Below are 56,173 nucleotides of genomic sequence, written 5' to 3'. Positions count from 1 at the left end.
CAACAACATCTACGACGCCGCCCTGGCCGCCGGCCACTACCTGTGCCGCTTCGGCTGGGACCTGTCCGACCGGGCGGACCTCGACAAGGCGATCCTCAGCTACAACCCGTCGAGGGACTACCTGAACACCGTCCTGTCGTGGCTGGAGTACTACCGCAAGGGCACGCACGAGATCCCGGACGGCACCGGCACCCTGCCCGGCGCCCGCAGCGACGACCGCACCACGCGCCCCTCCCCGTCACCGTCGACGCCATCGACGCCGTCGTCACCGTCGACGCCGCAGGGCACCACCCCGTCGACCCCGGGCACGACGCCGAAGCCCGGCACCGGCTCCGACAAGCCGGGCGGCGGCAGCCCCGGCCCCAAGCCGCCGGCCTCCTCCCCGGGCGCGCCGAGCACACCGCCGGGCACACCGCCCGGCACGACACAGCCCCCGGCGGCGCCGCCGTCCAGCAGGCCCCCCACGCCCACCGACACGGTGGACCACCTGGAGAGCGCCGGCACGGGCAAGCTCACCGCGAGGGCGGGCGACGCGTTCACCGAGAGGATCCGCGTCCGCGCGGAGACGGACGACGGAAAGGCCGTCGCGAAGGTACGGATCCGCTTCACCGTCCTCGGCGACACCGACACCACCTTCACCGGCGGCGAGAGCGTGGCCACCGTCGTCACCGACCGGGCCGGCGTCGCCGTGGCGCCCGTGCTCCGGGCGGGCGAGAAGACGGGCGAGGTCACCGTCCGCGCCACCGTCGTCGGCCGCATCGTCCCGGGCCTCGACCACCGGGCCACCGTCACCGAACGCACCGCCGACACCGTCGTGCGCACCGATGACGAGGAACTGACCTGCACCCCGGGCGGCGAGTTCGCCCACCGCCTCGAGGTACGGGCCACCCACGACGGCGCCCCGGCCGGCAGGGTCGCGGCCACCGCCACGCTGATCACGTCGGCCGACGACCCGGCCGTCAACGACGAGGGCCCCTACTTCGAGGACGACGACGGCAAGGCCGTCCGCACCCTGAGCGACCTGGAGACGGACGCGGACGGTCTCCTGACGCTGCCGCAGCTCCACGCGGACGACACCACCGGCACCTTCCTGCTCCGCATCACCACCGCAGGCGGCGCGACCCTCACGGTCGAACTGACCGTGGCCGCCGCCGGGACGGCCTCCCCCGGCCCCACCGCCGGCTCATAGCCGGACGGCGGAGCAGGAGCGGGGTCACCGTCCGAGCCGCGCGTTGGTGTGCCGGGTCGGTGCGGCGGCGGCCGGATCCTCGGGCCACGGGTGCCGGGGGTAACGGCCGCGCAGCTCGGCCCGCACGCCCTTGTACCCGTCCCGCCAGAAGGAGGCGAGGTCGGAGGTGACGGCGGCGGGCCGCCCGGCCGGGGAGAGCAGATGCACCAGCAGGGGCGCCCCGGCCACCCGCGGCGTCTCCTGGAGCCCGAACATCTCCTGGAGTTTCACCGCGAGCACCGGCTGCCCGGCCTCGGAGTAGTCGATCCGGACCGCGGACCCACTGGGGACGGTGATCCGCTCGGGGGCCAGCTCGTCCAGCCGGGCGGCCTGCCCGGACGCCCACGGCAGCAGCCTGCCGAGGGCCTGGCCGGCGTCGATCCGCGCCAGGTCGGCCCGGCGCCGGGCGCGGCTCAGCTCGGGCTCCAGCCACTCCGCCGCGCGCGCGTAGAGGGCGTCGTCGGACACCTTGGGCCAGGGGTCGCCGAGCCGGCCGTGCAGAAAGGCCAGCCGCTGCCGCAGCACGACCGCTCCCGCCGGCCACCGCAGCAGCCCGAGCCCCTCCTGCCGCAGCCCGTCCAGCAGCGCGGCCCGTACGAGGGCGGGCTCCGCGTCGGCGCGGGGCCGTACCGCCAGCTCCACTGCCCCCAGCCGCTCGACCCGGCGGGCGACGACATCGCCGTCGGCCCAGTGCACCTCCTCGCGCGTCCCCAGCAGGGGCCCGGCCGCCCACCGCGCGGTCTCCTCGTCGACGACCGCGCCGAGCCGCATGCGCGCGTGCCCCCGCCCCACCGGCCGGTCGGCGGCGGCGACCGCGATCCAGGGAGCGCCCCGCAGCCGGGTGTCCTCGCCGGTCTCGGCCCGCGTCCCGGACACCATCAGATACGAACCGCCCTCCGCGCGGGCGATCCGCTCGGGAAACGCGAGCGCGGCCACCAGCCCGATCCGGGCGTCCTCACCGCTTTTCCAGCCCTTCCCACCCACTGAGCCCCCCGGCGCGGGCGGCGTGGCGCGGACGGCTTCCGGAGAGACCGCTGGGGAGACCTCCGAGGCGAGCGACCGCAGCCGGCGCGCCTCCGCCCGCCACCGCTGCGCACAGGCGTCGTCCCCGCGCCGCGCGGCACGCAGCGCATCGGCGAGATCGTCCCCGTAACCGCGCGGCGCCTCCTCGCCGATCAGCGCGACCACTTCGGCGGCGAGCGCGCGGCCCACCACCGGTGCCGCGTCCAGCAGCGCCCGCCCCAGCCGGGGATGCAGGCCCAGCCGGGCCAGCCGCGTGCCCCGCTCCGTGGCCCGCCCGTCGGCGCCGACGGCCCCGATCGCCGTCAGGACGGCCCCGGCCGCCGCCATCGCCCCGCGCGGCGGCGGATCGAGCAGCGCGAGCCCGGAGGCGTCCGGATCGCCCCAGCAGGCCGCCTGCAGCGCGAACGCCGTCAGGTCGGCCACCTTGATCTCGGGGGCGGGGAACCGGGGCAGCCGCACGTCCTCGGCCTCCGCCCAGCAGCGGTACACCGCGCCCGGCGCCTCACGTCCGGCCCGCCCCGCCCGCTGTCTGCCCGCCGCCTGCGAGGCCCGTACCGTCGTCAGCGCGCTCAGCCCGCGCGCGTGGTCGACGCGGGGCTCACGCGCGAGCCCCGCGTCCACGACCACCCGGACCCCCGGGACCGTCAGCGACGACTCCGCCACCGAGGTCGCCAGCACCACCCGGCGCCGCTGCCCGGGTGCCAGCACCGCGTCCTGCACCGAGGCCGGCGCCCGCCCGTGGACCTGGAGCACCTCGGCCCTCCCGAGTTCCCCCGGCTGTCCCAGCTGCGCGGCGACCCGGGCGATCTCGCCCACGCCGGGCAGGAACACCAGGACGTCGCCGTCCCGTTCGGCCAGCGCCCGCCGCACCACCGACGCCACATGCGTCAGCAGCGCCGGATCGACCCGCATGCCGTGCGGCGGCCGTACCGGCCGCGGGGGAGGGGCCCACACCACCTCCACCGGATGGGCCGTGCCGTGCGCCTCGACCACGGGCGCGTCGCCCAGCAGCCGTGCCCAGCCCGTCGCGTCGGTCGTCGCCGACGCGGCCACCAGGCGCAGCTCCGGCCGCAGGGTCTCGCGCACGTCCCACAGGAACGCCGCCGCCGTGTCCGCGTCCAGATGCCGCTCGTGGCACTCGTCGAGCACCACCGCGTCCACTCCGGTCAGTTCCTGGTCCCGCTGCAGCCGCTGCAGGAGCACGCCGGTCGTGACGACCTCCACCCGCGTGCGGGGCCCGACCACCCGCTCCCCGCGCACCGTGAACCCCACGGACCCGCCGGCCCGCTCGCCCAGCAGCCAGGCCATCCGCCGGGCCGCCGCCCGCGCCGCGATCCGCCGCGGCTCAGCGACCACCACCCGCCGCGCGGGCCCGCCGCCGACCAGCCCGGCCAGCACCAGCGGCACGAGGGTCGTCTTGCCGGTGCCGGGCGGTGCGACGAGAACGGCGGTGCCGTGCGTCTCCAGGGCGTCGGTCAGCGCGGGAAGGGCCTCGCGCACCGGGAGGGCGTCGAGAGCGTCGTGCCGGACCACGCACTCAGTCCCGTACGCACACGAAGATCGCCGTGCCCGGGATCAACCGGCCGCGCAGCGGGGACCAGCCGCCCCACTCGGAGGTGTTCCACTCCGGCCACTCCGGTTCCACCAGGTCCACCAGGCGAAAGCCCGAGGAGGTGATGTCGCGGACGCGGTCGCCCAGCGTCCTGTGGTGCTCCACGTACACCGCGCGGCCCTGCTCGTCCTGCTCGACGTAGGGCGTGCGGTCGAAGTAGGAACCGGAGACGCTCAGTCCCTCCGGGCCAGGCTCGTCCGGGAACGCCCAGCGGATCGGATGCGTGACGGAGAAGACGAGCCGGCCCCCGGGCCGCAGCACCCGGCGCACCTCGCGCAGCACCAGCCGCGGGTCGGCGACGAAGGGCAGCGCCCCGTACGCCGAGCAGGCCAGGTCGAAGGAGCCGTCCGCGAACGGCAGGGCGCCCGCGTCGGCGCACACCAGCGGGAACGGGCCCCCGATGCGCAGCGCGTGCTGCAGTTGCCGGTGCGAGATGTCCAGGGCCACCGGACGCGCGCCCTGCGCGGCCAGCCAGCGCGAGCACTGGGCCGCGCCGGCGCCGAGCTCCAGGACGTCGCGGTCCTTCAGGTCCTCCGGCGGGCCGAGCAGCTCGGCCTCCACCTCGTCCAGCCCCTCGGGACACCACACGAAGCGCTCGTCGCCGAGGAACGTGCCGTGCTCGATCTGGTACTCGTCCGCGTTGCGGTCCCACCAGCCCCGGTTGGCGCGGGAGCTCTCGGCGACGCCCGCGTCCCGTCGGGTCGCCTCGGGTTCGGACGCTTCGGGCTCTTGGATGATCGGCTCCATCGTCGTACTCTTCCGTCAAGTTGCCCCGGCTGTCGCCACAGGGGGCGCGCGGGGTCCTGCGTGGTGCGGGTCCGGCGCGGGTCTCGGGCGGCCTCGAGGCGGCGTCTGACGTGCGGCACTACCCCCGGAAGGGGGAATTGTGCCGGTTATGTGGCGATCCGCCCCGGGTGGGGGCCTTCGCGCATTGACCCTGCCCGGCTGCCCCCGTATGCTACAAGTTGCGCTGCGGGCCTGCGCACCTCAGACATAGCAGGCTGCGCTCGCATCTGTTGTATGTCCCCTCGGTTCTCGAGGCGCCACCGGGACACCGGTGTTGGAACGGCGCTTCCTTTGCTGTCCGGCTTCTACAGAGCGAAACGGGCTCCGGCGTAGCAGTACCTACGACTCTCTGTCCGTACCGGAGCCCTTTCCCACATGACGAGCAGCACCGAGACCACCGCCACCACCCCGCAGGTTGCGGTCAACGACATCGGTAACGAGGAAGCCTTCCTCGCAGCGATCGACGAGACGATCAAGTACTTCAACGACGGCGACATCGTCGACGGCGTCATCGTGAAGGTCGACCGGGACGAGGTCCTGCTCGACATCGGTTACAAGACCGAAGGTGTCATCCCGAGCCGCGAGCTCTCGATCAAGCACGATGTCGACCCCAACGAGGTCGTCGCCGTCGGTGACGAGATCGAAGCCCTTGTTCTCCAGAAGGAGGACAAGGAAGGCCGCCTGATCCTCTCGAAGAAGCGCGCCCAGTACGAGCGTGCCTGGGGCACCATCGAGAAGATCAAGGAAGAGGACGGCATCGTCACCGGTACCGTCATCGAGGTCGTCAAGGGTGGTCTCATCCTCGACATCGGCCTCCGTGGCTTCCTGCCGGCCTCCCTGGTCGAGATGCGCCGCGTCCGCGACCTCCAGCCCTACGTGGGCAAGGAGCTCGAGGCGAAGATCATCGAGCTGGACAAGAACCGCAACAACGTGGTCCTGTCCCGCCGTGCCTGGCTGGAGCAGACCCAGTCCGAGGTCCGCCAGACGTTCCTCACCACCCTCCAGAAGGGTCAGGTCCGTTCCGGCGTCGTCTCCTCGATCGTCAACTTCGGTGCCTTCGTGGACCTGGGTGGCGTCGACGGCCTGGTGCACGTCTCCGAGCTGTCCTGGAAGCACATCGACCACCCCTCCGAGGTCGTCGAGGTCGGTCAGGAAGTCACCGTCGAGGTGCTCGACGTCGACATGGACCGCGAGCGTGTCTCCCTGTCGCTGAAGGCGACCCAGGAAGACCCGTGGCAGCAGTTCGCCCGCACCCACCAGATCGGCCAGGTCGTGCCCGGCAAGGTCACGAAGCTGGTTCCGTTCGGTGCGTTCGTCCGCGTGGACGAGGGCATCGAGGGTCTGGTGCACATCTCCGAGCTGGCCGAGCGCCACGTGGAGATCCCGGAGCAGGTCGTCCAGGTCAACGATGAGATCTTCGTCAAGGTCATCGACATCGACCTCGAGCGCCGTCGCATCAGCCTCTCGCTGAAGCAGGCCAACGAGGCCTTCGGCGCCGACCCGACGGCGGTCGAGTTCGACCCGACCCTGTACGGCATGGCCGCGTCCTACGACGACCAGGGCAACTACATCTACCCCGAGGGCTTCGACCCCGAGACCAACGACTGGCTCGAGGGCTACGAGGCTCAGCGCGAGGCGTGGGAGACCCAGTACGCCGAGGCGCAGTCCCGCTTCGAGCAGCACCAGGCGCAGGTCATCAAGTCCCGCGAGGCGGACGAGAAGGCCGCTGCCGAGGGTGGCGACACCGCGGGTGCGGCTCCGGCCGCGTCCGGTGGCGGCTCGTACTCCTCCGAGGGCGGCGACAGCTCCGGCGCCCTGGCCTCGGACGAGGCGCTGGCCGCGCTGCGCGAGAAGCTGGCCGGCGGCCAGAGCTGACCTCCGGTCGCTGAGTTCTAGCCGGTAACTGAGGGGCCGCACCTTTCGAGGTGCGGCCCCTCAGTGCTGCGCTCCGGCCCCGCGCGCCGCCCGCGGGCCGGTGGGGCCCGCCGCGTCCGCGCGGCGGAGCCGCATGCCGACACGGCCCCGCGCCCCTCGGGGAGTTGTCCTCGTCCGGGAATGCCGGTGCCGCGCGTCACGTTGTCCCCTAGGAACATGAGGAGGAGCGGTCACGGTGCTTGATCCGCAGGGTTTGTACGCATGGGAGCCGAAGGGGCTGGCTGTCGTCGACATGGCGCTCGCCCAGGAATCGGCCGGACTTGTCATGCTCTACCACTTCGACGGGTACATCGACGCGGGCGAGACCGGCGACCAGATCGCCGAGCGGCTGCTCGACTCGCTGCCCCACCAGGTGGTCGCCCGGTTCGACCACGACCGGCTCATCGACTACCGGGCCCGGCGCCCGCTGCTGACCTTCACCCGCGACCGGTGGACCGACTACGAGGTGCCCGCCCTCGAGGTGCGGCTGGTCCAGGACGCCACCGGGGCGCCGTTCCTGCTGCTGTCCGGGCCCGAACCGGACGTCGAGTGGGAGAGGTTCGCCGCCGCGGTGCGGCAGATCGTGGAGCGGCTCGGCGTCCGCCTCTCGGTGAACTTCCACGGCATCCCGATGGGCGTACCGCACACGCGGCCGGTGGGCATCACCCCGCACGGCAACCGCACCGACCTCGTCCCGGGCCACACCGGCCCCTTCGAGGAGGCGCAGGTGCCCGGCAGCGCCGAGGGACTCGTCGAGTACCGGCTCATGCAGGCCGGACACGACGTGCTGGGCGTCGCCGCGCACGTGCCGCACTACATCGCCCGCTCCCCTTATCCGGACGCGGCACTGACCGCCCTGGAGGCCATCACGGCCGCGACCGGCCTGGTCCTGCCGGGTGTGGCGCACTCCCTGCGCACCGCCGCCCACCGCACGCAGACCGAGATCGACCGCCAGGTCCGGGAGGGCGACGAGGAGCTCACGGCCCTCATCCAGGGCCTCGAGCACCAGTACGACGCCGCCGCGGGCGCCGAGACCAGGGGCAACATGCTCGCCGAACCGGTGGAGATCCCGTCGGCGGACGAGATCGGGCTCGAGTTCGAGCGGTTCCTCGCGGAGCGCGAGGGCGAGAACTGAGACAGGGCCGCCACCGTCGCCGCCGGTGGCAGGCCCTAAGCTTCGGGTCATGCTGACGGTGGGCCTGACCGGCGGGATCGGAGCCGGTAAGAGCGAGGTGTCGCGGCTGCTCGTCGAGTGCGGGGCCGTGCTGATCGACGCGGACCGCATCGCGCGCGAGGTCGTCGCGCCCGGGACACCCGGGCTCACGGCGGTCGTGGAGTCCTTCGGCGAGGGCGTACTCGCCGAGGACGGCGGCCTGGACCGGCCGAGGCTGGGGTCGATCGTCTTCGCCGACCCGGAGAAGCTCGCCGTCCTCAACTCGATCGTCCACCCCCTGGTGGGTGCCCGCTCCCGTGAGCTGGAGGAAGCCGCCGCCGAGGACGCCGTCGTCGTCCACGACGTACCCCTGCTCACGGAGAACGGCCTCGCCCCCCGCTACGACCTCGTGATCGTGGTCGACGCGAGCGCCGAGACCCAGCTCGACCGTCTCACCGGCCGCCGCGGCATGAGCGAGCAGGACGCACGCGCGCGGATGGCCGCCCAGGCGACGCGCGAGCAGCGCCGGGAGATCGCGGACATCGTCATCGACAACGACGTCCCCCTGGAGGAACTGGCGCGGCGGGTGAAGGACGTGTGGGCCGAACTCGTCCGCAGGGAGCGGGCGGTCCGCGGGCCCGCGCGGGAATAGGCACCCCCGGCCGGGGCGTTGCACCGGTTCGACGAGGGAAGGATGCGGCTGTGCCCGAGCTCAGTGGTTCGACCGGACGGACGCCAGAGACCCATGTCATCGACTTCCGCGCCGCCGAGCACCTGCTCGCCTCGCGGGACCCGCGGGGTGCGGTGAAGCTGCTCGACGGGGTCATCGACGCGTACCCGGAGAACACCGCGGCGCGGTTGCTGCGCGCGCGTGCCTTCTTCGCGGCGGCCCAGCTGAGGCCGGCCGAGCTCGAGTTCTCCATCGTCCTGGAGCGCGAGCCGGACAACGCCTTCGCGCACTTCGCGCTCGCCCGCACCTACCAGCGGCAGAGCCGCCCCGACCCGGCCAGGCGCCACTTCCGGCTGGCCGCCGCGCTGGACCCGAACCCGGAGTACCTGAAGGCCGCGAGCTTCGACACCTGAGCGGGGCCGCCCGCGCCGCCGCCGGTCCACACGGTCACGCGGTCACCACGGGCCTCCGGGCGGTTCGTACGGGGGGACGTCGCGGCCCGGCTGGTAGTGCGGCCCCTGACGGAGGTGCCGGACGACCACGATCAGATCGATCGTGACGACCAGCCACAGCACCCCGCACAGGAGTGCCCAGCCCGGGTGGCCGGAGAGCATGAACGCCACGGTCCCGGCGACCGTCCACACCTCACCCCACACACTCAGCCAGAGCCGCGCGCGCAGCGCACTGCGCGCGGTCCTCGGCTCACTGCCTGTACGCATCTCGTCACCACCACTCCCGACTTCACCGTACGCCAGGACGGCGAGAGACGGCCTCCTCACTCGTTCGGGTGCGGCCAGGGAGGAGGGGAACGGGTGTGCGGAGCCGGTCCGTTGGGCGGACATGGAGCTGAGAACGAGTGACGGACGTGAGGGACACAAGGGGACGGGCCCCGGGGCGATCACCCCGGACGGCTGCGCGGTGGAGCTGTACTCGCGGCTGCCCGTCGGTGACGAGCCGGACATCATCGCCGCCGCCGTTCCGGCCGGCGCGCGCATCCTGGAACTGGGCAGCGGGGTGGGGCGCATGACCCACGCACTGCTGGAGCGCGGGTTCCAGGTCACCGCGGTGGACGAGTCCGCCGAGATGCTGGAGCGCGTCCGCGGGGCCCGGACCATATGCAGCCCCATAGAGAAGCTGCGGCTGGACGAGACGTTCGACGTGGTGCTCCTCGCGTCGTTCCTGGTCCACGCGGGCGACCCGGAGGTACGGCGAGGGCTGCTGCGTACCTGTGCGCGCCACCTGGCGGAGGGAGGGTGCGTACTGATCCAGCGGGAGGGCGAGGACCACCACACGGATCTGCCGCGCGAGCGGGTGGACCCGGCCGGCTTCACCGTGCGGATCGTGTCGGCCGAGCCGGTCGGCGACGGGGTCGACTCCGTGCACGCGGAGTACGTGTTCCCGGACGCGGTATGGACGCAGACGTTCCGGTCGCGGCCGTTGACGAAGGAGCAGTTCGAGGAGGCGCTGGAGGAGGCGGGCCTGGCGGTGGACCGGTATCTGACGAAGGACGGGATCTGGGTGAGGGCGGCGGCGCCGCCGGGGACGCGGTGAACCGCCCGCCCCGATCACGGTGGGTCCGGCCCGGACCGGCGCCGTCCGCTCAGGGGCGCGGCGCCGGTCCGCCGGGGACGCCGGGGCCTCCCAGGCCTCGCAGGCGTTCCAGTTCGCGGCGGTCGCGCTTGGTCGGGCGGCCCGCGCCGCGGTCCCGGACACCGGCGGGGGCGACGGCGTCCCGGGGCGGGGGCGGCGGGGAGTTGTCGACGTAGCACTGGACGGCCACCGGGGCGCCCACCCGCTTGCGGATCAGCCGCTTGACGACGACGACCCGCTCCCGGCCCTCGTGCCGCAGCCGCACCTCGTCACCGACGCGCAGGGAGTGCGCGGGCTTCACCCGCTCGCCGTTCACCCGCACATGGCCGCCCCGGCAGGCGGTGGAGGCGAGGGAGCGCGTCTTGAGCAGGCGCACGGACCAGATCCAGCTGTCGGTGCGAACGGTCTCGCCGGCCTGCGGTCCGGCAGCCTCGGCAGCGGCCACAGCGGCGGCGGTCTTCGGGTCCTCGGAAGCCATGCTCCCGACCTTAGCCGCCCGGGACGAGCGAGCGAGAGGGGATTCCGCCGGGACCAGGACGCTTCGCGGCCCGGGGCACCGGCAGCGGCGGACGGGCGGCACCGGCCCGCCCTACCGTGGAGCCATGCATCCCAGCGGTCTCCCCGGCCCGACCGGCGCCGACGACCTCCCGGGCCTTCTCGACCTGGACCGGCGCATCACCGACTGCCGCGCCTGCCCGCGGCTGGTGGACTGGCGGGAGGAGGTCGCCCGCACCAGGCGCGCCGCGTTCGCCGACTGGACGTACTGGGGCCGGCCGGTGCCGGGATTCGGGCCGCCGGACGCCCGGCTGCTGATCGTCGGGCTGGCGCCCGCCGCGCACGGCGGCAACCGCACCGGCCGGATGTTCACCGGGGACCGCTCCGGCGACGTGCTGTACGAGGCGCTGCACGATGTCGGACTCGCCTCGCAGCCGACCTCCACGCACGCCGGGGACGGCCTGGAACTGTACGGCGTCCGCGTCACCGCACCCGTGCACTGCGCCCCGCCCGCCAACAAGCCGACCCCCGGCGAACGGGACACCTGCCGGCCCTGGCTGGTCCGGGAACTGCGGCTGCTGCGGCCGACGCTGCGGGCCGCGCTCGTCCTCGGCGCCTTCGGCTGGCAGGCCGTGCTGCCCGCGCTCACCGAGGCGGGCTGGACCGTGCCGCGCCCCCGCCCGGCCTTCGCCCACGGCGCCCACGTCACGCTCCCGGCCTCGGACCGCGAGGGCCTGCACCTCTTCGGCTGCTTCCATGTGAGCCAGCGCAACACCTTCACCGGCAAACTCACTCCTGAAATGCTCCGGGAGGTGCTGTGCACGGCAGCCGAGGCGGCGGGGCTGCCCACGAGGAAATGGCGATGAGCCCGTGCGGCACGGTCCGCTACGGTGCCGCGATGGGCCTGTATCCGGAGATCGAACCGTACGACCACGGCATGCTCGACGTCGGTGACGGCAACCGCGTGTCCTGGGAGACCTGCGGGAACCCGCACGGCAAGCCCGCGCTGGTGCTGCACGGCGGACCGGGAAGCGGCGCGAGCCCCACCCTCCGGCGCTACTTCGACCCGGCCGCGTACCGCATCGTGCTGCTCGACCAGCGCGGCGCCGGACGTTCGACCCCGCACGCCGCCGATCCCGCCACCGACATGAGCGTCAACACGACCGCACACCTCATGGCCGACCTGGAGCGGCTGCGTACCCACCTGGGCATCGAGCGGTGGCTGGTGTGGGGCGCGTCCTGGGGATCGGTCCTGGGACTGCGGTACGCGCAGACGCACCCCGGGGTGGTGTCCGAGCTGGTGCTGACGGCGGTGGCCACCGGTTCCGACCCCGAGGTGGCCCTGCTGACCCGGGGGTTGGGGAAGATCTTCCCGGAGGCCTTCGCCCGCTTCCTCGCCGAACTGCCCGCCGACGAGCGCGACGGCAACCCGGCCGCCGCGTACAGCAGACTGCTGGAGTCCCCCGACCCGGAGGTGAGGGAACGGGCCGCGCGAGCCTGGACCGACTGGGAGACGGCGACGATCCCCGCCCCGCCCGGCTCGGTCGCCCGCTTCGAGGACCCGGAGTTCCGCAGGGGCTTCGCCCGCACCGTCACCCACTACTGGGGCCACGACCACTTCCTGGGCGAGGGCAACGACGAGGGCGTGGTCCTCCGCGACGCGCACCTGCTGAAGGGCATCCCCGGCACCCTGGTCCAGGGCAGCCTCGACTTCGGCAACCTCCTCGGCACCGTCTGGCGCCTCCACCACGCCTGGCCGGACAGCGAACTGGTGATCGTGGACGAGGCGGGGCACGATGCCGGAGCGACCGGGAACGACGTACTGGTGGCAGCGACCGACCGGTACGCGCGCCCCCACGGCTGACGAGCCGCCCTACGGCCGCCACACGTACCGCACGTCCGGCTCCCGTTCCTCGTTCCCGCTGCCGTCCGTCCACCCCACGGCCTCGAAGCCGTGCCGCTCGTAGAAGCCGCTCGTAGAAGCGGTGCGCGGGTTCGTTGACCTGGAAGGTCCACAGGGAAAGCCCTTCAGGGCGGCGCTCCTTGGCCAGCGCGACGAACCGGTCGCCGAGCCCGCGCCCGCGCCACTCGGGGGCGAGGTACAACTGCGCCAGCTCCTCGCCCTCCAGCACCATCACCCCGACGACCACGCCACCACCGTCCTCCGCCTCCGCCACCCATGTCTCGCGCAGCGGCACGAGGACGTGCCGGAAGTAGCCGTACACCTCGTCGTCGGTCCGTGGCCGGACCACGCTCGGCAGCGCGGCGGTGAAGGACCGCAGCCAGACGTCGGCCGCGGCGTCGGCGTCGTCGGGCGAAACGGCTCGGCGCAGCATCACGGCCCGGTCGTCGGTCATCAGGAGACCGCCGGCGTCGTCGTGTCCGGGACGACGGCCGTCGCGGTGATCTCGACGAGCTGCCCGGTGTAGCCGAGGCAGGCCACACCGATCAGGGTCGACGAGTGGGGCCCGGTGCTCAGCCCGGACGCCTCCACCACGTCCCACACGGCGGAGAGCACCGCGGGTTCACTGCTCACGACGTACACGTCCGTCACTACGACATGCTGCAAGTCGCTGCCCACCGCGCGCAGTTGCTCTTCGAGGTTGGCCACCACCCGCTCGGCCTGCCGTACCGGATCTCCCTCCCCGACGAGCTTCCCGGCGGCGTCGAGTGGAACGGACCCGGCGAGGAACGCCAGTCTGGTGCCGACCTCGACGACGGAGGCGTGGGAGTAGACGGGGGGCGGGAAGAGACTCGGGACGGTGACGCGCTGGATCACGGGGGCTCTCCGAACGACGGGACGGCGGACAACCCCCGATCATGGGAGCCCCCACCCCGGCACCGCATCCGAATTTCCCTTCGACCGCGCCAGGTCGGCCCCTCTATCCTTCTTGCCGACCCCTCCCCGACCCTCCGGCCGTCAGGAGCCACCGCAGTGCCTGCCCACCCGGACCGAGCCTTCCTGGACAGCACCGCCGACCGGCTCGCCGCCCTCCCCGGCGTCCGGGCCGTCACCCTCGGCGGCTCACGCGCCCAGGGCACCGAACGGCCGGACAGCGACTGGGACCTGGCGGTCTACTACCGGGGAGCCTTCGACCCGGACGACCTGCGCGCCGTCGGCTGGGAGGGCGAGGTGTCCGCGATCGGCGGCTGGGGTGGCGGTGTCTTCAACGGCGGCGCCTGGCTGACCGTCGACGGGCGCCGCGTCGACGTCCACTACCGTGACCTCGACGTCGTCGAGCACGAGCTGACCGAAGCGGAACACGGCCGCTTCCGGGTGGAGCCGCTGATGTTCCACCTCGCCGGCATCCCGGCGTACCTGCTCGTGGCGGAGCTCGCGATCAACAAGGTGCTGCGCGGCGGCCTCCCCCGCCCCGCCGCCTACCCGCGGGCCCTGCGCGAGACCGCCCCGCCCCGCTGGTACGGCACGGCCACCGCCACCCTCGCCTACGCTGCCGCGAACCACGCCCCGAACGGCCGCCTCACCGAGGTCGCCGGGGCCATCGCCACAGCGGCCCTGCACACCGGGCACGCCGTGCTGGCCGCGCGTGGCGAGTGGGTCACCAACGAAAAGCGGTTGCTCGAGCGCGCAGAACTGCGGTGTGTGGACGACATCGTCGCCAGGATGCGGAACAGTCCGGAGTCGCTCACCGCTGCCGTCGCCGATGCGGAGGCACTGTTCGCGGCTTCACCGCGCTGACTCCACAGGGAGCGGGCGCGTTGGAGTTCCCGGCGGTGGCGCAGTGCGCCGATGTCCCGCAGAGGGATCACCGCCGTACAGGGCCCGGACCTCGCTGACGTTGGTGATGACCATGCGCTGGTACTCGAGCCCTTTGAAGCGGAACAAGCTCATCAGAGTGCCGAGGGCGACCCGGCCGCCTCCCTTCCCGGGCCATCTGGTGGACGACCTGGCCGGAAACACACTCCTTCATGAGCGAGTACGCAGGTGAACGCTCATGGGCCGGCCACGGGCTCGGGGTTCTCATCTGTCGGGAGTGGGGGTAGGGGCGGGGGAGTGATGGGTGGTACGACGAGGACGGCGGTCGACGGGTCGACGTCGTCGGCGTGGAACAGGGTGGGCAGGTCGTGGTCGAGGAGGCCCGCCATCTCGATCGCCACCCGGCCCTGGGCGTGGGCCGAGCGGATCGACTGGCCGTCGGCGACGGCGGCGTAGAAGCGTGCCGCGTAGGTGATCGCGTCGATGTCCCCGATGGACGCCGACATGCCGATCGCCAGCGGGACGGTGTCCACCAGACGGGCCGCCTGGGGCGCGGAGTCGCAGGAGTTGAGCAGCACCAGCAGCGGCTGCTCGTCCACGGCGGCGATGGCGCGGGCGAAGGCCCCGGCGGAGACGACGGCGCCGTCGTGGAAGTGGTCGACGTCCTGCTCGAAGACGACGAGGTCTTCCGCGCTGTGCCCCGAGAAGTGCACGACGTGCGGCTTGAAGCGGGTGAGGCCGTCCAGGAGGTGGTCGGCCGTCGCGGCGGGACGGGCGTCCAGTTCCAGCAGATCGCGGTGCAGCGCCCGCTCCACCGCCGCGCGGATGCGTGCCTGTTCGCGAGCGATGCGCAGGTCGCCGCCCGCCGCCGCGCCGAGCATCAGGACTCGCAGGGGTTCCGGCTTGGGTGTGCGCAGATGCCTCAGAACGTCGTTCATCGTCCCCTCCGTCAGGGTCAGTCGTGCGTCGAGCCGTGCCTGTTCGGAGGCGATCTGCAGCATCGCCTCCCGCCGTTCCTGCCGCAGCACCGTCTCCACGGCCTCGCGCTCCTCCGCCTCAGCCTCGGCCCACAGCACGTCCAGCGCCGCGGCCCGCTTGCTGTGGCGCGCGCCGCGGGCCTCCCAGCGTGCCGCCTCCCGCGCCGCGGTGTTGGCCTCCTTCTCGCGCCGAACGGCGGTGCGGAGTCTGCTGTCGCGGATGCCGGTGCCGCGCGTCCGGGCCGCGGAGGAACGCTGCTGAGCGGCGGCGGCGCGGGCCGTCGCCTCCTTCTGCCGGAGCGAGGCCGCCCGCCGCTCGGCGTTTGCCTGCCCTCTCCTCGCCTGCTCCAGCTGGGCTCGGTATTCCCGTGCAGTCATAAAAACTCCCGGGGACGGTTTCCGGTGTGCCGAGAGTGCATTGTGCTTCTCACGGGAAAGGGAATATGCCCGCAGTATAAGGCGATTAACCCATCTCAAGAGGGGGAACGACCTGAAAGCGGAGCCGCAGTGCGGCCGGGTGAAGGGGGGCGCGCCATGACGTCGGAAAGACTCAGGCAAATGTTGAGCGAAGTTGATCCGGCCGTGCTCGATTTTGTTCGGGCGGGTCATATGGCTGGACTTGTAACACCGGACGGAGGCGGCGGTGATGATTCCTCCGGATGGCATGAAGGGCTGCACGCGGCGGGGGACGGCGTCGGTGCCGTAGCGGTCGCGTGGATGGGCTGGCGGTCGTTTCAGGACGCGAAGTCCTGGTGGCGCGAGAAGCGGAACGCCGGGTCGGACCGTGCGGCGGGCGGCTCCGGTGGCAGGCAACTCCCCCCGGCGCGGGCGGAGTCCCTGGGAGGACCGGACAGGAAGGGCGCGAAGGGCGTGAAGGACGAGAAGGATGCGAACGACGAGAAGGGCGAGCCCAGGCTGAAGCGCTCCGTCCTGCTGGATCTGGCCCGTCAGGAACTGATCAAGGAATTCGAACTCTCGGCGGACGAGCCGTTGGAGGTTCGCGAACAGGACTACGAAGTGAACGAGTCCGCTTATCGATTCGCTTTCGAGTCCGGCGCCGATGTGTACGAGGTCCTGGTCGTGACGAAGGGGAGCAGGGCCGCAGTGGTCAGCTACAACCACATCAGAGAATAGAGGGGCGGGAAATGAGCAATGTGATTCCGGGATTCCTGACGGCACACCGGAGGTATCTGGTGGCGGTGGAACTCGCGTCGGGTGAGCAGGCAACCCTGCACATCGAGGACGTGCAGTTCCTCTATCCTCCGCACCAGGTGGCGTTCCCGTTCCTCCGGCAGAAGAATCCGGTCGTCCATCACTTCTTCGTGCCCCGCGAGCACGACCGGTTGGAGGTCGCCTACCATCCCGGTTTGGCGGCCCGCGCGGGCCACACCGCCGAGGACATCGCGCTGACGCTGTACTACGCCCGTGAGCTGGGCAACACCTTCACGCGGGTGCGCGAGCGGCGGGCCGTGAACGGCGTCAGGATCACCGACTTCGAGACCGGTCACGCCTCGGGGTACTCCTACCACGCCAAGGACCGGGTCAAGGACGGGGCAAGCGCGGCCATGCACGGCTTCGGTGCCGGGCGGATGGCCTGGAGGGGCTTCTCGGACGGGGCGGCGGCCCTGCGCAGCCTCACGGAATGGGCGCAGGGCCGCGGCCGTGAGAAGGGCTACTACCTCGTGGAGGACGACCGGCTCTCGGACGAGCCCGTGATCCGAAACCCCCTCCACTTCAACGACCTGAAGCCGCTGGGCTCCTACAACGGCTGAGCCTCGCCGACACCGTTGCTCAGCGGGAGGGCCGCGCTGCTCGGTGAGCGGTCGGCGGTCAGGAGATCCGCGGTGACGTGCGCATGGAGGCGCGGGCGGAGGGCGACGCCCGCGCCTACCAGGCGGCCCGGGACCAGCACATCACCGGGAGATGAGGGAACGAGACGACGGCGAGGGCGCCGAGACGTCGTTCGCGGTGAGTTCGGCGGAGATCAGGGTGAACTGCATTGCAAAGGTGCGGGTCGGCCGGGGCGTACACCTTTGCGGGGGAGTTGCCGACTTCATGGGGTGACTGTGGCGAACTGTGCGTAGCGTCGAACAGGCGTGACGCGCTGACCGGCGGTGGCTGTACGTCGCCGGGGCGGGGCCTGTACACGGGGTGAGCCGTGACGGAGGCCCCGCGGGGCGGGTTGGTTGCGTGCGCGAGGACTGCGCGGGGTGTTCGGCGGTGAGTACGTACGGGAGGTGCCGGGCGTGGAGGAACAGCGGCAGCAGGTGGACGGCCAGGAGCAGGAGGCGAGCGCGGGCATCCTGCACGTCTTCGGGCGGCAGTTGAAGCTGTGCAGGGAGCGGGCGGGGCTGGACCGGGCGGAGTTGGGGAGCAGGGCGGGGTACTCCGTGTCGACGATCGCTTCCTTTGAGCAGGGGAGGCGGATCCCGCCGCCCAAGTTCATCGACAACGCGGATGAACTGCTCGACGCGGGTGGGCTGTTGAAGGCGGGAAAGGAGGAGGTGGCGAGGGCGCAGTATCCGGCGTTCTTTCGGGATGCGGCGCGGTTGGAGGCGCAGGCGGTCGAACTCCATGTGTACGGCACCCGGGCTGTCCCTGGACTGTTGCAGACGGAGGAGTACGCCCGTGCCGTGTGCGCGATGTGGCGTCCGTTGCTGGACGCGGAGGTCATCGAGCAGCGCGTGACCGCACGCATGGCACGGAAGGACATCTTCGCCAGGCGCCCGGCACCGCATCTGACCTTCGTGATCGATGAGGCGGTGCTGCACCGCCCGCTCGGTGGTGAGACCGTTTGGCGGGGACAGATGGAGCATCTTCTGCTGGCCGGGGAGCAGCGGAACGTCGAGATCCAGGTGATGCCCCTCTCCCGCAAGGAACACGCAGGACTGGCCGGCCCGTTCACCTTGATGGAGACCAAGGATGAGCGGAGGATCGCCTACACAGAGGTGCAAGGTGACAGCCACGTCCACACCGAGCGCGGGAAGGTCCGGGAGCTTGAGACTGCGTACGGGAGTCTCCGAGCGCAGGCGCTCACACCGGCTGAATCGCTCTCGTTGATCGAGAAGTTGTTGGGAGAGGGATGAGCGGGGAAACGACCGGGCGAGACTTCGACGACCTGGCGTGGTCCAAGAGCAGTTACAGCGCCGGGGACGGTGGAGAGTGCGTCGAGGTAGCCGCCGGGAGCGGTGTCGTGTGCGTACGCGACTCGAAGGACAAGGCGAGTGCCCTGGTCAGCCTCACACCGGGTGCATGGGCGGAGTTCCTCGGATTCGCTGCCCGACACACCGCGTAGAGCGAAGAGCACTCCGGTGCCCCGTGACCGCTGACCTGGGTCATGGGGCACCGCGTACCCACGATGACTGCGGCGGCAGCCGACAGACGGCCGCGATCTCGGTATCCGTGGCCCATGGGAGGGAGGGCCGACCCCGGTCCTGCGGGAACCTCATGGAACAAGCGCGTCGCGGATCGTGTTCCTCCGAAAACATCCCTTTCGCTCGCACCGTCACATCCCGGAAACGAGACTGTTCCCTTCCCTCCGACAATCCCGTTTACGGTGGACACCACGTCCCCAGCCCGGTCACCGTCGCCCGCGAGCCCCACCCCGCCCCGACGAGACGACTGGAGCACCGTGTCCCGCACCACGCCCGCCGTACCCCTCTGGCTCGCCCATGCCCTGCGGGCCCAGCGCGGACCGGTCCCGTGGAGCGCGGTCACGCGGGGAGTGCTGGGCGGCGGGCCCCTGCTGGTCGCCGCCGTCCTCGCCGGGCATCCCACCCTCGGCGTCGTCGCCGCCATCGGCGCCATGTTCGCCGGGATCAACGACCTGCCGGGCAGCCGACGCGCCTCCGTCAGCCGGATCGGAGTGCCCGCGCTCGCCGGGGCGGCCGGGCTCCTCGTCGGGACGTACGCGGGGGACCACCTCCCGGCCGTCCCCCTGACCCTGACCCTGACAGGGTGCGGGCTGGTCGCCGGCGCGGTCAGCGCGCTGAGTCCCACCGGCTCCGCCGCCGGGATCCAGCTGCTCGTCGGGGCCGCCGTCGGCGTCGGAATGCCCCTGCCCGAACCCGGCGGGCAGCGGGCGCTCGCCTACCTCGCCGGAGCCGCGTGGCTGCTCCTGCTGCGGCTGGCGCTGCCCGCTCCGGGGTCCCTCGCGGGAGACTTCCGGTTCGACGGCGAGCGGCATGCCGTGGCCGGTGTGTACGAGGCCGTCGCCGCGCTGCTCGACGCCGCCGGCTCACCCGCCGCCACCGCGCGGCGCGCCGCACTCACCGCCGCCCTCGACCACGCGCAGGACGCGCTCGCCGGACCCCGGCTGCGGCGGTACGCCGGTTCCGCGGCCGAACGGCGACTGCACGCGCAGTACGCCGCCGCGCTGCCGCTGGCGGAGGCCGCGACCGCGCTGGCCTGGGCGGGGGAGGCCGTACCGGCTCGCGCGTCCGAAGGGCCCCGGCGGCTCGCCGCCGCCGTACGCGGCGGTGCCCCCGGCGGGCCGCTGCCCGCACCCTCCCGGTCCGTCCCCGCGCTGCGCGCCCTCGACGACGCCCTCCTGCGCGCCGCCGTGGCCTTCGACCGGGCCGACGGCGGCGACCTGCACACGCGCCGCCGGTCCCGCGCCGCTCTCACCCGTACCCTCCTCGGCACCCGGGGACAGGAGTACGGCCTGCGGGTCGCCCTCTGCTTCGGCGTGAGCGTCGCCGTCGCCCAGGCCCTGTACCACGCCCGTTGGGACGGGCAGCACGCGTACTGGTACTGGCTGCCCGTCACCGCCGTCTTCCTCGTCAAGCCCGACCTCGGACCGCTCGCCTCGCGGGTGCTGAACCGGGCTGCCGGAACCGTGCTCGGGGCGCTCCTGTTCGCCGGGGCCGCCGCCGTGCTGCCCCGGCCGGAAGGGCTCATCGCGCTGGTGGCGGTCAGCGGAGCGCTCATCCCGGTCGCCGCCCGGCACTTCGCCGCGCAGACCACCGTCATCACCGTGCTCGTGCTCGCCCTGGTGATGGTGGGCGGTGAACCGCAGGCCTCCGTGGCACGGATCGGCGAGACGCTGCTGGCCTGCGTCATCGTGCTCGTCGTCGGACACCTGCCGATGCCCGTGCGGCGCGGTGGCGCCATCCGGGTCCGGCTCACGGAAGCGGGGGAGGCCGCGCACGCGTACCTCGCCCATGTGCTGGACGGGTCCGGCGACCGCGCGGCCCGCTGGGTCCTGCGCCGTGAGGCCTACCGCACCCTCGCCGAGGCCCGCGGCGCCATCGCGCTCGCCTCCGCGGAGCTGCCCGCGCTCGCCCGGCACGCCGACGGCGCGGACGAGTTCGCCGCCCTCCTCGAACGGCTCGTCGACACCACCACCGCCTGCGCCGTCCACCTCGACGACACGGGACGGCTCGACGTCCGTCACGCCGAGCAGCTCGCCGAACTCCGGGACGCCCTCGACCGGCGCCGCGAGCGCGTCGGGGTCCGGCTGCCGGAGCTGCCCGTCGCCGGGCGAGCCGATGGCGGGGCGCGGTCCGGGCGGCCGTGAGCGGCCGGTGACTCCCGGGGCACCCGCGCTCGCACGACCGGTGCGAAAGATCTCGGAACCGGGCGGGCGGGTTCCGATGAGTTCCGGAGGCGTCGTCGGTCACCCCTTGCAACGGGACCGTTGTACAGGAGGAACCATGTCGCTTCCGGAGATCGTCTCGCGCGCCGACTGGCGCGCGGCGCGTGAGGAACTGCTGGTCAAGGAGAAGGTCGTCACCCGCGCGCGGGACGCGCTCAACGCCGAGCGGCGCCGGCTGCCCATGGTCGGGATCGACCGGGAGTACGTGTTCGAGGGAGGCGACGGGAAGGCCGGGCTGCTCGATCTCTTCGAGGGGCGGCGGCAGCTCGTCGTGTACCACTTCATGTTCGCGCCGGAGTGGGACGCCGGGTGCCGCAGCTGCTCCGCGTTCCTGGACCAGATCGGGCACCTCGCCCATCTGAAGGCCCGCGACACCACCTTCGCGGCCGTCTCCCGGGCGCCGTACCGGAAGATCCTGCCGTTCAAGGCGCGGATGGGCTGGACGCTGCCCTGGTACTCCTCCTTCCCCGGCGACTTCAACGAGGATTTCGAGGTCACGCTCGAGCGCGCGGGAGAGCTGGTCGAACGGCCCGGCCTCAGCTGCTTCCTGCGGGACGGGGACCGGGTCTTCCACACCTACTCGACCTACGAGCGCGGCCTCGACGGGCTCGGCTCGACCACCACCCTGCTGGACCTCACGGTGCTCGGCCGGCAGGAGGAGTGGGAGGAGCCCAGGGGGCGCGCCTCGGCTTTCGGCGCCCCGGCGGGCAGTGAGCGCATCCGCTATCACGACGAGTACGACGAGCACGACGAGTAGGTCTCAGTAGTGTCACCGGGCGAGGCGTTTTACCTGCCGTCGGCGTTTGACTCCATGAGTGGGACGCCGAACGGAGGCAGCAGGTGGACGGGCGAACGGTACTGGAACGCTTCCCCGCGGGTGGGCCGCGGGGGTCCTGGCCGGCGGAGGAGTTCGCGCGGGAGCGGCGGCTGGAGGGCCTGCCCGCCGAGGTCGTCATGGACCTCGCGACCGACATGTTCCTGGTGATCGTCCGCAGCGGCGACGGCGGCGCCCCGGCGGCCGTGTGAGGCCCGGCGCCTATGCGGTGACCGGGCGGGACCAGCTCGGGGCGGTGTCCGTCAGGCGGCACACCGCCAGGTAGAGCGGTATCGGCGGGGTGTACGGGACCGTGCAGTCGGGGCGGTGGATCAGGTCGGGGAGGCGCGGGGCGTCCGGTACGAGGGCGCCGGTGTCGTAGCGTGCGGGGGCGGGCCACTCCAGGGCGTAGTCGGAGTCGGACGGAACCAGCCACCACCAGTGCGCCTCGTCGGCGTAGACGCACCCCACCCGGGGGAGCCGGGGCAGCACCAGCGGTCCGAAGCGGGCCGGGACCGCCACCGCGTCGCAGCCCATCGGCGCCGTCATCCCCTCGGGGACGGGCAGCCGCCGGGGCGGTACGGCCGGGGTGTGCCGTCCGCGCTGGAGGTGGACCAGCGTGTTCAGGCTCATGGTGCGGGCGTCCGTCACACCCGCCCTCCGTCGCGGCCGTGCCGGCGCGTGGGGACGTACTCGCGCTGATGTGCGTGCGGGGCCGCCGTCGACATCGCGGCTGCCGCGGACCTCGGGGCCACGGCGGCGTGGTGCCGCTGCTGGGCCCCCTCGTCGTTCGAGCCGTCGTTCGAGCCGTCGTCCGAGCCGTCGGCGGGGCCCGGCTTGGGCCGCTCGCCCCAGCCGAGGTCGTTGTACGGCTCGTCGGGAGGGCGCGCCAGGTCCGCCCTGCGGGGCAGCTCGGCCCAGACCAGCAGACCGGGGCCGTGTTCATGGGCGCCCCAGGCGTGGCACACGGCGTCGACGAGGAGCAGGCCCCTGCCGTGCTCGTCCTCCGGCCGCTGCCGGGTGTTCGCCCGGGGCTGGTCGGGGCCGCAGCCCTCGTCCCGCACGGCTATGCGCACCAGGTCGTCACCGTCGTGCAGCTCGCAGACTATGTGGCTGCTGGCCGTGTGCACGATGGCGTTGGTGACGAGCTCGGAGACCACCAGGGCCGCCGTGTCGCAGGTGTCCTCGCTGACCGCCCAGCCGGTCAGCCGGGCCCTCGTCAGACGTCTGGCCTGCGCGGGAGAACCCGGATGGGCGGCCAGTTCGAAACGGAACCGGCGCCGGGCAGCAGCCCCTGCGGCGTCGGCGGCTCCCTGGGCGGGGCCGAGACCGGAGAGGCTCACAGCGGTGTCTGTTCCTAAGGGCGCGGGCGGAATCACGCCTGCCACTATCGCCCCGCCGTGCACACTTGGCAAGCGTCACTCTGAAAAATCCAGAGTGCTGTGTGACGGTCTGGACGGCCGTGGCACACTGCTCGCAACAGCACCCCGCGCGGCGCCAGTTGAGGCTCTCGAGGAAACGTTCGAACGGATGGGCGGATCTTCGAAGGGCTCTCGAATTGGCGCCGCCGGGCTGTCAGGAATCCTTTCGGTGGAATTCGTGGAGTTCGTGGAGGTGGAGCGTGAGTGAACCGCGGTCCGCGCCGACGGTCGGCCAGGTCGTCCTCGGCCGGCGTCTGCTGGATCTGCGGGAAAGCGCCGGCCTCAAGCGGGAGGAGGCCGCCCGCGTCCTGCGCGTCGCCCCCGCCACGATCCGCCGCATGGAGACGGCCGAGGTCGCGCTCAAGATCCCGTACCTCCAGCTGCTGCTGAAGGCGTACGGCGTCTCCGAGGAGGAGACCGACGCCTTCGTCCGGCTCGCCGAGGACGCCAACCGGCCCGGCTGGTGGCAGCGCTTCCACGAGATCCTGCCCGGCTGGTTCTCGATGTACGTCAGCCTGGAGGGCGCGGCCACCCTCATCCGCAGCTACGAGCCCCACTTCGTCCCCGGACTGCTGCAGACCGAGGACTACGCGCGTGCCGTGCTGCGCTCGGGCGCCATCGGGCAGACCAGTCCCGAGGACATCGAGGGTCACGTCGCGCTGCGCATGCAACGGCAGGAACTGCTCGCCCGCGACGACGCGCCCCGGCTGTGGGTCGTCATGGACGAGACGGTGTTGCGCCGCCCGGTCGGCGGCCCGGAGGTGATGCGTGCCCAGGTCGACAGACTTCTCGACGCCACGAAGATGTCCAACGTGACGCTGCAGGTCGCCCCGTTCGCGGGTGGTCCGCACCCCGGCACGTACGGGCCGTTCGTGCTGTTCCGGTTCGGCATGCCCGAACTGCCGGACATGGTCTACAGCGAGTACCTGACCGGCGCCGTCTACCTGGACGCGCGTGCCGAGGTGGCGACCCACCTCGAGGTCATGGACCGCATGGCGGCGCAGGCCGCCACAGCACATCGCACGAAGGTGATCCTCAGGGATCTCCGCAAGGAGTTGTGAATGAACCACCTCACGTCCCTGTCCCTGTCCCTGGCCCTGGGCTCCCCCCTCCCGCCGCCCCGGCCGGGGGGCCGCACCGAGCGGATCTACAACGGCATGCCCGCGCGGGAGCTGGGCAGCGAGGGCTGGCACAAGCCCTGGAGCGGCGGCAACGGCGGCAACTGCCTGGAGGCGATGAAGCTCGACGACGGCCGGATCGCCGTCCGGCAGTCCACCGACCCGGACGGACCGGCGCTCATCTACACCTCGGCCGAGATGACGGCCTTCATCGAGGGAGCCAAAGCGGGAGAGGCGGATTTCCTGCTGTCCTGACGCTTGTTGACTGTTCTACCGTTGCTTCCCGTCCGCCCTCGCCCCCGGCGTTCAGCCGATGTCGCTCGTTCCCCCCGCACTCTGGTTCGACCCTGAAATTGATCACTGACAGTTGCAGACACTTACGGAGTCCGTCATGACCGGGCAGCAGCCCTCCGTCGAGATCGACACGAGCAAGCCGCACACCGCGCGGATGTACGACTGGTACCTCGGCGGGAAGGACAACTACCCGGTCGACGAGGCCATGGGCCGGCAGATGCTCGCCCTCGACCCGAGGGTGCCGGTGATGGCCCGGGTGAACCGCGCCTTCATGCAGCGCGCCACGCGCTGGCTGGCCGGCCAGGGCATACGCCAGTTCCTCGACATCGGCACCGGCATCCCCACCGAGCCCAACCTCCACCAGGTCGCCCAGGAGGTCGCACCCGACGCGCGCGTCGTCTACTGCGACAACGACCCGATCGTGCTGGCCCACGCCGGGGCGCTGCTGCGCGGCACCGACGAGGGGGTGACCGAGTACATCCAGGCCGATGTGCGCGAGCCGGAATCCATCCTGGAGGGCGCGCGGAAGATCCTCGACTTCGACCAGCCGGTCGCGCTCTCCCTCATCGCGCTGCTGCACTTCGTCTCCGACGAGGACGGCGCCCACGAGCTGGTCGGCAGGCTGCTCGCCGAGCTGCCTGCCGGCAGCCACCTGGTGATCTCCCACGCGACCTCCGACTTCACCCCCGAGGAGTCGAAGGCGGCCACCGAGAAGCTCAAGGCCGCGGGTGTCACCCTGGCCCTGCGCTCCCGCGAGGAGTTCACCCGCTTCTTCGACGGCCTCGAACTGGTCGACCCCGGTGTCCAGGTGCCCCACCTGTGGCACCCCGAGCTGGGCGAGCCCGTACCCGGCCAGGACGACGGGGTGATCCCGGGGTACGGGGCGGTGGGGCGCAAGGCGTAGGCCGGGGCGGTTCCCGTCGGCGCGTCATGCCCTCATCGGACGGTCGTACGGGCCGATGGGAGCCGGGAGACGGGTGGTGCCGTCGGTCAGGTGGCGGTCGACGGCCGCCGCCACCGCCCGGCCCTCGGCGATCGCCCACACGATCAGCGACTGCCCACGGGCGGCGTCCCCCGCCGCGAACACGCCCGGCACGTTCGTGGCGAAACCGGCGTCGCGCGCGATCGTGCCGCGCGGCTCCAGCTCCAGACCGAGCCCGCTGACCAGCCCGTCCGCCCGGTCCGGTCCGGAGAAGCCGAGCGCGAGGAGGACCAGACCGGCCGGGAGGACACGTTCGGTGCCCGGTACGGGGCGGCGCTCCGCGTCCACCTCGACCAGGTGCACCGCCCGGACCCGCCCGTCCGCGTCGCCGGTGAGGCGGAGCGCGGAGGCCGCGAACAGCCGCGCGTCGGCGTTCTCGGGGTGCTCGGCGTTCTCGGTTTTCTCGACCACCGCCGGTGCCGTCCGCAGGGCACGGGCCTCCTCGTGCGCGGGGGACGACCGGTAGAGCTTCGGGTACGTCGGCCAGGGCTCGGCCTCCTCGTCGCGGACGGCGCCCGGCCGCTCGTAGATGTCCAGTTGGGTCACGGACGCCGCCCCCTCCCGCACGGCCGTGCCCAGGCAGTCGGCGCCCGTGTCGCCGCCGCCGACGATGACGACGTCCCTGCCCGCGGCGGACAGCGGGGACTTCTCCAGGTCCCCCGCACAGACCCGGTTGGCGAGCGGCAGGTATTCCATGGCCTGGTGAACTCCGGTCAGTTCCCTTCCCGGCACGGCCAGTTCACGCCACGCGGTCGCCCCGGTGGCGATCACCACGGCGTCGTGCCGCGCCCGCAGCCCGGCGGCGTCGACATCGCGCCCGACCGCCGTGGACGTACGGAACACCGTCCCCTCGGCCCGCATCTGCTCGATGCGCCGCTCCAGATGACGCTTCTCCATCTTGAACTCGGGGATGCCGTACCGCATCAACCCGCCGATCCGGTCGTCCCGCTCGTACACGGTGACCGTGTGACCGGCCCGGGTCAGCTGCTGGGCCGCGGCCAGACCGGTGGGACCCGAGCCGACCACCGCCACCGTCCGGCCGGAGAGCCGGTCCGGCGGGACCGGCGCGGCGAAGCCCTCCGCCCAGGCACGGTCGGCGATGGCGCACTCGACGTCCTTGATGGTGACGGCGGGCTGGTTGATGGCCAGCACACAGCCCGCCTCGCAGGGCGCCGGGCAGAGCCTGCCGGTGAACTCGGGGAAGTTGTTCGTGGCGTGCAGCCGCTCCGCCGCGGCCCGCCAGTCCTCGCGCGAGACCAGGTCGTTCCACTCGGGGATCAGATTGCCCAGCGGGCACGCCTCGTGGCAGAAGGGGACACCGCAGTCCATGCAGCGGTCGGCCTGCTGGCTGACGAGGGGCAGCAGCGCGCCGGGGACGTAGACCTCGTCCCAGTCACGGACCCGCTCCTCGATCGGCCTGCGCGGCCGGTCCCGGCGCGGCGTGGTCAGGAAACCCTTGGGATCGGCCATGGCCGTCTTCCTTGCGTACGCGGGTGACGGGCCAGGCGTCGTAGGGCGGCGCTCCTCAGCGGTGGGGCGGCACCCCTGCGGGTGCGCTCTCCCCGGCGCTCTGCTCCTTGGCCACCATACGGCTGCCCCAGCGCGCCCGCAGGGCCTCGGACAGCGCTTTTGCCTCAGTTTTCCGTCATGCGTCCTCTGTCGTCCGTCAGGCGAGGACCAGTACGTAGGACAGCGCGGCCCCCGCCGAGGCGACCGTGCGCACGTGGTTCCACAGCATCCACCCGCGCACGTAGGCGGTCCAGTACGCGCAGGCCTCGGCGGTGTCCGGGGCGAGCCCGGCCAGCACGTCGTTGCGCGGCACGTTCGCGGCGGCGGTGACCCCGAAACCGCCGAACAGATACAGTGCGCTGCCGACCAGCAGCCCGACCGCGCCCTCGTCCGGCCTGCTCACCGCCGTCACCACGGCGACCGCCGCGCACAGCAGTGCCGAGCCGAGGAAGACCAGCATGAAGGGCGCCCGCACCGCGGCCACGTTGACCGACTGCATCGCGGCCACGCCCCGCGCGGGCGGCAGCGCCGCGAGCCCCCTCATCACGAACGTCGAGAAGGCGCAGAAGACCCCCGCCACCAGTCCGGTCCCGAGCGCCCCCGACACCGCCAGCACGGTCAGTGCCGTCGGCATGGAGGATGGTCCCTCGATCACGTCGTCGACTCCTGCCCGTCCGCCGGCCGGGACCCTCTCCCGCCGTCCACCGTCACCACCAGTGAAGCCGGACCCGGGCCCGGCGCCCATGGCCGAGCGTCGCGGAGCCATACGCGGACGTCCAGCGTGCCTCCGGTGAGGAACCAGGGGCAGGGGGCGCCGTCGGCGGCGGACGGCGCATCATGGCCGTGTGCGATGCGAAGCGATCACCTGGGACCGGCTCGGCGACCTCCTCGCCGAGCGCCTGACGACGCTGCGGACGGCCGACGGCAGCCCCTGGCCGCGCGTCGCCCTCGACGGCGCCCCGGCCGGCCGGCCCGGAGACCTCGCCGAACGCGTCGCCGCGTCCCTGCGGGTTCTCGGACGCCCCTCCCTCGTCGTGAGCACGGACGGTTTCCTGCGTCCCGCCTCGGTCCGGCTGGAGCACGGCCGTCAGGACCCGGAGTCCTACTACGACGGCTGGTACGACACCGGCGCCCTCTGGCGTGAGGTCTTCGGCCCCCTCGAACCGGGCGGGAGCGGACGGGTCCTGCCCGACCTGTGGGACCCGGCCACCGACCGCGCCACCCGCAGCCCCCGGGTCCCGCTGCCACCCGGCGGCGCACTGCTGCTGCACGGCCCGCTCCTCCTGCGGCACTGGTTCCCCTTCGACCTGAGCGTCCACGTCTCGCTCTCCCCGGGCGCCCTGCGCCGCCGCACCCCCGAGTCCGGGCACTGGACCCTGCCCGCCTTCGAGCGCTACGAGCAGGAGACCGACCCGGCCGGCACCGCCGACGTCCTGGTGCGCGCCGACGACCCCCGCCACCCGGCCTGGTGCGGTTGAGACGTGGCAGCGGCCGAGACGTCGCGGGGCCGGGCGGAAGTGCGGGGCCCGGGTGGTGCGGCCGACAATGGAGAGCGCCGGTACTCGCGGTGCGCCCCGTGCCGCACCGGCCGTCCGGTATCGGGAGGCACCTCATGACCACCGCCGGAGACATCATGCACCGCGGCGCCCAGTGGATCCCCGCCCACGAGACGCTCGACCGCGCAGCCCAGCTGATGCGCGATCTGAACGTCGGCGCGCTGCCCATCAGTGACGAGAACGAACGGCTCTGCGGCATTCTCACCGACCGCGACATCGTCGTCGGCTGCGTCGCCATGGGCCACGACCCGGCCAGGACCACCGCGGGAGAGATGGCCAAGGGAACACCGCGCTGGATCGAGGCGGACGCCGACGTCAGCGAGGTCCTCCAGGAGATGGAGACGCACCGGATCCGCCGGCTCCCCGTCATCGACGACAAGCGCCTGGTCGGCATGATCAGCGAAGCAGATCTCGCCCGGCACCTGACGGACGATCAGCTCGCCACCTGGGCCGAGAACGTCTACGCCAGGACCGCGACCGGCTGATCCCCCTCTCCGCTCCCCGTCCCGTCCTCCTTCCCCTCTGTTCCTCTGTTCCTCCGTCTCGCCCACCCGGTTCCCGGCTGCGGGCGTGAACGGGCCGGAGCGTCACCCGTGCCGGACAAGCCGGACGAGCCGGGTGACTGGGATGATCGCGGCATGATGCGAACCGACGGGCACCCGCTCGATCACCGGGAGGACGGGGCGGCGGGGCACCTCGACGCCTTCGCCGATCTGTTCGATCCCACCACGTTCCGGCACCTCGAAGCGGTCGGCGTCGGGCCCGGCTGGAACTGCTGGGAGGTCGGCGCCGGCGGAACCTCCGTGGTGACCTGGCTCGCCAAGAAGGTCGGACCGACCGGACGGGTGCTGGTCACCGGCACCGACACCGGTCGGCTCGCCCCGGTCGCCCGCCCGCCGGCGGAGGTACGCACCCACGACATCGGCACGGAGGAGCCGCCGGCGGGCGGTTTCGACCTGGTGCACGTCCGGTTCCCGCTCATCGGCGCGGTACACCGCGAGCGTGCGGTGCGCTCGATGGCCGGGGCCCTGCGTCCCCGCGGGCGTCTGCTGGTCGAGGACACCGACCCCGCCCTGCAGCCCCTGGTCTGCCCGGACGAGTACGGTCCCGAACAGCGGCTGGCGAACCGGCTCCGGCAGGGTCTGCGCAAGCTCCTCGGCGACCGGGGCGCCGACCTCGCCCGTGGCCGCGGACTCCCGCGCCTGCTGCGGGAGTCCGGACTGACCGAGGTGCGGGCCGACGCGTACTTCCCGGTCGCGGCACCGGCCTGTGCGGCGCTGGAGTCCGCCACCATCCGCCTCGTCCGTGACCGGCTCGTCACCGCGGGCATCGCCACGGCCCAGGACATCGACCGCCACCTCGCCAACGTCGCCTCCGGCACCCTGGACCTGGCGACGGCCCCGATGATCTCGGCCTGGGGACGCAAGGCGTAGGCCCGGAGTCGGCCGGAGGCGTCACACGGGTGCAGGTGGGCGGCCGCCCACCTGCCGCACCGCCAGCGCACCCGCCCGGCAGCCCTCCGCCGCCGCGCGTCGTGGACCGGCGCCCGCCACGAGGGCGGTGAGGAACGCGCCGGTGAAGGCGTCACCGGCACCCGTGCTGTCCCGGGGTGTCGTGGCCACGGCGGACACACGGGCGAACACCCGGCCGGACCGGGCCAGCAGCGCACCCTCGGCGCCCTGCTTGGCCACGACCAGGGGAAACCGCCGGCTCAACCGGGCCGCCGCGTCCGCCGTCCCGGACGCCCCGGCGAGCAGACACGCCTCGTCACGGCTCGGCAGCAGGACGTCCACCCCCTCGGCCAGGGCCAGGAAACGGTCCCTGCCCAGCTCGGCGAGGAAACCGGCCGAGGCCGGATCCAGGCTCACCGGCACCCCCCGTGCGCGTGCCGCCTTCAGGGCCACCGCGACGAACGCCCTGCTCGGTTCGGCGAACAGCAGGTACCCCGACAGATGCAGCCGGGCCACCCCGTCCAGCAACGCGTCCGACCAGTCACCGGGTTCGAGCCGCAGCGAGGCGCCGCTGTCGGTCAGGAAGGTCCGCTCGGCCGCCGCACCTTCGTCGACCAGGCAGACCACCGTCCCGGTCGGCGCCCGCGGGTCGACCACCAGCGAGGGGCGCACCCCGCGGGCGAGCAGCTCCCGGGTGTGCCACGTCGCCGAGTCCTCGCCCACCCGACCGAGCAGCCGCACCTCCGCGTCGCCCCGACACGCCGCCCAGCAGGCCACATTGGCCCCCGCGCCACCGGGAACCGTCCGTATCGCCGCCGCCGTGTCCGTACCGGGGGCGAGCGGCCCCCGGTACCGGGCCACCACGTCGGTGATGACGTCACCGACGACCAGCAGCGCGCCACGACGCCCGCCGGCCGGCCCCGCCGTGCGGCCCGCGGCCCCGGCCCCCTCGCCCGGCCGGGGCTCCGTCACGCCCCGGCCCAGGCCGCCGCGACGCGTGCCGCCAGCCGTACGTTGCCCCGGACCGCCGCGAGGTTGGCGGCGAGGGAGGCGCCGTCGGTGCGGCGCACCACGTGGTCGAGCAGGAACGGAGTGACGGCCTGACCGGTGACGCCCTCCGCCTCGCACGCGCGCAGCGCCTCGTCCAGCACCCGCGCGTGCAGCCCCGGATCCAACTGCTCCCCCTCGGGCACCGGGTTGGCCACGACCAGCGCCGACCCGGGCCCACCGAGCGCGTCCTGCGCCCGCATGACCCCGGCCACCTGCTCCGGGGTGTCCAGCCGCCAGTCCACGGGGTGCCCCGAGTCCGACAGATAGAAGCCGGGGAAGCGGTCCGTGCCGTACCCGGCGACCGCGACCCCCAGGGTCTCCAGCCGCTGCAGCGTCGCCGGCACGTCCAGGATCGACTTCACCCCCGCGCACACCACGGTGATCCGGGTCCGCGCGAGGAGCCCCAGGTCGGCCGACTCGTCCTGCGTCACGGTCCACTCGCGGTGCACCCCGCCGAGCCCACCGGTCGCGAAGACCCGTACGCCCGCCAGCGCCGCGAGCAGGGCGGTGGCCGACACCGTGGTGGCGCCGCTCGCGCCGGAGGCCATCGCGAGCGGCAGATCACGATGGCCGAGCTTGCGGAAGCCGTCCTCCCGGGCGACCCGCTCCAACTGCTCCTTGTCCAGGCCGACCCGGGGCCGCCCGTCCAGCACCGCGATCGTGGCGGGTACGGCGCCCTCCTGCCGCACCGCCTCCTCCAGCTCCGCCGCCACCCGGAGGTTGCGCGGCCGGGGCAGCCCGTGCGCGATGATCGTGGACTCCAGGGCCACCACCGGCCGACGCGCGGCGATGGCCTCCCGTACCTCTTCGGACACCGTCAGGGTCACGCGCCGTCTCCCGTCTGTCGCTCCTTCCTCATCCCTGGCGGGCCGGGCGCCGGGACAAACCTCTCGCGCCCCGTCCTGGACGTCACGGAGCCTGGGCACCATGACCGACAGCGCGGCACGTCTCGACCACGTCGTCCTCCGGGTGCGCGACCCGATCGCCGCCGCCGGCTTCTACGAGGAGGCGGTCGGCCCGGAACCGGTCAGGGTCACCGACTTCACCGCCGGCGAGGCGCCCTTCCCCTCGGTACGGGTCAACGAGGAGACCCTCCTCGACCTCATGCCCCTCACCACGGCGGAACGGACGACGGTGCTCCCCGGCGCGGCCGACAGCTCCGGCCACCCCGTCGACCACCTCTGTCTGTCCCTGCCCGCCGACGACTTCGAGGCACTCCGCGGCCGCCTCGAGGAACGCTCCGTACCGGTGACGGACTTCTCGTACGACTCCTTCGGCGCACGCGGCAGGGCCAGGCGCAGCTTCTCCTTCCGCGACCCCGACGGCAACGTGCTCGAGGCACGGCACTACGACTGACGCGGACCGACACGACCGACGCGCCCGCCGGAAGTCAGAAGAGCGGCTCGGGCAGCACACCCTCCAGTGCGAGCAGCCGGCGCTTGGTCTCCACCCCGCCGCCGAACCCGCCGATGCCGCCGTCGCTCTCCACCACCCGGTGGCAGGGCACGACCACCGGCAGCGGATTGGCGCCCATCGCCATGCCGACGGCCTGGGCGCCGCCGGGCCGGCCGGCCCGCCCCGCCAGATCGCCGTACCCGACGACCGTGCCGTACGGAACCCCGGAGGCCAGCTCCCGCAGGACCTCACGGTTGAAGCCCGCCTCCCCCGAGACCAGCGACCAGTCCAGCGGCAGGTCGAAGTCATGGAGCTCGCCCGCGAAGTACGCCTCTACCTGGCGTATCGCCTCGGTCAGCAGCGGGGAGCCGGGGTCCTCGGCGGGCTCGGTGCCGAGCCGGGACGCCAGCCGCTCCAGCGCGGCGTCGCGCACCTCGTCGGTGGCGTGGAACACGACGTTGACCAGGCCCTCATGGGTCGCGGCCAGCAGCAGCGGGCCGATGGCGGTGCCGACGACCGCCCACCCGACCCGCTGCTCGTACCGCCCATGGCTGTCCATGCGCCCCACCGTACGACCCGCCACTGACAACGCCGGGCGCACGAAGGTCCGCGAAGACCCGCGAAGACCCGTGAGGGCACCGTGCGGTGGGCCGTCAGCGGTGGGCCGTCAGCCGTCCACCGCGTCCCGCACCACGTCGGGTTTGTTGCTGATGATCCCGTCGACCCCGAATCCCGCGACCCGCCGGGCCGCCGCCGCGTCGTCCACGGTCCAGGTGAGGACCTCCAGCGGCTTGTCGTGCGGCCCGCGGAAGGCATGGACCGCCGCGACGTAGGCGCCGGACAGCGTGGTGTGCCGGGGGTTGATCTGGTCGGCGAAGTCCGCGTACGCGGGCAGGTCGCTCACCGGGGGCGCACCGATGAAACCGGTCTTCACCCCGGGCTTCAGCTCGTGGACGGTCCGTACGCTGTCGGCGTCGAAGCTCTGCACGACCAGCCGGTCGCTCAGGTGCGCGCGGTCGAGCCAGCCCTCGTTGCTCAGGACCTTCAGGGTCTCCTGCTCGATGCCGGGATACAGCTCCGGGCTCTTGAGCTCCAGCAGCAGCTTCTGGTCGTGCTGCTCCACCCGCCGCACGAACTGCTCCAGCGTCGGCACGCGCGTGCCCGCGTACGCGGGGCCGAACCAGCTGCCCGCGTCGAGGCGGGCGACCTCCGCGGCGGTGAAGTCCTTCACCTTCCACGGCGACCGGCCGGGGAAGACCGTCTCGACGTTCGTGGTGCGCGCCAGGCTGTCGTCGTGCAGGACGACGAGCTCACCGTCCTTGGTGCGCTGGACGTCGTTCTCCACCCAGTCGATGCCGAGTGCGGCGGCCTTGTCGACGGCCGCCAGGGTGTTCTCGGGCGCGTATCCGGAGGCGCCCCGGTGGGCGACCACCACGGGCGGCGCGCCCGCGTCGGCGGCACGCGCGGGCGCGGGGGAGAGGGGGAGCAGGAGAGCGGTGGTTCCCAGGAGCGCGGTGGTCGAGGCGACAACGGCGCGCATGTGCATGCGGACTCCTCGCATCGAGAGGGCGGGTCGTTTCGGGCATGCGGAACACGCCCGCCATTCAAAGCAACACGGACAGTTCAACTCTGACAGCAGAAGGTCAACGCGGGACGGGTACGGGATGACCGCGGATTGAACGGTCTCGCCCCAACTCCGCACACCGGAGCCGCACAAGTGAGGCGAGAACGTGTTTCTTTGCCCGGGCAGTCGTTCGACCATTCCGGTGGCAGTCATACTCTCTGCGTCAACCCTGGCCGCCGAGCGGTCCTGGGAGGGGGTTCACGACACGCGATTCCGGGACGCAAACGGTGGGAAAGGGCAGCCGCGCATGCAGAGCACGGTCGACGGATTCAGCTACGGCATGGTCACACCGGTGGTGGCCTTCCTCATGGCCTGCCTCGGTGGCGCCCTGGGGCTGCGGTGCGCCACCAGGCCCCTCGTCGTGGCCCGGTCCTGGCGCCCCGGCTGGCTCGCCCTGGGCGCGGCGGCCATCGCCTCCGGCATATGGACGATGCACTTCATCGCGATGACGGGCTTCACGATCGAGGGAACGCCCATCCACTACGACCGCGTGACGACGCTCGCCAGCCTGGGCGTCGCCCTCCTCATGGTGGGCATCGGGATCTTCATCGTCGGCTACCGGGGCGCGACCGGGACGCCGCTGTTCACCGGGGGCACCATCACCGGCCTCGGTATCGCCTCCATGCACTACCTGGGCATGGCCGGCATGAGCCTCGACGGAACGCTGGAGTACGACACACTCACCGTCGCCGCGTCCGTGGCCATCGCCATGGTCGCCGCCACCGCCGCCCTGTGGGCGGCCGGACAGGCCAGGGGCTTCCTGTGGAGCGTGGGCGCGAGTCTCGTCATGGGCCTCGCGGTCACCGGCATGCACTACACCGGCATGGCCGCCCTGGAGGTCCACGTCCACGGGACGGCCGCCCCCGCCGAGGGGGAGTCCGCGGCCGCGCTGCTCGCGCCCATGATGCTCGGCCCGCTCGCCCTCCTCGTCCTGGCCGGTGTCGTGGTGATCTTCGACCCGCTGATGATCAGGGGGCGGCCCGGACCGGCCCCCGCCGAGCACCGGCCCGGCGTCCCCGCCCACCACCGGCACCACCACCACTCCTCCGCTCCGCCCCGTCTTCGGCCGCGGGCCCGCGGCCCCGTCGAGCACCGCTCCCGCACCCCGCAGAAACGCTGACCGCAGCCCTCCGCCGGGCCCGGTCGGGACCCGTTGTCAGTGACGGGTCGTACGGTGGGTGACATGCGGCCCGTTTCCCAGATCGAACGCACGGTGGCGCCCTTCGAGGTCGTCAGCCCCTACCAGCCCAGCGGCGACCAGCCGACGGCCATCGCCGACCTCGCCCGGCGCATCGAAGCCGGTGAGAAGGACGTCGTCCTCCTGGGCGCGACCGGCACCGGCAAGTCCGCCACCACCGCGTGGATGATCGAGAAGCTCCAGCGCCCCACCCTGGTGATGGCGCCGAACAAGACGCTGGCCGCCCAGCTGGCCAACGAGTTCCGCGAACTGCTGCCGAACAACGCGGTCGAGTACTTCGTCTCGTACTACGACTACTACCAGCCCGAGGCGTACGTCCCGCAGTCGGACACCTACATCGAGAAGGACTCCTCGATCAACGAGGAGGTCGAGCGGCTGCGCCACTCCGCGACCAACTCCCTGCTCACCCGCCGCGACGTCGTCGTGGTCGCCTCCGTCTCCTGCATCTACGGCCTCGGCACCCCGCAGGAGTACGTCGACCGCATGGTGCCGCTCCGCGTGGGCGAGGAGCTCGACCGGGACGAGCTGCTGCGCCGCTTCGTGGACATCCAGTACACGCGCAACGACCTGGCCTTCACCCGCGGCACCTTCCGCGTCCGCGGCGACACCATCGAGATCTTCCCGGTCTACGAGGAACTCGCCGTCCGCATCGAGATGTTCGGCGACGAGATCGAGGCGCTCTCCACGCTCCACCCGGTCACCGGCGAGATCATCAGCGACGACCAGCAGCTGTACGTCTTCCCCGCCTCCCACTACGTCGCCGGCCCCGAGCGCATGGAGCGGGCCGTGAACGACATCGAGAAGGAACTCACCGGGCGCCTGGCCGAGCTGGAGAAGCAGGGCAAGCTCCTGGAGGCCCAGCGTCTGCGGATGCGCACCACCTACGACCTCGAGATGCTCCGCCAGATCGGCAGCTGCTCCGGCGTCGAGAACTACTCGATGCACTTCGACGGCCGCCTGCCCGGCTCCCCGCCGAACACCCTGATGGACTACTTCCCGGAGGACTTCCTCCTGGTCATCGACGAGTCGCACGTCACCGTGCCGCAGATCGGCGCCATGTACGAGGGGGACGCCTCACGCAAGCGCACCCTCGTCGACCACGGCTTCCGGCTCCCCTCCGCCCTGGACAACCGCCCGCTGAAGTGGGAGGAGTTCCAGGAGCGCATCGGCCAGGCCGTGTACCTGTCGGCCACCCCCGGCCCGTACGAGCTCTCCCGCTCGGACGGAGTCGTCGAGCAGATCATCCGCCCCACCGGCCTGGTCGACCCGGAGGTCGTCGTCAAGCCCACCGAGGGGCAGATCGACGACCTGGTGCACGAGATCCGCGCGCGCGTGGAGAAGGACGAACGCGTCCTGGTCACCACGCTCACCAAGAAGATGGCCGAGGACCTCACCGACTACTTCCTCGAACTCGGCATCCAGGTGCGCTACCTCCACAGCGACGTCGACACCCTGCGCCGGGTCGAGCTGCTGCGGGAGCTGCGCAGCGGCGAGTACGACGTCCTCGTCGGCATCAACCTGCTGCGGGAGGGCCTCGACCTGCCCGAGGTGTCCCTGGTGGCGATCCTCGACGCCGACAAGGAGGGCTTCCTGCGTTCCGGAACCTCCCTGATCCAGACCATCGGCCGGGCCGCGCGCAACGTCTCCGGCCAGGTCCACATGTACGCCGACAAGATCACCCCGGCGATGGAGAGGGCCATCGACGAGACCAACCGCCGCCGGGAGAAGCAGGTCGCCTACAACCAGGCCAACGGCATCGACCCGCAGCCGCTCCGCAAGAAGATCAACGACATCGTCGCGCAGATCGCCCGCGAGGACATCGACACCGAACAACTGCTCGACTCCGGCTACCGCAAGACCAAGAAGGACAGCGGCGCGGCCAAGGCGCCCGTGCCCGCGCTCGGCAAGGGGGCCAAGGGGACCAAGGGCGCGAAGGGCAGGGCCAAGGGCGCCGAGCCGGTGCCCACCGACCGCCCCGCGGCCGAACTCACCGAACAGATCGAGGAGCTGACCGCGCGGATGCGGGCGGCCGCCGCCGACCTCCAGTTCGAGATCGCGGCCCGGCTGCGCGACGAGGTGTCCGAGATGAAGAAGGAACTGCGCCAGATGCGCGAGGCCGGCCTGTCCTGACGGCGCCGCGCACCGGCGCCGGGCCGGGCGGTTCTCCACCCCGTACGGACTGTGTTGCAAGACCGACACAAAGTACGGACCGGGGTACGTCACCGTCAGTGCCCCTGCGTAGGGTTCTGGGCAACCGCGGTTCCGCGGCAGCAGGGGAAGTCCGAGAGGGGAATCAGCGCGTGACCGTCAACATGACCAAGGGCCAGGCCATCAGTCTGCAGAAGAACGACGGCGGCAGCCTGACCGCGGTCCGCATGGGTCTCGGCTGGCAGGCGGCCCCCCGCCGCGGCCTGTTCGGCTCGCGTACCCGGGAGATCGACCTGGACGCCTCCGCCGTTCTGTTCGCCGAGAAGCAGCCGGTCGACGTCGTCTTCTTCCGCCACCTGGTGAGCGACGACGGCTCCGTGCGCCACACCGGCGACAACCTCGTCGGCGGCGTCGGCCAGGGCGGCGACGACGAGGCCATCCTCGTCGACCTGTCCCGTGTCCCGGTCCACATCGACCAGATCGTCTTCACCGTGAACTCCTTCACGGGCCAGACCTTCCAGGAGGTGCAGAACGCGTTCTGCCGCCTCGTCGACGAGACCAACGGCCAGGAACTGGCCCGCTACACGCTGGCCGGCGGCGGCGCCTACACCGCCCAGATCATGGCGAAGGTGCACCGCTCGGGCGCGGGCTGGACGATGACGGCCCTCGGCAACCCGGCCAACGGCCGCACCTTCCAGGACCTGATGCCGTCGATCCTGCCGGTGCTCTGACCGGTACCGCACGCGACACCGCACCGCACGCGACACCGCACCGCACGGGACACAGGGGGGACGAGGGCAATGACGGCTGAGCTGGTGCGGGGGCAGAACCACCCGCTCTCCCGGTCCCGTCTCGAGATCCGGGTCTCGGCCGGTACGCCGATCGTGACCGCGGCCGCGCTCGGCGACGAGAACGGCCGGATCCACGGGGTGGAGTGGGTGGCCCACCCGGGCGCACCCACCCGGCCCGGCCTGGAGGTCTCGCGGCAGGCCGCCGCCGACCACCGGCTCGCGGTGGACCTGGACGCGATGGTGGACGCGGTCCACCGCGTCAGCGTGCTGCTCGCCCTGCCCACCCCGGCCGACGGCCGGGGCCCCGCCCGCTTCGGCGCCGTCGCCGCCCCCTTCGTCGCGGTCACCGGCCTGGACGGCACCGAAGTGGCCAGCTACACCGTCACCGGCCTGGACGCCGAGTCGGCCGTCGTCGCCCTGGAGCTCTACCGGCGCCAGGGCGCCTGGAAGGTCCGTGCGGTCGGCCAGGGCTACGCCGGGGGACTGGCCGAACTCTTCACCGACCAGGGCCTGCCCCAGGCACGGCAGCTCGCGGACGAGATCGACGAAGCGGTCGCGCGGGGCCTCGCCCGCTCCGTGCAGGCACCCCCGTCCCGTCCGTCGGACGGCGACCGTTCCCGGCAGACGGCCGCCCCGGCCCACCACCCCGACCAGGGCGTCGGCACCGCACCCCAGGGCGCCCCCGGCCCCGTGCCGCCCGCGTACGGCGCTCAGCCCGCCGGCCCGCCGGGACAGGACGGACCGCGGCCGGCGTACCCCGGGGGAGCCGCCGACCCGTCCGCGGTGACCACCGGCGGCCCGATCGACTACAGCCACCCCCGCCGGCGGAACGCCGCTCCGCCGCCCCCGCCGACCGCGCCCCCGGCCCGACCGGGACAGCCCGCCCGGCCCGTCGCCGGTGACGCGACCGGCTGGTCCATGGAGGAGCGCCTCTACAACCAGGTCTGGGGCATGTTCGAGGACCTGGCCCGCACCACCGCCGCCTACCGCAGCGCCGTCGACTTCGCCGAGTCACGCATGGACAAGGAGCTGGAACAGACCCTGTCCGACCCGCGCAGCCGGATCGGCAGCCAGGGCGACGCCGCGCGCGAGGCGGCCAGGGCACGGCAGGCCCGGCTCGTCGACCAGGCGAGGGAGGCCTTCGACCGGGACCTCGCCCAGCTCGTCGCCGAGGCCGACGTCGTCGAGCCCGCCCTCCCGCCGGCCTACGCGCGCTGGGACAACCCCGTCTGGCACGCCTACCGGGTGCCGATGGAGATCCCCATGGCGCTGCGCCTGGGCGACCTCCGGCTGCCGGAGGCCGACCGGCTCCGCATCCCGATGCTGCTCCGGCTGCCGCTGGAACGCGGTCTGTGGATCGACAGCGGACGGGCCGCCGGGCCGGACGAGTCGTTCACCGACCCCCACGACATGCGACGCCTCGCCATGGAGACGGCCGTGTCCCACGCGGCCCGGCTGCTCGCCGTGTATCCGGCGGGCGAGTTCACCGTGCACGTCGTCGACCCGGCCGGATCGGGCGCGCAGCCGCTGGCACCGCTGACCCGGGCGGGTGTGCTGGCGGCCCCGCCCGCCCAGGGGGCCGCGGGCGTCACGGAGGTCCTGGGCCGGCTCATCCAGCGGGTCGACCTGCTGCAGATGGCTCTGCGCGGCGGAGCGGCCGACTCGCTGCCCCCCGGTTTCGACACCTCCCGGCACCTGCTGGTCGTCAACGACTTCCCGCACGGCTTCGACGACCGCGGTGTGAACCAGCTGCGGTACCTCGCCGACGAGGGCCCGTCCGTCGGCGTCCACCTGATGATGGTCGCCGACCGCGAGGAGTCCGCCGACTACGGTCCGCTGCTCGATCCGCTGTGGCGTGCGCTGCTGCGGCTGACACCGGTCCCCGACGATCACCTGGCGGACCCCTGGGTCGGGCACGCCTGGACGTACGAGCCCTCGCTGGTGCCGCCCGGCAGCCGGATCCTCCAGCAGGTGCTCACCCGGGTCGCCGAGGCCCGCCGCGCCTGGCGGCCCTGACCGCGCCCCGGTTCGCCCGACCGGGGTGTCCCGCCCTTTGGGACGAGTTCCCACGACACTACGTCCCATCTGGAGCTTTGGTCTTTCTTTTACCCACCTCTTTACCAATCCTTGGGTATGGGGGTAAAGTTTTCCGCACGGAGGGGAGTACTCCCTGCCTGTGCGGCGACCCCGTCAATACGGATCAGACCTGATCCCGGGGCGTCGGCCCGAGGTGTTGTCCGGTGCTGCTTTCGAGTGCCGGAACCCGGGTGGAAGAGACCTCCGGCAGCGACGACGCTGATTTTTGCCGTGAGACGTATCTGCCGGAGGCGTAGTGGATGTTTCCCTGACCCTGTGGGTCCTGACCGTCGTGGGCCTCGCCGCCCTCATCTCGGTCGATTTCTTCATCGGCCGCAAGCCGCACGACGTATCGATCAAGGAAGCCGGGATCTGGACCATCGTCTGGATCGTCCTGGCCGTGCTCTTCGGGCTCGGCCTGCTGGTCTTCGGCGGCGGCCAGCCCGCCGGTGAGTTCTTCGCCGGCTTCATCACCGAGAAGTCGCTGAGCGTCGACAACCTCTTCGTCTTCGTCCTGATCATGACGAAATTCGCGGTGCCCTCGCAGTACCAGCAGCGGGTGCTCCTCGTCGGTGTGCTCATCGCCCTGGTGCTGCGGGCCGTCTTCATCGCAGCGGGCGCCGCGATCATCGCCAACTTCTCGTGGATCTTCTACATCTTCGGCGCCTTCCTCATCTGGACCGCCTGGAAGCTCATCAAGGAGGCCCGAGCTCCCGAAGAGGAGGAGGAGTTCGAGGAGAACAAGCTCCTCAAGGCCGCCGAACGCCGGTTCGGCGTGGCCGACCGGTACCACGGCACCAAACTGTGGATCGAGCAGAACGGCAAGCGGGTCATGACCCCGATGCTGGTCGTGATGCTCGCCATCGGCACCACCGACGTGCTCTTCGCGCTGGACTCGATCCCCGCGATCTTCGGCCTGACCCAGGACCCGTACATCGTCTTCACCGCGAACGCGTTCGCCCTGATGGGTCTCAGGCAGCTGTACTTCCTCCTCGGCGGCCTGCTGAGCAAGCTGGTCCACCTGGCCTACGGCCTGTCGATCATCCTCGGCTTCATCGGCGTGAAGCTGGTGCTGCACGCGCTGCACGAGTCCGGGGTGCACGTTCCCGTGATCAGCATCCCGGTGTCGCTGGGCGTGATCTGCTCCGTCCTGGTCGTCACCACGATCACCAGCCTGCGGGCCTCCAGGAAGCAGGCCCGGATCGAGGGCTCCGCCGACAAGAACAGCATCGACGTCTGACCTGGTCCCTCACCGGACGGAAAAACTCCGGGAGCGGAGCGCGGCCCACGGCCGAGCACCGCTCCCGGTGTCTGCCTGTCTCCCGCCCGATCACGACAGGAAACCTCAGCGGAAGGAATCGCGGCCACACGCGCTGCCGCCCGTCACTGACCATTCCTCCAGCAGTAGAGGAGATCATGCGCCACAACGACCACCCCGGAATGACAAGGAACACGGAAGCGGCCGGTGCGAGGAGCGGGTCGTCAGAGCTCAGAGAGGCCGGAGTACGGCGCTCGGCCCTCTCCGAGGGCCTCGCCTCATGAACAGGTGGGTCAAAGGGCTGACGGACCGGTGGACGACCGTGGTGCCGGTGCTCGCCGCGGTGCTCCTGCTGTTCACCTGGGGCCGCGAACTGCCCGGAGCGGTCGTCGCGGTGGCGGTCGTCGTGCTGGCGGCAGCGGTGCTGGCCGCCGTGCACCATGCGGAGGTGGTGGCCCACCGGGTCGGTGAACCCTTCGGTTCACTGGTCCTCGCGGTCGCCGTCACGATCATCGAGGTCGCGTTGATCGTCACCCTGATGATCGACGGGGGGCCCGAGACCGCGTCCCTGGCCAGGGACACCGTCTTCGCAGCCGTGATGATCACCTGTAACGGCATCCTCGGCCTGAGCCTTCTGGTCGGCTCACTGCGCCACGGCACGGCCGTCTTCAACCCGGAAGGCGCCAGTGCGGCGCTCGCCACGGTGGCGACACTGGCGGGGCTCACCCTCGTGCTGCCGACGTTCACCACCAGCAAGCCCGGGCCCGAGTTCTCCGCGGTGCAACTCACCTTCGCCGCGGTCACCTCACTGATCCTCTACGGCTTGTTCGTCGCCACCCAGACCGTTCGGCACCGTGACTACTTCCTGCCCGTGCAGAAGCTGGGCAGGCAGGGCATGCCGGTCACGAAGGTCGAGGACGAGGACGAGCACGCCGTCGCCCCCTCCAACCGCACCGCGCTGATCAGTCTCGGACTGCTCGGTCTGGCCCTGGTCGGTGTGGTCGGCCTTGCCAAAGGAGTCTCGCCCGCCATCGAGTCCGGTGTATCGGCCGCCGGGCTGCCCCACGCCGTCGTCGGTGTGATCATCGCCCTGCTGGTCCTGCTTCCCGAGACCATCGCGGCCGTGCGGGCCGCGCGGCGCAATCGTGTGCAGACCAGCGTCAACCTCGCACTCGGTTCGGCGATGGCCAGTATCGGACTGAGCATCCCCGCGGTCGCGATCGCGTCCTTCTGGCTCTCCGGTCCGCTCGTTCTGGGACTCGGCAACACCCACATGGTGCTGCTCGCCCTGACCGTGATGGTCGGCGTCCTGACCGTGCGCCCCGGCCGGGCCACACCGCTCCAGGGCGGGGTGCACCTGGTGATCCTCGCCGCCTATCTCGAACTGGCGCTCAACCCGTAACACCGGCCCGACCCGTGACACCGATCGCAGAACCGCCTCCGGGCGGGCGCGCGCCCCGCGGCACCCGCGCGGGCGCACCCCCCACCCGGAGGCGGTTCCGTCGGCACCCCGGGGCCCCGGCGGGCACCCGGGACACCGTGATAGACCGGTCCGAGCAACGTTCCGGTGGCAACCGGCCGTTGCGACCGGCTCCATGCCCCCGCACGACGAACCTTTCGAACGGACCGGAGGAACTGTGCCCCGCAACCTGGCCGACGCCCCGATCATGATTCTCAACGGCCCCAATCTGAACCTGCTCGGGCAGCGTCAGCCGGAGATCTACGGCTCCGAGACGCTCACCGACGTCGAGGCGCTGTGCGCCGAGGCGGCGAGCAGGCACGGGGGCACGGTGGACCTGCGCCAGTCCAACCACGAGGGCCAGTTGGTGGACTGGATCCACGAGGCGCGGCTGAACCACTGCGGCATCGTGATCAACCCCGGTGCCTACTCGCACACCTCCGTCGCGATCCTCGACGCCCTCAACACCTGTGACGGCCTGCCCGTGGTGGAGGTCCACATCTCCAACATCCACCGGCGCGAGACCTTCCGGCACCACTCCTACGTCTCGCTGCGGGCCGACGGGGTCATCGCGGGGTGCGGGGTGCAGGGCTATGCGTTCGCCGTGGAGCGCGTCGCGGCGCTGGCCGGCCCGGGCAGGGCGCAGGCGTAGACCCCGCACCGGCCGTCCGCCGCGTCGCCCGGTGGCGTCAGCCCGGGGGCGTCACCAGCCCCGGGCGCGCCACTCCGGCAGATGCGGGCGCTCCGCGCCCAGCGTGGTGTCGTCGCCGTGTCCGGGGTAGACCCAGGTCTCGTCCGGGAGCACGTCGAAGATCTTGGTCTCCACGTCGTGGATCAGACTGGCGAACGCCTTCGGATCCTGGTGGGTGTTGCCCACACCGCCCGGGAACAGGCAGTCCCCCGTGAACACGTGGGGATGCCCGTGCGGGTCGTCGTAGACGAGGGCGATCGAGCCGGGCGTGTGGCCGACGAGGTGACGCGCGGTGAGCTCCACCCGCCCCACCCGGATCGTGTCGCCGTCGTCGACCAGGACGTCCGTCGGCACCGGGATGCCCTCGGCGTCGTCCCGGCCCGCGTGGGTGCGCGCTCCGGTGGCCGCCACGACCTGGGCGAGCGCCTGCCAGTGGTCGCCGTGCCGGTGGGTGGTGACGACGGACGCGATGCCGTCGTCACCGATCGAGCCCAGCAGGGTCTCCGCGTCGTTGGCCGCGTCGATCAGCAACTGCTCGTCGGTGGCCCGGCAACGCAGCAGATAGGCGTTGTTGTCCATGGGCCCGACCGCGACCTTGGTGATCATCAGGTCCTTGAGTTCGTGCACGTCGGCCGGCCCGCCGACCGTCACCTGCCCGCTGTAGGTCATGGCGGCCAGCCTATATCGGAGGAAGGGCGGGCAGCGGGCCGTTCTTCACCGTCAGCGCCGAGCCGTCGCGGCGTCCGGCGAGCCAGCCGAGCAGGTCGGCGGCCGGGCCCTCCACCTCGACCTCCACCGGGCCGTCCGGTGCCCCGCCGCCGGTGGTCCAGCTCCGGCCGTCAGCAGTGGTCAGCCGCGTCGTGGGCACGTCCCGGTGGCCCTTGAACCGCGCCACCAGGAAGCGGATCTCCCGTTCGGCGAACTCCGCCGAAAGATCCTCCAGCTCGTAGCCGATGCCGAGGTCCACGTGGTGGAGCTCCACCTCGATCAGGCGCCGGAACGGCACCCGGGCCGCCCGGTCCGTGACCCCGTTGCGCAGTGCCACGGTGCGTGACCAGTCCGCGGGCGCCGCGCCCACCTCCTGGAAGCGGGCCCCGGTCTCCCGCAGGTCCGCGAGCTGGACGTCGAGGGGGCGCGGGGCGTCCCGCTCGATGTCGGTCTCCCGGACTTCGGCGGAGGGGTACATCGGACGCCCCTCCAGGACGTTCACCAGGGCGTCCGCGTTGCGGGCCAGGTGGGCCAGCACATGGCCACGGGTCCAGCCGGGAAGCCGTGACGACTGGGTCACAGCGGCGTTGTCCAGGGTGCCGACCGCGTCGAGCAGCCGCTCGGTCGCGTCATGGACGGATGCCAGGTCATGCGCGTGATCGGTCATGGGAGCGACCCTAGTCTCGTCACACCTTCGGGTGAAGGCGGCGCGGAAGGGCCGTAAATCGAATGCACGTGCTATAAGGTCGTATCCGGCGTCGGGCATGCTGGAGAGCCGGGGATTGTTGTCAACCCGTGAATCCGACCGGCGTTGTCAGTGGCTCGCCCTAGTGTGAGAAAGCACGGGGGTCCCGCCCCTGTCACTTCTCTCAAGAAAGGTGCGGACCGGCGTGGCCGACCGTCTCATCGTCCGTGGAGCACGCGAGCACAACCTCAAGAACGTCTCGCTCGACCTCCCCCGCGACTCGCTCATCGTCTTCACGGGCCTGTCGGGGTCGGGCAAGTCCTCGCTGGCCTTCGACACGATCTTCGCCGAGGGCCAGCGTCGCTACGTGGAGTCGCTCTCCTCGTACGCCCGGCAGTTCCTCGGCCAGATGGACAAGCCGGACGTCGACTTCATCGAGGGCCTGTCCCCGGCGGTCTCCATCGACCAGAAGTCGACCTCGCGCAACCCGCGCTCCACGGTCGGCACCATCACCGAGGTCTACGACTACCTGCGGCTGCTCTTCGCGCGCATCGGCAAGCCGCACTGCCCCGAGTGCGCCCGGCCCATCTCGCGCCAGTCGCCGCAGGCGATCGTCGACCGGGTGCTGGAGCTGCCGGAGGGCAGCCGCTTCCAGGTGCTCTCCCCGCTGGTGCGCGAGCGCAAGGGCGAGTTCGTCGACCTCTTCGCCGACCTCCAGACCAAGGGCTACTCCCGCGCGCGGGTGGACGGCGAGACCGTCCAGCTCTCCCACCCGCCCACGCTGAAGAAGCAGGAGAAGCACACCATCGAGGTGGTCGTCGACCGCCTCACGGTGAAGGACAGCGCCAAGCGCCGGCTCACCGACTCCGTCGAGACCGCGCTCGGCCTGTCCGGCGGCATGGTCGTGCTCGACTTCGTCGACCTCCCGGAGGACGACCCCGAGCGCGAGCGCATGTTCTCCGAGCACCTGTACTGCCCGTACGACGACCTGTCCTTCGAGGAGCTGGAGCCCCGCTCCTTCTCCTTCAACTCGCCCTTCGGCGCCTGCCCCGAGTGCACCGGCATCGGCACGCGCATGGAGGTCGACCCGGAGCTGATCGTCCCCGACGAGGAGAAGAGCCTCGACGAGGGCGCCATCCACCCCTGGTCGCACGGCCACACCAAGGACTACTTCGCCCGTCTGATCGGCGCCCTCGCCGACGCGCTGGGCTTCCGTACGGACATCCCCTTCGCCGGTCTGCCGCAGCGCGCCAAGAAGGCCCTGCTCAACGGCCACAAGACCCAGGTCGAGGTCCGCTACCGCAACCGGTACGGGAGGGAGCGCCGGTACACCACGGCCTTCGAGGGCGCCATCCCCTTCGTCAAGCGCCGGCACAGCGAGGCCGAGAGCGACTCCAGCCGCGAGCGCTTCGAGGGCTACATGCGCGAGGTGGCCTGCCCCTCCTGCTCGGGCACCCGCCTCAAGCCCATCGTTCTCGCCGTCACCGTCATGGAGAAGTCGATCGCCGAGGTCTCGGCCATGTCGATCAGCGAGTGCGCGAACTTCCTCGGCGCCCTCAAGCTCACCGCCCGTGAGAAGAAGATCGCCGAGCGCGTGCTGAAGGAGGTCAACGAGCGGCTGCGCTTCCTGGTCGACGTCGGCCTCGACTACCTCTCGCTGAACCGCGCCGCGGGCACGCTCTCCGGCGGCGAGGCCCAGCGCATCCGCCTGGCCACCCAGATCGGCTCCGGCCTGGTGGGCGTCCTGTACGTCCTCGACGAGCCGTCCATCGGCCTGCACCAGCGCGACAACCACCGGCTGATCGAGACGCTGGTCAGGCTGCGCGACATGGGCAACACGCTCATCGTCGTCGAGCACGACGAGGACACCATCAAGGTCGCCGACTGGATCGTCGACATCGGTCCGGGCGCCGGCGAGCACGGGGGCAAGGTCGTGCACAGCGGCGCACTGAAGGAGTTGCTGGACAACGCGGAGTCGCAGACCGGTCAGTACCTGTCCGGAAAGAAGGCCATCCCGCTGCCGGACGTCCGCCGCCCGCAGGACCCGGCACGCCGGCTCACGGTGCACGGCGCCCGCGAGAACAACCTGCGGGACATCGACGTGTCCTTCCCCCTGGGGGTGTTCACCGCGGTCACCGGAGTCTCCGGCTCCGGCAAGTCCACCCTGGTCAACGACATCCTGTACACCCACCTGGCCCGCGAGCTGAACGGCGCCCGCAGCGTCCCCGGCCGGCACACGCGGGTGGACGGCGACGACCTCGTCGACAAGGTAGTGCACGTCGACCAGTCGCCCATCGGCCGCACCCCGCGTTCCAACCCGGCCACGTACACCGGTGTCTTCGACCACGTCCGCAAGCTGTTCGCCGAGACGACCGAGGCCAAGGTCCGCGGTTACCTGCCCGGCCGCTTCTCCTTCAACGTCAAGGGCGGACGCTGCGAGAACTGCGCGGGCGACGGCACCATCAAGATCGAGATGAACTTCCTCCCGGACGTGTACGTCCCGTGCGAGGTCTGCCACGGCGCCCGCTACAACCGGGAGACCCTGGAGGTCCACTACAAGGGCAAGTCGATCGCCGACGTCCTGAACATGCCGATCGAGGAGGCCATGCACTTCTTCGAGGCCGTCCCGGCGATCTCCCGCCACATGAAGACGCTCCACGACGTCGGACTCGGGTACGTCCGGCTCGGTCAGGCCGCCACCACCCTGTCCGGCGGTGAGGCACAGCGGGTCAAGCTCGCCAGCGAGCTGCAGAAGCGCTCCACCGGCCGCACGGTCTACGTCCTGGACGAGCCGACCACGGGTCTGCACTTCGAGGACATCAGCAAGCTGCTGACGGTCCTCTCCGGCCTGGTCGACAAGGGCAACACGGTCATCGTCATCGAGCACAACCTCGACGTGATCAAGACCGCCGACTGGGTCGTCGACATGGGCCCCGAGGGCGGCGCCGGCGGCGGCCTGGTCGTCGCGGAGGGCACACCCGAGCAGGTCGCGTCCGTCTCGACCAGCCACACCGGGAAGTTCCTCCGCGACGTCCTGGGAGGGGACCGGATCAGCGACGCCGCCTCGGTGCCCGCCCCCCGCAAGACGGCGGCGAGGACCACGGCGAAGACGGCGGCGAAGAAGACGGCCGCCGCCAAGGCCGCCACCCGGAAGACCGCGGCGACCGCCAAGACCGGCGCCAAGGCAACGCCCCGGGCGGCCAAGGCCTGATCAGGCGGGACGTTCCCGCACGGTGCCCCGCGGGAACGTCCCGCGGGGCACCGTGCGAAGGCCCGACCCGACGGCTCGGGCGGTGCGCTCAGCCCGCCAGCTCGTGGGCGTACGGGGGCTCCGCGCCCGCGCGTGAGCAGGTGATCGCCGCCGCGCGGGCCGCGAAACCGAGCACGTCCCCCCATCCGTCCGCGCCCAGGGCGGACACCCCCTGCTCACCGAGCGCGTCCCGGGTCGCCAGGCCGTGCAGCAGCGCCGCGTTGACCGTGTCGCCCGCGCCGATCGTGTCCACCACCTCGACCGGCTCACCCGGCACGGAGTACTCGCCGCCGTCCCGGGTGAAGGCGGTCAGCCCGTCACCGCCCCGGGTGACCACGACCGCCGCCGGACCGGCCGCCAGCCACTCCTCGGGGGTGCCGCCGAGCCACCGGGCGTCCTCCTCCGACAGCTTCAGCAGCGACACCGACGGCAGCCACCTCCTGAACCGGGCCCGGTAGGCGTCGGCGTCCGGGATCAGCCCCGGCCGGATGTTGGGATCCAGCGTCGTGAACACGCCGCGCGCGTGAGCGGCGTGCATCAGCTCCTCGTACGCGCTCGCCCCCGGCTCCAGCACGAGCGAGCAGGTGCCGAAGGACACCGCGCGGGTACCGGGCGGCAACGCCCGGGGAGCCGTGAACAGCCGGTCCGCGGTCCCCTCCACGTAGAACGAGTAGACCGCGGAGCCGTCCGCGCCGACCGTGGCGACGGCGAGCGTCGTCGGTTCGTCGCCCCGCTGGACCGCCGAGACCTCCACACCGGTCCCGCGCAGCCGGTCCAGCAGCGCCTCACCGAAGGCGTCGCGGGACACCCGGGAGCAGAACGCGGCGGGGGAGCCGAGGCGGCCCAGCGCCACCGCCGTGTTGAAGGGGCCGCCGCCGAGCGCCGGCGTCAGTGCCGTGAGCGCGCCCGCGCCCTGCGGTACCAGGTCGATCAGTGCCTCACCGGCTACGACGATCACGAGGGGTTCCCTTTCTCGGGCTGCTGGTTCTCGGCCCGCTGGTTCTCGGGCTGCCGGGTCTTCTTCTGCCCGGACCGCTGCGTCCGTGGCGGCTGCGGCGGATGTGTGCGCTGCTCCGGCCGGTCCGGGCAGCCGCAGGAGGTGCGGTGCACGAAGGAGCAGGGGAGCCGGACCGTCCGCGCGGGCCGGTCCGGCGCGGCCAGCCGGTCCAGGAGCACCTGGACGGCCCGGGCGCCGATCTCCCTGCCGGGCTGGGCGATCGCGGTGAGCCGGGGCGAGAACAGGTCCGCCCAGGCGAAGTCGTCGAAGCAGCACAGCGCGATGTCCTCGGGCACCGAGAGGCCGTGGGCGCGCAGGGCCCGCAGCGTGCCGATGGTCATGGCGTTGTTGGCGGTGACCAGCGCGGTCGGGGGAGCGCCGAGGGACAGCAGGGCGCCGGTGGCCCGTTCGGCGCCGGCCGACTCGGAGTCGCCGTGCACCAGGAGCCGCTCGTCGAACGGCAGCCCCGCGTCCGCGAGGCCGTTCCGGTACCCGGTGATCCGCTCGGACGTGGTGCTGAGCCCCGGCAGCCCCGCCACCAGGGCGATCCGGCGGTGACCGAGCCCGGCGAGGTGTGTGACCAGGCGGGCCACGGGCTCCGTGCTCTCGGCGCAGACCTGGTCGAAGCGCGGACCGCCGCCCTCCGGGTCCTCGACCACCCGGTCGAGGAACACGGCCGGCACCCGGTGCCGCCCGAGGTAGGCGAGGAGCTCGCGCGGATGCGCGGAGGGCGCGACGATCATGCCTTCCACCCGGCGCTCGTGCAGCAGCTGGACGACCTTGCGCTCGTGCTCCGGATCGTCGTGCGGGTCGGCGATGAGCAGGCTGTAGCCACGCTCCAGGGCGGCCGCCTCGATCCCCTGGAGGATCTCGGTGAAGTACGGGTTGCTGATCGCCGACACCGCGAGCCCGATCGAGCGGGTGCGGGAGGTGACCAGCGAACGGGCCAGGGTGTTCGGGGTGTAACCGAGCTCCTCCACGGCGTCCAGGACCGCCTGGCGCGTGTGCGGGAGCACCGGCCGGGTGCCGTTCAGGACGTGCGAGACGGTCGCGACCGAGACCCCGGCACTCCGCGCCACGTCCGTCATGGTCGCCATCGCCCGCTCCCTTTCGTGCACCGGTTGCAGATCGCAGATCGCAGATCGCCGACTGCCGTCCCCGCGGCGCCGTGACGAGGAAGGTATCCCATCCGGCGGCGGACGTAAACGCTTGCGCAAACGTTTACGTCCGCCGCCGGGAGCCCACCCGTCCGGTGACTCACCCGCTCCCCGCCCGGAAACCGGAGCGACCGCCCCCGGTAGGGTCGGCCTCGTACAACCGTCCGACCCGTGGAGTTCCCATGTCCGGCCGACCCGTCGCGAGCCGTCGTACCGTTCTCAGAGGCGTGGCCCTCACCTCAGTCGCCGGACTCGGCCTCACCGCCTGCGGGGCCCCCGAGAAGAGGCTCGAGCCGCCGACCGAGCCCGTCGAGCTCGGCGCGGAGAGCGAGATCGCACCGGGGAGCACCAAGCTGTTCCGGGACCACAACATCGTCGTCAGCCGGGGCTCGGACGACTCCTTCACGGCCTACAGCACCGTCTGCACGCACGCGAGCTGCGCCATCGGCAAGCTGGAGGGGACGAAGCTGATCTGCCCCTGCCACGGCAGCGAGTTCGACGCCACCACCGGCAAGGTGCTGCGCGAGCCCGCGGTGGCGCCGCTGACGCCGCTCTCCGTGGAAGTGCGGAACGGCACGATCGTGGCCGGCCCGCAGGCCTGACCGGGCCGCCCGGTCCCGGCCCGGCCCCGTCCGGTCTCAGTCCCAGTCCCAGCCGATCCCCACGTACCCCGACCGCAGCCGCGGTTCGACCAGGTGCACCGAGCGGTGCAGGTCGCTCACCACCAGCTCCTGGTGACCGCCGCGCGGCGCCGCCGCGGAGTGCTGGGTGAACCGGTGGCAGCGCGCGGGCAGCGCCCCGGCGTCGAAGCACACCTGGAGCGCGTACTGGCCGCCGGGGGAGTCCGCCCCGTGCGCGTACTCGCGGGAGACGCCGGCCGTGCCGTCCTCGACGGCGTAGCGGAAGAGGAACGTGTCGCCGGCCCGCAGCCGGGTGTCGAAGAGCAGCTCGGCCGCGAGCACGCCGGTGTCCTGCTGCAGGCGGATCCGGCCGGTGCGACAGTTCTCCAGGGCGTGCACGGTCATCCGGGCCGGCGCGGAACCGGGATCGCCGTGGTGGACGGCCACGAAGCGGTCGACGCCGTCCCGGTGGGCGCGCACGATGTGGTGCGACTCGCGCTCCGCGAGCTCGCGGCGCGCCCCGATCAGGACCCGCTCGTGGTGCGCCACGGTGTGCAGCCCGCTGTCCCGCGTGGCACCGAGCTCGGCCAGCAGCCCCGCCAGGACGCCCGAGGCCTCCACCAGCGAGCGGTAGGAGCGGCCCGCCGGACCGCGGTCCTGCGCCTGATCGCCGGAATCCGCGAGCAGACGGATCAGCGACTCCTCCGGCAACTGCAGGATCTCCTCCAGGGCCCGTACGGCGCGCAGCGATTCGGGGCGCTGCGGGCGGCGGGCGCCCTGCTGCCAGTAACTGAGGCTGGTGACGCCCACCTTCACGCCGTGGCGCGACAGATGGTGCTGCACGCGTTGCAGCGGCAGTCCACGGGCGGCTATCGCGGCCCGCAGGGCGACATGGAAGGGCCCGCCACGCAGGACCGAGTCCAGTTCCGCGGTGGCGGCGGTGGCGGTGTCCGTGTGCGGTGTGGCGTGCGGCATGCAGGGGCCTTTCTCTGAATGTCCACAACGGCTGGTCAGACCGTTCGCTCGGGGCACCCCGGGTGCGTCTCCCGTCGGCACGGCAGGACGTTCACATCCGTACGCCGTCGTTCAGGGCCCCGAGTTCCCCCGCATTGAAGCGTGTTGACCAATTCCCGACAACACCTGATGCCCGACGGAGGCGCACCCGCACGGTGTGCACGCGCGTGCCACACAGTTCAGGGGCCGTACCGGACCCGAAGGTCGGTACGGCCCCTGAACTGCGGCTCTGCCGCGACCGGGTGCTCTAGGAGCGGCCGGTTCACCCGTGCTCGTCCGCGCGACGTGCACGCAGGCGCTTGGCGTGCACGATGGCGGGATCGCGCGGGTCGAAGGGGCCGAGGGAGCCGAAACGGCTGTAGGGGTCGAAACGGCTGAAGGAGTCGAAGGGGTCGAGGGCCGGGGCCGTCTCCTGCGCGTCCCGGCGTGCGCGGGCCGGCAGCCGTCGTTTTTCGACCTGTGTCCGTCGTGTCCGCCGCATTCGACCAGCCTCCGACTCGTGACCGCGTCCGCTTCCCGCCCTGCGGCCTGCCGTCAGGCCGGACCTCCCACCTTCCCGTTTCCCGGCGGCCGTAACCTTCCGGAGCGGCGCCCGGCCGGTGGTTCCACGGTCCCGCCGCGGTGTCGGTTCCCGCCAGTAGGGTGTGAGACATGGCCGACCCCTCCAGCTACCGCCCCAAACCGGGTGAGATCCCCGACTCGCCGGGGGTCTACCGGTTCCGCGACGAGCACCGCCGGGTGATCTACGTCGGAAAGGCGAAGAGCCTGCGCCAGCGCCTGGCGAACTACTTCCAGGACCTCGCCGGGCTCCACCCGCGCACCCGCACCATGGTCACCACGGCCGCCTCCGTGGAGTGGACCGTGGTGTCCACGGAGGTCGAGGCGCTCCAGCTGGAGTACTCCTGGATCAAGGAGTACGACCCCCGGTTCAACGTCAAGTACCGCGACGACAAGAGCTATCCGTACCTCGCGGTGACGATGAACGAGGAGTTCCCGCGCGTGCAGGTGATGCGGGGTCACAAGAAGAAGGGCGTGCGGTACTTCGGTCCGTACGGGCACGCGTGGGCGATCCGCGACACCGTGGACCTGCTGCTGCGGGTCTTCCCGGTGCGCACCTGCTCGGCCGGTGTGTTCAAGAACGCCACCCGCACCGGCCGCCCCTGTCTGCTCGGCTACATCGGCAAGTGCTCGGCGCCCTGCGTGGGCCGGGTCTCCGCCGAGGAGCACCGCGAGCTCGCCGAGGAGTTCTGCGACTTCATGGCCGGCCGCACCGGCGCCCATCTGCGCCGACTGGAGCAGCGGATGACCGAGGCGGCCGAGGACATGGAGTACGAGCGGGCCGCCCGGCTGCGGGACGACATCGGCGCCCTGAAGAAGGCCATGGAGAAGAGCGCCGTCGTACTCGCCGACGCGACCGACGCCGACCTGATCGCGGTCGCCGAGGACGAGCTGGAGGCGGCCGTCCAGATCTTCCACGTCCGCGGCGGACGCGTGCGCGGCCAGCGCGGCTGGGTCACCGACAAGGTGCAGGAGATCACCACCGGCGCCCTCGTGGAGCACGCCCTGCAGCAGCTGTACGGCGAGGAGAGCGGCGACGCCGTGCCGAGGGAGGTCCTGGTCCCCGCGCTGCCCGACCCGGTGGAGCCGGTCCAGGAGTGGCTCACCGGGCGGCGCGGGTCGGGCGTCTCCCTGCGGGTCCCGCAGCGCGGGGACAAACGGGCCCTGATGGAGACCGTGCAGCGCAACGCCCAGCAGGCTCTCGCCCTGCACAAGACCAGGCGCGCCTCCGATCTCACCACGCGCTCCCGCGCGCTGGAGGAGATCGCCGACGCCCTCGGCCTGGACAGCGCCCCGCTGCGGATCGAGTGCTACGACGTCTCGCACCTCCAGGGCGACGACGTCGTGGCCTCCATGGTCGTCTTCGAGGACGGGCTGGCCCGCAAGAGCGAGTACCGCCGCTTCCAGATCAAGAGCTTCGCCGGACAGGACGACGTCCGCTCCATGCACGAGGTGATCACCCGCCGCTTCCGGCGCTACCTCGCCGACAAGGAGAGGACCGGCGAGTGGACCGACGGCGCCGAGGCGGCCGGCGGCGTGACCGACGGCGCGGACGGCACCCCCGTCGGCGACCCCGGTGAACCGCCCGCGAGCACGCTCACCGAGGACGACGGCCGCCCCAGGCGCTTCGCCTACCCGCCCCAGCTCGTGGTCGTCGACGGCGGCGCCCCCCAGGTGGCGGCGGCCCGCAGGGCCCTGGACGAACTCGGCATCGACGACATCGCCGTGTGCGGCCTCGCCAAGCGGCTGGAGGAGGTGTGGCTGCCGGACGACGACGACCCGGTGGTGCTGCCCCGCACCAGTGAGGGCCTCTACCTGCTCCAGCGGGTCCGCGACGAGGCACACCGCTTCGCCATCGGCTACCAGCGCGTCAAACGGGCCAAACGCTTCCGCTCCGGTCCGCTGGACGACGTGCCGGGCCTCGGCGACACCCGCAAGCAGGCACTGATCAAGCACTTCGGGTCGGTGAAGAAGCTCCGCTCGGCGACGATCGAGCAGATCTGCGAAGTGCCGGGTATAGGTCGTAAGACCGCCGAGGTGATCGCCGTGGCGCTGGCCGGGGCGGCCCCGGCCGCCCCCGCCGTGAACACGGCGACGGGCGAGATCATGGATGACGTGGAAGAACCCGGAAAGACGCCGGGTCCACCCGGGGAGCCCGTGTCCGCGGGCGCCCCGGACGACCGACGGGGGCTGGAGAGATGACCGAACACGAGACACGCCGCGACGCAGGCGATGAGACACCCCAGGGCACACGCCACGACACACCCCGTGACGCCGCACAGGAGGCGGGCCGGGGCACACACGACGAGACACGTCAGGACGACGGAGCACAGGTGAGTACGGGCAAGGAAAAGGCCGGGGCCGCCGAGACGGCGATCCCCGAGCTGGTGATCATCTCCGGTATGTCCGGAGCCGGCCGTTCCACGGCCGCGAAGTGTCTGGAGGACCTGGGCTGGTTCGTCGTCGACAACCTCCCGCCCGCGCTGATCCCCACCATGGTGGAGCTCGGCGCCCGTTCCCAGGGCAATGTGGCCCGGATCGCGGTCGTCGTCGACGTCCGCGGCCGGCGCTTCTTCGACAACCTCCGCGAGTCGCTCGCCGACCTCGACACCCGGGGCGTCACCCGGCGGATCGTGTTCCTGGAGTCCTCCGAGGAAGCCCTGGTGCGACGCTTCGAGTCGGTGCGCCGCCCGCACCCCCTCCAGGGCGACGGCCGCATCGTCGACGGCATCGCCGCCGAACGGGAACTGCTGCGCGAACTGCGCGGCGACGCCGACCTGGTGATCGACACCTCCAGCCTCAACGTGCACGAGCTGCGCGCCAAGATGGACGCCCAGTTCGCCGGGGACGAGGAGCCCGAGCTGCGGGCCACCGTCATGTCCTTCGGCTTCAAGTACGGCCTCCCGGTCGACGCCGACCTGGTGGTGGACATGCGGTTCCTGCCCAACCCGCACTGGGTCCCCGAGCTGCGCCCCTTCACCGGCCGCCACGAGGAGGTGGCCGCGTACGTCTTCAACCAGCCCGGTGCCAAGGAGTTCCTTGACCGGTACGCCGAGCTGCTGCGGCTGATCGCCGCGGGCTACCGCCGTGAGGGCAAGCGCTATGTGACCATCGCCGTCGGCTGCACCGGCGGCAAGCACCGCTCGGTCGCCATGTCGGAGAAGCTCGCCGCCCGCCTCGCCGCGGAGGGCGTGGAGACGGTGGTCGTCCACCGGGACATGGGCCGGGAATGACCGCACGTATTCCGCGGCTGCACCGGCTGCGCCGGGCGCAGCCCGAAGGGCGCGCCGGCCGGCCGGTCGAGGCCCGCGGGGCCAAACCGCGACGCCGTGGCACCCAGCCCAAGGTGGTGGCCCTCGGCGGCGGCATGGGGCTGTCCGCCTCGCTCGCCGCGCTGCGCCGGATCACCGGCGACCTCACCGCCGTCGTCACCGTGGCCGACGACGGCGGATCCAGCGGGCGGCTGCGCGACGAACTGGGCGTGCTGCCGCCCGGCGATCTGCGCAAGGCGCTGGCCGCGCTGTGCGGCGACGACGACTGGGGCCAGACCTGGGCCCGGGTCATCCAGCACCGCTTCCAGTCCAAGG

General features: G+C 72.2%; 55 protein-coding genes and 1 pseudogene (2 of these 56 only partly in view). 35 read left to right on the top strand and 21 right to left on the bottom strand.

Annotation, left to right across the window (positions count from 1 at the left end):
• Positions 1–1,189, top strand: the 3' portion of a protein-coding gene (locus tag ACWEQO_RS01090; RefSeq protein WP_452977520.1) for a lytic transglycosylase domain-containing protein. It extends 620 nt beyond the left edge of the window; 1,189 of the gene's 1,809 nt are visible here — the last part of the coding sequence; its start codon lies off the left edge, out of view; its stop codon occupies positions 1,187–1,189.
• A gap of 24 nt (positions 1,190–1,213) precedes the next feature.
• Here the strand turns inward: ACWEQO_RS01090 and hrpB are convergent, their stop codons facing one another.
• Together hrpB and ACWEQO_RS01080 are read right to left on the bottom strand one after the other, a co-directional pair.
• Entirely contained in the window at positions 1,214–3,784 is a 2,571-nt protein-coding gene (gene hrpB / locus ACWEQO_RS01085) for an ATP-dependent helicase HrpB (protein WP_452977517.1), read from the bottom strand.
• A gap of 4 nt (positions 3,785–3,788) precedes the next feature.
• Positions 3,789–4,610: a class I SAM-dependent methyltransferase gene (locus tag ACWEQO_RS01080; protein ID WP_361450759.1), complete on the bottom strand. Its 822-nt coding sequence runs from the start codon at positions 4,608–4,610 to the stop codon at positions 3,789–3,791.
• Between the two features lie 414 nt (positions 4,611–5,024).
• Between ACWEQO_RS01080 and rpsA the strand changes: the two genes are divergently transcribed.
• The 4 genes from rpsA (at position 5,025) to ACWEQO_RS01060 (ending at position 8,799) form a co-directional block, all read left to right on the top strand.
• Positions 5,025–6,524, top strand: coding sequence for a 30S ribosomal protein S1 (gene rpsA / locus ACWEQO_RS01075; protein WP_361450762.1), 1,500 nt, complete (start codon positions 5,025–5,027; stop codon positions 6,522–6,524).
• Positions 6,525–6,759: 235 nt separating this feature from the next.
• Entirely contained in the window at positions 6,760–7,698 is a 939-nt protein-coding gene (locus ACWEQO_RS01070) for a PAC2 family protein (RefSeq protein WP_361450765.1), read from the top strand.
• Between the two features lie 49 nt (positions 7,699–7,747).
• Positions 7,748–8,368, top strand: coding sequence for a dephospho-CoA kinase (coaE, locus tag ACWEQO_RS01065; RefSeq protein ID WP_361450768.1), 621 nt, complete (start codon positions 7,748–7,750; stop codon positions 8,366–8,368).
• Between the two features lie 50 nt (positions 8,369–8,418).
• A complete protein-coding gene (locus tag ACWEQO_RS01060; RefSeq protein WP_361450771.1) occupies positions 8,419–8,799 on the top strand; it encodes a tetratricopeptide repeat protein in 381 nt (126 codons plus the stop codon).
• Between the two features lie 42 nt (positions 8,800–8,841).
• Here the strand turns inward: ACWEQO_RS01060 and ACWEQO_RS01055 are convergent, their stop codons facing one another.
• On the bottom strand, positions 8,842–9,105 hold the full coding sequence (locus ACWEQO_RS01055) for a DUF6343 family protein (RefSeq protein ID WP_452977510.1): 264 nt from the start codon (positions 9,103–9,105) through the stop codon (positions 8,842–8,844).
• Positions 9,106–9,226: 121 nt separating this feature from the next.
• On the opposite strand from ACWEQO_RS01055, the gene ACWEQO_RS01050 reads away from it, so the two are divergent.
• Positions 9,227–9,937, top strand: a complete 711-nt coding sequence (locus tag ACWEQO_RS01050) for a class I SAM-dependent methyltransferase (protein WP_452977507.1) — start codon at positions 9,227–9,229, stop codon at positions 9,935–9,937.
• A gap of 49 nt (positions 9,938–9,986) precedes the next feature.
• Here ACWEQO_RS01050 and ACWEQO_RS01045 read toward each other — a convergent pair whose 3' ends face one another.
• Positions 9,987–10,454: an RNA-binding S4 domain-containing protein gene (locus ACWEQO_RS01045; RefSeq protein ID WP_452977504.1), complete on the bottom strand. Its 468-nt coding sequence runs from the start codon at positions 10,452–10,454 to the stop codon at positions 9,987–9,989.
• A gap of 124 nt (positions 10,455–10,578) precedes the next feature.
• On the opposite strand from ACWEQO_RS01045, the gene ACWEQO_RS01040 reads away from it, so the two are divergent.
• The gene (locus ACWEQO_RS01040) at positions 10,579–11,337 is read left to right on the top strand and encodes a uracil-DNA glycosylase (protein ID WP_452977501.1); all 759 of its coding nucleotides are present in this window, start codon (positions 10,579–10,581) and stop codon (positions 11,335–11,337) included.
• Between the two features lie 32 nt (positions 11,338–11,369).
• On the top strand, positions 11,370–12,335 hold the full coding sequence (pip, locus tag ACWEQO_RS01035) for a prolyl aminopeptidase (protein WP_452978438.1): 966 nt from the start codon (positions 11,370–11,372) through the stop codon (positions 12,333–12,335).
• Positions 12,336–12,344: 9 nt separating this feature from the next.
• Here the strand turns inward: pip and ACWEQO_RS01030 are convergent.
• Together ACWEQO_RS01030 and ACWEQO_RS01025 are read right to left on the bottom strand one after the other, a co-directional pair.
• Positions 12,345–12,828, bottom strand: a pseudogene (locus ACWEQO_RS01030) (GNAT family N-acetyltransferase).
• A complete protein-coding gene (locus ACWEQO_RS01025; RefSeq protein WP_452977498.1) occupies positions 12,828–13,250 on the bottom strand; it encodes a RidA family protein in 423 nt (140 codons plus the stop codon). Before ACWEQO_RS01025 ends, ACWEQO_RS01030 begins: the two are co-directional and overlap by 1 nt.
• Before the next feature lie 156 nt (positions 13,251–13,406).
• Here ACWEQO_RS01025 and ACWEQO_RS01020 point away from each other — a divergent pair, with 156 nt between their 5' ends.
• Positions 13,407–14,171, top strand: a complete 765-nt coding sequence (locus tag ACWEQO_RS01020; protein ID WP_452977495.1) for a nucleotidyltransferase family protein — start codon at positions 13,407–13,409, stop codon at positions 14,169–14,171.
• A 254-nt stretch (positions 14,172–14,425) separates the two neighbouring features.
• Here the strand turns inward: ACWEQO_RS01020 and ACWEQO_RS01015 are convergent, their stop codons facing one another.
• Positions 14,426–15,544, bottom strand: a complete 1,119-nt coding sequence (locus ACWEQO_RS01015) for a hypothetical protein (RefSeq protein WP_452977492.1) — start codon at positions 15,542–15,544, stop codon at positions 14,426–14,428.
• Positions 15,545–15,724: 180 nt separating this feature from the next.
• On the opposite strand from ACWEQO_RS01015, the gene ACWEQO_RS01010 reads away from it, so the two are divergent.
• From ACWEQO_RS01010 to ACWEQO_RS00980, 7 genes are all read left to right on the top strand, one after another.
• Complete coding sequence (locus ACWEQO_RS01010) at positions 15,725–16,300, top strand: hypothetical protein (protein ID WP_452977489.1); 576 nt, start codon at positions 15,725–15,727, stop codon at positions 16,298–16,300.
• Between the two features lie 11 nt (positions 16,301–16,311).
• Entirely contained in the window at positions 16,312–16,938 is a 627-nt protein-coding gene (locus ACWEQO_RS01005) for a hypothetical protein (protein WP_452977486.1), read from the top strand.
• Positions 16,939–17,433: 495 nt separating this feature from the next.
• Complete coding sequence (locus ACWEQO_RS01000) at positions 17,434–18,252, top strand: helix-turn-helix domain-containing protein (protein WP_452978435.1); 819 nt, start codon at positions 17,434–17,436, stop codon at positions 18,250–18,252.
• Positions 18,249–18,461, top strand: a complete 213-nt coding sequence (locus ACWEQO_RS00995) for a DUF397 domain-containing protein (RefSeq protein WP_452977483.1) — start codon at positions 18,249–18,251, stop codon at positions 18,459–18,461. Before ACWEQO_RS01000 ends, ACWEQO_RS00995 begins: the two co-directional genes overlap by 4 nt.
• Before the next feature lie 336 nt (positions 18,462–18,797).
• Complete coding sequence (locus ACWEQO_RS00990) at positions 18,798–20,684, top strand: FUSC family protein (RefSeq protein WP_452977480.1); 1,887 nt, start codon at positions 18,798–18,800, stop codon at positions 20,682–20,684.
• A gap of 136 nt (positions 20,685–20,820) precedes the next feature.
• Positions 20,821–21,519, top strand: coding sequence for a DUF899 domain-containing protein (locus tag ACWEQO_RS00985; protein WP_452977477.1), 699 nt, complete (start codon positions 20,821–20,823; stop codon positions 21,517–21,519).
• A gap of 83 nt (positions 21,520–21,602) precedes the next feature.
• A complete protein-coding gene (locus ACWEQO_RS00980; RefSeq protein WP_361450808.1) occupies positions 21,603–21,788 on the top strand; it encodes a hypothetical protein in 186 nt (61 codons plus the stop codon).
• 10 nt (positions 21,789–21,798) lie between these two features.
• Here the strand turns inward: ACWEQO_RS00980 and ACWEQO_RS00975 are convergent, their stop codons facing one another.
• Positions 21,799–22,209, bottom strand: coding sequence for a hypothetical protein (locus ACWEQO_RS00975; RefSeq protein WP_361450899.1), 411 nt, complete (start codon positions 22,207–22,209; stop codon positions 21,799–21,801).
• 14 nt (positions 22,210–22,223) lie between these two features.
• Positions 22,224–22,991 (bottom strand): ATP-binding protein, encoded by a 768-nt coding sequence (locus ACWEQO_RS00970; RefSeq protein WP_452977474.1) that lies wholly within the window; start codon positions 22,989–22,991, stop codon positions 22,224–22,226.
• A gap of 206 nt (positions 22,992–23,197) precedes the next feature.
• Here ACWEQO_RS00970 and ACWEQO_RS00965 point away from each other — a divergent pair, with 206 nt between their 5' ends.
• From ACWEQO_RS00965 to ACWEQO_RS00955, 3 genes are all read left to right on the top strand, one after another.
• On the top strand, positions 23,198–24,058 hold the full coding sequence (locus ACWEQO_RS00965) for a helix-turn-helix domain-containing protein (protein WP_361450814.1): 861 nt from the start codon (positions 23,198–23,200) through the stop codon (positions 24,056–24,058).
• A gap of 96 nt (positions 24,059–24,154) precedes the next feature.
• Positions 24,155–24,370 carry a DUF397 domain-containing protein gene (locus ACWEQO_RS00960; RefSeq protein WP_095534118.1) on the top strand — a complete coding sequence of 72 codons (216 nt, stop codon included), beginning with the start codon at positions 24,155–24,157 and terminating at the stop codon, positions 24,368–24,370.
• Between the two features lie 136 nt (positions 24,371–24,506).
• Positions 24,507–25,313 (top strand): SAM-dependent methyltransferase, encoded by an 807-nt coding sequence (locus ACWEQO_RS00955; protein ID WP_361450817.1) that lies wholly within the window; start codon positions 24,507–24,509, stop codon positions 25,311–25,313.
• Between the two features lie 24 nt (positions 25,314–25,337).
• On the opposite strand, the gene ACWEQO_RS00950 is transcribed toward ACWEQO_RS00955, so the two are convergent.
• On the bottom strand, positions 25,338–26,861 hold the full coding sequence (locus ACWEQO_RS00950; RefSeq protein WP_452977470.1) for a glutamate synthase subunit beta: 1,524 nt from the start codon (positions 26,859–26,861) through the stop codon (positions 25,338–25,340).
• Positions 26,862–27,057: 196 nt separating this feature from the next.
• On the bottom strand, positions 27,058–27,555 hold the full coding sequence (locus tag ACWEQO_RS00945) for an anthrone oxygenase family protein (RefSeq protein WP_452977467.1): 498 nt from the start codon (positions 27,553–27,555) through the stop codon (positions 27,058–27,060).
• A 190-nt stretch (positions 27,556–27,745) separates the two neighbouring features.
• Here ACWEQO_RS00945 and ACWEQO_RS00940 point away from each other — a divergent pair, with 190 nt between their 5' ends.
• The 3 genes from ACWEQO_RS00940 to ACWEQO_RS00930 all read left to right on the top strand — a co-directional run bounded on the left by ACWEQO_RS00940 (position 27,746) and on the right by ACWEQO_RS00930 (position 29,889).
• Positions 27,746–28,378, top strand: coding sequence for a uridine kinase (locus ACWEQO_RS00940; RefSeq protein WP_452977464.1), 633 nt, complete (start codon positions 27,746–27,748; stop codon positions 28,376–28,378).
• A gap of 134 nt (positions 28,379–28,512) precedes the next feature.
• Positions 28,513–28,941 carry a CBS domain-containing protein gene (locus tag ACWEQO_RS00935; protein WP_202278695.1) on the top strand — a complete coding sequence of 143 codons (429 nt, stop codon included), beginning with the start codon at positions 28,513–28,515 and terminating at the stop codon, positions 28,939–28,941.
• A 153-nt stretch (positions 28,942–29,094) separates the two neighbouring features.
• Entirely contained in the window at positions 29,095–29,889 is a 795-nt protein-coding gene (locus ACWEQO_RS00930; RefSeq protein WP_452977461.1) for an SAM-dependent methyltransferase, read from the top strand.
• A gap of 21 nt (positions 29,890–29,910) precedes the next feature.
• On the opposite strand, the gene ACWEQO_RS00925 is transcribed toward ACWEQO_RS00930, so the two are convergent.
• Both ACWEQO_RS00925 and ACWEQO_RS00920 read right to left on the bottom strand, forming a co-directional pair.
• Positions 29,911–30,879: a carbohydrate kinase family protein gene (locus ACWEQO_RS00925; RefSeq protein WP_452977458.1), complete on the bottom strand. Its 969-nt coding sequence runs from the start codon at positions 30,877–30,879 to the stop codon at positions 29,911–29,913.
• The gene (locus tag ACWEQO_RS00920; RefSeq protein WP_452977456.1) at positions 30,876–31,784 is read right to left on the bottom strand and encodes a pseudouridine-5'-phosphate glycosidase; all 909 of its coding nucleotides are present in this window, start codon (positions 31,782–31,784) and stop codon (positions 30,876–30,878) included. The genes ACWEQO_RS00925 and ACWEQO_RS00920 overlap by 4 nt, the downstream gene beginning before the upstream one ends.
• 100 nt (positions 31,785–31,884) lie before the next feature.
• Here ACWEQO_RS00920 and ACWEQO_RS00915 point away from each other — a divergent pair, with 100 nt between their 5' ends.
• The gene (locus ACWEQO_RS00915; RefSeq protein ID WP_452977454.1) at positions 31,885–32,313 is read left to right on the top strand and encodes a VOC family protein; all 429 of its coding nucleotides are present in this window, start codon (positions 31,885–31,887) and stop codon (positions 32,311–32,313) included.
• Between the two features lie 34 nt (positions 32,314–32,347).
• On the opposite strand, the gene ACWEQO_RS00910 is transcribed toward ACWEQO_RS00915, so the two are convergent.
• On the bottom strand, positions 32,348–32,911 hold the full coding sequence (locus ACWEQO_RS00910; RefSeq protein WP_452977451.1) for a methylated-DNA--[protein]-cysteine S-methyltransferase: 564 nt from the start codon (positions 32,909–32,911) through the stop codon (positions 32,348–32,350).
• 108 nt (positions 32,912–33,019) lie between these two features.
• Positions 33,020–33,898 carry a glycerophosphodiester phosphodiesterase gene (locus ACWEQO_RS00905; RefSeq protein ID WP_452977448.1) on the bottom strand — a complete coding sequence of 293 codons (879 nt, stop codon included), beginning with the start codon at positions 33,896–33,898 and terminating at the stop codon, positions 33,020–33,022.
• A gap of 325 nt (positions 33,899–34,223) precedes the next feature.
• Between ACWEQO_RS00905 and ACWEQO_RS00900 the strand changes: the two genes are divergently transcribed.
• From ACWEQO_RS00900 to aroQ, 7 genes are all read left to right on the top strand, one after another.
• Complete coding sequence (locus ACWEQO_RS00900; RefSeq protein ID WP_452977446.1) at positions 34,224–35,096, top strand: MHYT domain-containing protein; 873 nt, start codon at positions 34,224–34,226, stop codon at positions 35,094–35,096.
• Between the two features lie 63 nt (positions 35,097–35,159).
• On the top strand, positions 35,160–37,304 hold the full coding sequence (gene uvrB / locus ACWEQO_RS00895) for an excinuclease ABC subunit UvrB (RefSeq protein ID WP_452977443.1): 2,145 nt from the start codon (positions 35,160–35,162) through the stop codon (positions 37,302–37,304).
• 170 nt (positions 37,305–37,474) lie between these two features.
• Positions 37,475–38,053, top strand: coding sequence for a TerD family protein (locus ACWEQO_RS00890; protein WP_361450851.1), 579 nt, complete (start codon positions 37,475–37,477; stop codon positions 38,051–38,053).
• Positions 38,054–38,122: 69 nt separating this feature from the next.
• Entirely contained in the window at positions 38,123–40,129 is a 2,007-nt protein-coding gene (locus tag ACWEQO_RS00885) for a TerD family protein (RefSeq protein ID WP_452977440.1), read from the top strand.
• A 316-nt stretch (positions 40,130–40,445) separates the two neighbouring features.
• On the top strand, positions 40,446–41,429 hold the full coding sequence (locus ACWEQO_RS00880) for a TerC/Alx family metal homeostasis membrane protein (RefSeq protein ID WP_361450857.1): 984 nt from the start codon (positions 40,446–40,448) through the stop codon (positions 41,427–41,429).
• Positions 41,430–41,727: 298 nt separating this feature from the next.
• Positions 41,728–42,849, top strand: a complete 1,122-nt coding sequence (locus tag ACWEQO_RS00875; protein WP_361450860.1) for a calcium:proton antiporter — start codon at positions 41,728–41,730, stop codon at positions 42,847–42,849.
• Positions 42,850–43,084: 235 nt separating this feature from the next.
• A complete protein-coding gene (gene aroQ, locus ACWEQO_RS00870; protein WP_361450863.1) occupies positions 43,085–43,558 on the top strand; it encodes a type II 3-dehydroquinate dehydratase in 474 nt (157 codons plus the stop codon).
• Positions 43,559–43,609: 51 nt separating this feature from the next.
• Here aroQ and ACWEQO_RS00865 read toward each other — a convergent pair whose 3' ends face one another.
• Positions 43,610–44,266 carry an MBL fold metallo-hydrolase gene (locus ACWEQO_RS00865; protein WP_361450866.1) on the bottom strand — a complete coding sequence of 219 codons (657 nt, stop codon included), beginning with the start codon at positions 44,264–44,266 and terminating at the stop codon, positions 43,610–43,612.
• A 10-nt stretch (positions 44,267–44,276) separates the two neighbouring features.
• On the bottom strand, positions 44,277–44,972 hold the full coding sequence (locus tag ACWEQO_RS00860) for a maleylpyruvate isomerase family mycothiol-dependent enzyme (RefSeq protein WP_452977434.1): 696 nt from the start codon (positions 44,970–44,972) through the stop codon (positions 44,277–44,279).
• A gap of 223 nt (positions 44,973–45,195) precedes the next feature.
• On the opposite strand from ACWEQO_RS00860, the gene uvrA reads away from it, so the two are divergent.
• Positions 45,196–48,201 carry an excinuclease ABC subunit UvrA gene (gene uvrA, locus ACWEQO_RS00855; RefSeq protein ID WP_452977431.1) on the top strand — a complete coding sequence of 1,002 codons (3,006 nt, stop codon included), beginning with the start codon at positions 45,196–45,198 and terminating at the stop codon, positions 48,199–48,201.
• Positions 48,202–48,289: 88 nt separating this feature from the next.
• On the opposite strand, the gene ACWEQO_RS00850 is transcribed toward uvrA, so the two are convergent.
• A complete protein-coding gene (locus ACWEQO_RS00850; protein ID WP_452977428.1) occupies positions 48,290–49,198 on the bottom strand; it encodes a carbohydrate kinase family protein in 909 nt (302 codons plus the stop codon).
• Positions 49,195–50,334, bottom strand: coding sequence for a LacI family DNA-binding transcriptional regulator (locus ACWEQO_RS00845; protein WP_361450878.1), 1,140 nt, complete (start codon positions 50,332–50,334; stop codon positions 49,195–49,197). Before ACWEQO_RS00845 ends, ACWEQO_RS00850 begins: the two co-directional genes overlap by 4 nt.
• Positions 50,335–50,576: 242 nt before the next feature.
• On the opposite strand from ACWEQO_RS00845, the gene ACWEQO_RS00840 reads away from it, so the two are divergent.
• A complete protein-coding gene (locus ACWEQO_RS00840) occupies positions 50,577–50,996 on the top strand; it encodes a Rieske (2Fe-2S) protein (protein WP_361462263.1) in 420 nt (139 codons plus the stop codon).
• A 36-nt stretch (positions 50,997–51,032) separates the two neighbouring features.
• On the opposite strand, the gene ACWEQO_RS00835 is transcribed toward ACWEQO_RS00840, so the two are convergent.
• Positions 51,033–51,989, bottom strand: coding sequence for a hypothetical protein (locus tag ACWEQO_RS00835; protein WP_452977424.1), 957 nt, complete (start codon positions 51,987–51,989; stop codon positions 51,033–51,035).
• Positions 51,990–52,290: 301 nt separating this feature from the next.
• A complete protein-coding gene (locus ACWEQO_RS00830; protein WP_452977421.1) occupies positions 52,291–52,509 on the bottom strand; it encodes a hypothetical protein in 219 nt (72 codons plus the stop codon).
• Between the two features lie 170 nt (positions 52,510–52,679).
• Here ACWEQO_RS00830 and uvrC point away from each other — a divergent pair, with 170 nt between their 5' ends.
• The 3 genes in view from uvrC to ACWEQO_RS00815 are tightly spaced (each overlapping or abutting the next) and all read left to right on the top strand, a layout consistent with a single transcriptional unit that may run on beyond the window.
• Positions 52,680–54,788, top strand: a complete 2,109-nt coding sequence (gene uvrC, locus ACWEQO_RS00825) for an excinuclease ABC subunit UvrC (protein WP_452977418.1) — start codon at positions 52,680–52,682, stop codon at positions 54,786–54,788.
• The gene (rapZ, locus tag ACWEQO_RS00820) at positions 54,785–55,819 is read left to right on the top strand and encodes an RNase adapter RapZ (RefSeq protein WP_361462272.1); all 1,035 of its coding nucleotides are present in this window, start codon (positions 54,785–54,787) and stop codon (positions 55,817–55,819) included. Before uvrC ends, rapZ begins: the two co-directional genes overlap by 4 nt.
• Positions 55,816–56,173, top strand: partial view of a gluconeogenesis factor YvcK family protein gene (locus ACWEQO_RS00815; protein WP_361462275.1) — the start only. Its footprint extends 713 nt past the window's final position; the window shows 358 of its 1,071 coding nt (coding positions 1–358); the start codon lies at positions 55,816–55,818; the stop codon falls past the right edge of the window. Before rapZ ends, ACWEQO_RS00815 begins: the two co-directional genes overlap by 4 nt.

This window comes from Streptomyces sp. NPDC004051 (assembly GCF_053604275.1).
Note: the sequence above shows the minus strand (reverse complement) of the source record. Positions and strands in the feature narration are given on the sequence as shown.

Coding starts and splice junctions, on each gene's coding strand:
- ACWEQO_RS00830 (WP_452977421.1), bottom strand. CDS start 52,509: ATGCGGCGGACACGACGGACACAGGTCGAAAAACGACGGCTGCCGGCC.
- ACWEQO_RS01045 (WP_452977504.1), bottom strand. CDS start 10,454: ATGGCTTCCGAGGACCCGAAGACCGCCGCCGCTGTGGCCGCTGCCGAG.
- ACWEQO_RS00885 (WP_452977440.1), top strand. CDS start 38,123: ATGACGGCTGAGCTGGTGCGGGGGCAGAACCACCCGCTCTCCCGGTCC.
- rpsA (WP_361450762.1), top strand. CDS start 5,025: ATGACGAGCAGCACCGAGACCACCGCCACCACCCCGCAGGTTGCGGTC.
- ACWEQO_RS00995 (WP_452977483.1), top strand. CDS start 18,249: ATGAGCGGGGAAACGACCGGGCGAGACTTCGACGACCTGGCGTGGTCC.
- pip (WP_452978438.1), top strand. CDS start 11,370: ATGGGCCTGTATCCGGAGATCGAACCGTACGACCACGGCATGCTCGAC.
- ACWEQO_RS01050 (WP_452977507.1), top strand. CDS start 9,227: ATGGAGCTGAGAACGAGTGACGGACGTGAGGGACACAAGGGGACGGGC.
- ACWEQO_RS01055 (WP_452977510.1), bottom strand. CDS start 9,105: ATGCGTACAGGCAGTGAGCCGAGGACCGCGCGCAGTGCGCTGCGCGCG.
- ACWEQO_RS01080 (WP_361450759.1), bottom strand. CDS start 4,610: ATGGAGCCGATCATCCAAGAGCCCGAAGCGTCCGAACCCGAGGCGACC.
- ACWEQO_RS01005 (WP_452977486.1), top strand. CDS start 16,312: ATGAGCAATGTGATTCCGGGATTCCTGACGGCACACCGGAGGTATCTG.
- ACWEQO_RS00845 (WP_361450878.1), bottom strand. CDS start 50,334: ATGGCGACCATGACGGACGTGGCGCGGAGTGCCGGGGTCTCGGTCGCG.
- ACWEQO_RS00900 (WP_452977446.1), top strand. CDS start 34,224: ATGCAGAGCACGGTCGACGGATTCAGCTACGGCATGGTCACACCGGTG.
- ACWEQO_RS00905 (WP_452977448.1), bottom strand. CDS start 33,898: ATGCACATGCGCGCCGTTGTCGCCTCGACCACCGCGCTCCTGGGAACC.
- ACWEQO_RS01010 (WP_452977489.1), top strand. CDS start 15,725: ATGTTGAGCGAAGTTGATCCGGCCGTGCTCGATTTTGTTCGGGCGGGT.
- ACWEQO_RS00915 (WP_452977454.1), top strand. CDS start 31,885: ATGACCGACAGCGCGGCACGTCTCGACCACGTCGTCCTCCGGGTGCGC.
- ACWEQO_RS00975 (WP_361450899.1), bottom strand. CDS start 22,209: ATGAGCCTGAACACGCTGGTCCACCTCCAGCGCGGACGGCACACCCCG.
- ACWEQO_RS00950 (WP_452977470.1), bottom strand. CDS start 26,861: ATGGCCGATCCCAAGGGTTTCCTGACCACGCCGCGCCGGGACCGGCCG.
- coaE (WP_361450768.1), top strand. CDS start 7,748: ATGCTGACGGTGGGCCTGACCGGCGGGATCGGAGCCGGTAAGAGCGAG.
- ACWEQO_RS01040 (WP_452977501.1), top strand. CDS start 10,579: ATGCATCCCAGCGGTCTCCCCGGCCCGACCGGCGCCGACGACCTCCCG.
- ACWEQO_RS01015 (WP_452977492.1), bottom strand. CDS start 15,544: ATGACTGCACGGGAATACCGAGCCCAGCTGGAGCAGGCGAGGAGAGGG.
- uvrB (WP_452977443.1), top strand. CDS start 35,160: ATGCGGCCCGTTTCCCAGATCGAACGCACGGTGGCGCCCTTCGAGGTC.
- ACWEQO_RS00960 (WP_095534118.1), top strand. CDS start 24,155: ATGCCCGCGCGGGAGCTGGGCAGCGAGGGCTGGCACAAGCCCTGGAGC.
- ACWEQO_RS00835 (WP_452977424.1), bottom strand. CDS start 51,989: ATGCCGCACGCCACACCGCACACGGACACCGCCACCGCCGCCACCGCG.
- ACWEQO_RS00930 (WP_452977461.1), top strand. CDS start 29,095: ATGATGCGAACCGACGGGCACCCGCTCGATCACCGGGAGGACGGGGCG.
- ACWEQO_RS00910 (WP_452977451.1), bottom strand. CDS start 32,911: ATGGACAGCCATGGGCGGTACGAGCAGCGGGTCGGGTGGGCGGTCGTC.
- ACWEQO_RS00985 (WP_452977477.1), top strand. CDS start 20,821: ATGTCGCTTCCGGAGATCGTCTCGCGCGCCGACTGGCGCGCGGCGCGT.
- ACWEQO_RS00935 (WP_202278695.1), top strand. CDS start 28,513: ATGACCACCGCCGGAGACATCATGCACCGCGGCGCCCAGTGGATCCCC.
- ACWEQO_RS00955 (WP_361450817.1), top strand. CDS start 24,507: ATGACCGGGCAGCAGCCCTCCGTCGAGATCGACACGAGCAAGCCGCAC.
- ACWEQO_RS00860 (WP_452977434.1), bottom strand. CDS start 44,972: ATGACCGATCACGCGCATGACCTGGCATCCGTCCATGACGCGACCGAG.
- rapZ (WP_361462272.1), top strand. CDS start 54,785: ATGACCGAACACGAGACACGCCGCGACGCAGGCGATGAGACACCCCAG.
- uvrC (WP_452977418.1), top strand. CDS start 52,680: ATGGCCGACCCCTCCAGCTACCGCCCCAAACCGGGTGAGATCCCCGAC.
- ACWEQO_RS00875 (WP_361450860.1), top strand. CDS start 41,728: ATGAACAGGTGGGTCAAAGGGCTGACGGACCGGTGGACGACCGTGGTG.
- ACWEQO_RS00865 (WP_361450866.1), bottom strand. CDS start 44,266: ATGACCTACAGCGGGCAGGTGACGGTCGGCGGGCCGGCCGACGTGCAC.
- ACWEQO_RS00840 (WP_361462263.1), top strand. CDS start 50,577: ATGTCCGGCCGACCCGTCGCGAGCCGTCGTACCGTTCTCAGAGGCGTG.